This is a genomic window from Streptomyces kunmingensis (assembly GCF_039533535.1).
Taxonomy (GTDB): domain Bacteria; phylum Actinomycetota; class Actinomycetes; order Streptomycetales; family Streptomycetaceae; genus Streptomyces; species Streptomyces kunmingensis.
The window spans coordinates 61,983-119,653 of the sequence record NZ_BAAATS010000030.1 but is presented as its reverse complement, the minus strand read 5'-3'; the positions used below and the strand labels follow the sequence as shown (position 1 = coordinate 119,653).

Sequence of the window (57,671 nt, the reverse complement as noted above, 5' to 3'; positions counted from 1 at the left end):
CCCGCCACGACGGAACTGGAGAAGAGCCTCCCGGGCCCGCCCTCCGCCTCCGCCGACTACTCCCAGCCTGCGGTTTCGGCGGTCCCGCGGTCCCCCTGAGCGGCCGGGCGCCGGACCCGCGGAAGTTGTCGTGCACCAGGGCGTTTACTGGCGGGCCCGAAGACCTAACCTGAAGGTATGGACGGGCCAGGAGACCCACCGGAGGGCACGCCGGAAGGTGGTCCCGTCGGTGGCGGCAGCGAGGACGAATACCGATCCGTCGTGTTCGACGAGTCGTTCGTCCGGGCTGCCCGGCTCCAGGAGTTCTCCGCCCAGGAGCGGATCACCGACCACGCCCCCGCCGTGCGCCGCACGCCCGCGCTGCGCCGCGGTCTGACCAGGCAGGCCGTCATACTCGTCGCCCTGATCGTCATCGCCTTCGGCACCGCGATCTACATGGGCGTCCGCAGCCCGTACCGCACGGCCCCCGCGGCCCGGCACACCGAACCGCTGCGGATGACCGTGATCCCGCTCGCCCCGGGCGCGGCGGTCCCCGGCTCCGTCTCCGCCGACGACCTGTACGAGCACAGCCCGGCCGCGCAGTTTGGGACCGCCGCCGACGGCATCGCGCTGCCGTCCGACATCCGGCGCACCGCGCACTTCTCCGACAGTCAGGTCGTCACCGCCCTGACCACCGCCAAGGACTATCTCGTCGACTCCTCGCTCGATCCGGACGTGCTCACCGGGGGAGCGGTGCGGCCCGTACGCATGCTCGTCGACCCGCGCCAGCTCGACCAGTTCGACCAGAGCTTCGAGAGGCCGGTCGCGGACGGGCGGCACGCGGCGACCGGCTGGCTCGTCCGCTTCGACCCGGCGCAGGCCGAGCTCGCCGACCCGCACATCCGCGTCCGGGGGACGCTGCACGCGGCCGAGACCGACACGGACACCCTCGAGGTGACCTCCGACCACACCTTCGTGTACGCGCTGCGGCCCGCGGGTGCCATCGACACCGCGCGGGCCTCCCTGTTCACGGTCCGCCGCGAGCTGCACTTCCGCTTCGACCGCGAGGACCTGCGCAACCACCAGGCCGAGGTGCTCGTGTCCTACGTCCAGGCGGGCCCGCTCTCCTGCTCCGCGGACCTGGCCGAGCATCTGCACCCGCTGCTGGCGGGCCAGACGGCGAAGAAGGACGGACCGGCGGGCACCGACCCGTACGCGACGGGCAGTGCGACCGCGCTGTGCGGCGCGCTCGCACCGAGCGCCCAGCCGGCCGTCTGACTCCGCGCCCGGCCCGTCCGACCCTTCGTCCGATGCGGGTACGGGGACCGGTCAGCTCCCGGTGTCGTCCTGGGTGCCGTGGTTGCCGGTGTTGCCCCCGCCGCCTCCGGTCCCGTTCCCGTTCCCGAAGTTGCCGAAGCCGCGGCGGACCCGGCCGCCGAGGTCACCCGCGCCGCCCGCGATGTCGCTGACCAGCTTCATCAGCGGGTCCTTCGAGTTCTTCACGTGGTCCGAGTAGTGCGCGGCCGACTCCCGGAACGAGTCGGTCACCTTGGTCTCCTTGTCCTCGGTGCGGCGCGGGTAGTGCCCGTCCATCAGCCGCTGGAAGTCCCGGGACTCGGCCCACTTCTTCAGCTCCGCGGCACGCACCGTCGTGAACGGGTGGGAGCGCGGCATCACGTTCAGGATCTTCAGGACCGAGTCGCGCAGATCGCCCCCGGCCTCGTACTCCTCGGCCTGCTTGAGGAACGCGTCCACGTTCATCTCGTGCAGGTGGTTGCCGCCCGCGATCTTCATCAGGCCGCGCATGGAGGACTGAAGGTCCTGGCCGACCAGCAACCCGGCGCGGTCCGCGGAGAGTTCGGACTTGCGGAACCACTCGCGCAGCGCCGTCACGATCGCCATGATCGCGAGGTTGCCGAGCGGGATCCACGCCACGCGCAGCGCGAGGCTGGTCAGGAAGAGCAGTATCGTCCGGTAGACGGAGTGCCCGGACAGCGCGTGGCCCACCTCGTGGCCGACGACCGCCCGCATCTCCTCCTCGTCGAGCAGCTCCACCAGACCGGTGGTGACGACGATGATCGGCTCGTCGAGGCCGATGCACATCGCGTTCGGCTGCGGGTCCTGATTGACGTACATCGGCGGGACCTTCTCCAGGTCCAGGATCTGACAGGCGTCCCGCAGCATCGCGTTCAGGTGCGCGAACTGCTCGTCCGACACGCGCACGGAGTCCGACAGGAAGAGCAGGCGCAGGCTGCGCTCAGGAAGCAAACCGCTCAGTGCCTTGAAGACGGTGTCGAACCCGGTGAGCTTGCGCAGCGCCACCAGGGCCGAGCGGTCCGCGGGGTGTTCGTACGCCCGTGAGGAGATCCCCGGAAAGCTCCGGCGCTGCCTGCTGGGTACGTTCTCGTGCTGCTCGTTCGGTACGTCGGGCATGCGGCCCCCCATGTCGATGGCATGTCGATGTAGCTCGGTTGTCGCTCGGTTGTGCCCCCAAGGCTGGATCCACAGTAGGCGGAGATACCGTGACGGGGCAGCACACAGAAGGAGCGAACCGTCATGGATCACCACACCGACGCCGCCGGACTCGGGCACATCGTCTCTGCCGCCGCGTCCGACCAGGGCCCCGGCGCACTCCTGCGCATCGTGCTGGTCGTCGCCATCCTGGGCGCCGTCTTCATGGCCTGGTTCCTGCTGCGCGGCTACAAGCGCGACGACTGACACCGGTTTCCGCGACTCGTCCCTGCGACCGTACGAGGGTGTCCGTGGCCCGTACGGCAGAGTCGCCGTGAGCGCCGTGAGGGCTCCCGCTTACGATGGGTCAGAAGTCTTTATCCCGATCCCACACCGGATAGGTCCTGCTGAAGATGAGCCTCCACAGCCCCGTTGCCCAGCTGGCCACTCTCGCTGCCGAGGGCGGCGAGCACGGCGGCAACCACGAGAGCATCAGCCCCCTCATGACGGGCGGTGCCGCCTTCGTCATCCTGATTCTCATGCTGTGGATCGTGACCCGCTTCAACCGCGACCGCTGAGCCGGGGCACCGAGCACTCGGATCGGGCCAGTAGGCTCTGCACGCATGGGAGCGCAGGACATGCCTACCGGCCCGGTCAACAGCCCGGCCGGCGGCCCGGATCGCGAGTGGGACTCGCCCGCCAAGCGGCGCCTCGGCGTCATGGGCGGAACGTTCGACCCGATCCACCACGGACATCTGGTGGCGGCCAGTGAGGTCGCCGCGCAGTTCCACCTCGACGAGGTGGTCTTCGTGCCGACCGGGGAGCCGTGGCAGAAGAGCGACAAGCAGGTCTCGCCGGCCGAGGACCGCTATCTCATGACGGTCATCGCGACCGCCGAGAACCCGCAGTTCTCCGTGAGCCGGATCGACCTCGACCGCGGCGGTCCGACGTACACCACGGACACGCTGCGCGATCTGCGCGCGCTCAACCCGGAGACGGACCTCTTCTTCATCACGGGCGCCGACGCCCTGGGTCAGATCCTGACCTGGCGATACACCGAAGAGCTCTTCTCCCTGGCACACTTCATCGGCGTCACCCGGCCCGGTCATCCGCTCACCGACCCGGGCCTCCCCGAGGGCGGTGTCTCGCTCGTCGAGGTGCCGGCACTCGCGATCTCGTCCACGGACTGCCGGGACAGGGTGGCCAAGGGGGACCCCATCTGGTACATGGTGCCGGACGGTGTGGTGCGCTACATCGACAAACGCCGGCTGTACCGAGGCGAATGACCCTGCACCGCCGAGAGGGGCATCGGTGAACGACCGCTACGACGGTTACGACCAGCGCAACGACGCGTACGAGCTGGTCGGCTACGACGAGTACGGCCAACCGGTGTACCGGCAGGTCCAGCAGGCGCCGTCGTACGAGAACAACGCGTCCGGTTCGGCGTACGGGTACGGCTACGACCCGTACGCGACCGGGCAGCAGCAGCCGGTACCGCCGGCTCCGCCGCAGCAGCAGCCCGCTCAGCCCTACGATCCGTACGGCGCCGGCGGCTACGACCCGTACGGGCAGGCCGCGGGGACGGGGCAGCAGGCACGGGTCCCGCAGCAGCAGTACCAGGACCAGCAGGCTCAGCAGTCCCACCAGGCACAGCAGTCCCACCAGGCACAGCAGGCGCACCAGGGCCAGCAGGCTCAGCATGCGTCGCGGCAGACCGAGCAGGCCACCGCCTACATCCCGCAGCAGGCGCCGCCGCAGGAGCCCGACGGGCAGGGGCGGCAGGACCGGCGTGCGCCGCAGGAACCGGACGACCGGGAGTACCACACCGAGCAGTTCTCCTTCGTGGAGGAGCCGGACGAGAACTCCGAAGACGTCATCGACTGGCTGGCGTTCACCGAGTCCCGCAGTGAGCGGCGCGAGGAAGCCAGACGGCGCGGCCGCAACCGGGTCGTCGCCCTCGTCGTCGTCCTCGCCCTGTGCCTGGTCGGCGGCGTCGGCTACCTCTGGTACGCGAACAAGCTGCCGTTCCTCTCCAAGGGCGACGCGAAGACCGGCGGCGCGGCGGCGACCGGCCCGCAGAACCGCGACGTCATCGTCGTCCACCTGCACAACACCAAGGGCGGCGGCACCTCCTCGGCGCTGCTCGTCAACAACGCCACGACGAAGCAGGGCACCACCGTCCTGCTGCCCAACTCCCTTGCCCTGAGCGGCGACGACGGCTCCGCCACCACGCTCGGCAAGTCCGTCGACGACGACGGCTCCTCCGGCACCAGCGGCGCCATCGACACCCTCCTCGGCACGGACGTCGAGGGCACCTGGCGCCTCGACACCCCCTACCTCAACAACCTCGTCGAACTCGTCGGCAACATCGAGCTGTCCACGAACACCGACGTGCCCGACCCGGCCAAGAAGGGCACCACCCTCGTCCACAAGGGCGAGGCCCAGACCCTCTCCGGCCCGATGGCCGTCGCCTACGCCACCTACCAGGGCAAGGGCGAGGCCGAGACGGCGCAGCTCATGCGGTTCGGGCAGGTCATGCAGGGCGTACTGCGCAAGCTGTCGTCCGACCCGCAGGCCGCGACGACCACCGTGCAGACGCTCGCCCAGATCCTCGACCCGTCGCTGACCGAGAAGGACCTCGGCGCCTTCCTCGCCAAGCTCGCCGACCACGCCAAGGAGGGCGACTACAAGACCGCCGTGCTGCCGGTCCAGCAGAACGGCGCCCTCTCCGAGTCGGCCGCGAACTCCGTCGTGAAGGACGTCCTCGGCGGCACCGTGAAGGCTCCCGCCAAGGGTGACTCGCTGCGCATCGCCGTCAAGAACGCCACCGGGGACAAGGCCCGCACCGAGAAGGCCCGCGTCGCCCTGGTCAACGGCGGCTACACCTTCGTCGAGGGCGGCACCGGCACCTCCGTGGCCGCCTCCCAGGTCACCTACGGCGACGACGCCCGCAAGGACGACGCCGTCGAGGTCGCCAAGACGCTCGGCCTGCCGACCTCGGCCGTGAAGAAGACCGAGGCCGCCGCGAACGCGGACGTGTCCGTCGTCCTCGGCCAGGACTACACCGGCAAGTGACCCTCCCGGCGGCCCCGCAACCCCTGCGGGCCGGGGCCGTCGGGAATGCCGTAAGGCCGGCCGGTGGACCGTGAGACCCTTGAGGTACCCCCGTCAGCCATATCCCGGGGGATCTGACCGCCGACGGAAAGCCTTGTAGTGACCGCCACTGACCGTTCCCTCGAGCTCATCACTGTCGCCGCACAGGCGGCCGCGGACAAGCTCGCGCACGACATCATCGCCTACGACGTCAGCGACGTGCTGTCCATCACGGACGCCTTCCTGCTGGCCTCCGCGCCCAACGACCGCCAGGTCAAGTCGATCGTCGACGAGATCGAGGAGCAGCTGAACAAGCAGCTCGGCACCAAGCCGGTCCGCCGCGAGGGCGACCGCGACGCCCGCTGGATCCTGCTCGACTACGTCGACATCGTCGTCCACGTCCAGCACAGCGAGGAGCGTGTCTTCTACGCCCTGGAGCGCCTGTGGAAGGACTGCCCCGAGCTGGAGCTGCCCGCCGACGCCAAGGCCACCCGTGGCAAGGGCGCGGAGCACTCCCAGCGCGAGCAGGCCGCGGCCGAAGCGGAGGAGATGCGCGAACTCGGCGGTGAGGTGCTTTGACCAGCGGCTCCCCCCGGGGCCGCCGCGTCGTCCTGTGGCGGCACGGCCAGACGTCCTGGAACCTGGAGCGCCGCTTCCAGGGCACCACGGACATCGAGCTGACCGAGGCCGGCGGCGCCCAGGCCCGCCGCGCCGCCCGGCTGCTCGCCTCGCTGAAGCCGGACGCCATCGTCGCCTCCGACCTCAGGCGGGCCGCCGCCACCGCCGCTGAGCTGGCCGCTCTCACCGGCCTCGACGTCACGTACGACGAGGGTCTGCGCGAGACGTACGCCGGCGAGTGGCAGGGCCTCACGCACGACGAGATCATCGCGCGGTACGGCGAGCAGTACGCCGCGTGGAAGCGCGGCGAGCCGGTGCGCCGCGGCGGCGGTGAACTGGAGACCGAGGTCGCCGACCGGGCGGCGCCCGTCGTGCTGCGGCACGCGGACAAGCTGCCGGAGAGCGGCCTGCTCGTCGTGGTCAGCCACGGCGGCACCATCCGCACCACCATCGGTCGCCTCCTGGGTCTGGAGTCCCAGCACTGGGAGGGACTCGGCGGGCTGTCGAACTGCTGCTGGTCCGTCCTCGGCGAGGGCGCGCGCGGCTGGCGGCTGCTCGAGCACAACGCGGGCACGCTGCCCGAGCCGGTCCTCGGCGACGACGACTGAACCGGTCCCCGTGGGCCGCGGGGACCGGATTTCACTTTCGGGCAGGTCGCAAGCTAAAGTTCTTCTTGTTCGGGCCGCCGGGAAAACAACCGGGGAGAAGAACACAGCACGGGGCTATAGCTCAGTTGGTAGAGCGCCTGCATGGCATGCAGGAGGTCAGGAGTTCAATTCTCCTTAGCTCCACAGGAATCGAAGATCCCGTCCCGTCAGGGGCGGGATTTTTCGTTGCCCGATCCGTCTGCTTCTCCGTTGCGTACGCCACGCCCACCCGTGGATGGGGCGGCCCTGCTCCTGCCGGGTACTGCGCGTCCCCGGCGTCGGCCGGACCGTCCTGCGGATCCTCTCCGCGATACCTCTCCTTCGCGGCGCGTTTTTCCTCGACCGCCTTGAGTCGTCCGGGGCCTCGGGGGCGTATACCTCTGCGAATGCGCTCTTGATATGCGCGTATGCGCTGGCCGGGGCGGCTGTCTTGGGTGCCGTGTCCGGACTGGTACGCCGGCGTCGCTGACCGTATTGCTCCGGCCGTGGCAGAATCGGACGGCCGGAAGGGGGCTGCGTCCGACCGACGAAGACGGCCCGACGGGAGGGAGTGCACGATGCCCTTGAGCATCATCGAGGAGGCCGACCGCCTCCTCGGCGTAACCGTGTCACCTGCCGAGTTCCCGTCTCCGTCCCCTTCCTCCGGTGCTGTCCCCCTTGTCATGGATGTTCCCCTCACCTGTCCGTCCTGCGGCTCCTTCCACGTCGCCCAGATGCTGGGTGACAACGGCGGGATCTCGTACGTGTGCACGGCCTGCGGCCACAGCTGGAGCTGAGCTGATCAACATGGGGTCACACAGGCGGAAGTGCGACTGGTGCGGCGGTGGTACGCCCATCGTGCGCGACATGGAGCCGGTCAACCCGGACTACCAGTACTGGTGCGAGGAGTGCGCGCGGGCGCTGATCATAAAGGGCGACCCGATCGAGACGTATCGGGAACTGGAGGGCGAGCCGATCTACGGCCGACTCCTCGACGAGCACTGCACCCTCAAGCGGTTCTACTCGTTCGCCACAGCCTGACCCCGCAGTACGCCAAGAAGGCGCATGCCACTCCTACGTAGAGGGCTGTCAGCAGCAACTGCTCGCCGCTCTGCTGGAGTTCGGGCCTGCTGCGGCCGTGCGGGACCCACCACAGTGTGTACGAGCAGAACGGCACTGCCATGAGCGCGGCGGTGCGGCGGCGGCCCGACTCCCACACCAGGAGGACCAGCGGCACGCACCACACCCAGTGATGCGACCAGGAGACCGGGCTCACCAGCAGCGCCGTCGTCGCGCACGCCACCACGGCCTCGGCCCGCCGGCCCCGCACCGCCGCCACGACGGCGACCGTGAGGCCCACCGCGCCCGTCACGGCGGCGGCCGGCACCCACCACGGGCTCGGGTCGCCGGTGTGCAGGAGCCGGGCGAGGACGCCGCGCAGCGACTGGTTCGCGGTGTCCTCGGCGTGACCCACCCGGCTCGCCTCGAAGACCATCCGGGTCCAGAAACGGCGTGAGTCATGGGGCAGGACCACGGCGGCCAGGGCCGTGGCGGCGGTGAACGCGCACCCCGCCACGCACGCGTGCCGCACCCACGGCCGCCAGCTGCCCCTCCCGGTCGCCGCCAGCGTGATCCCGGTGCACAGCAGGAAGACGACGAACAGCGCCGGCGTCAGCTTGATCGCCGCCGCCGCTCCGATGCCGACGCCCGCCCAGCGGTGCCCCGGCCGCCGCGTCAGATCCCACAGGACCAGCACGGCCAGCAACAGATTGACCTGCCCGTAGCGCAGCGTCGTCCACACCGGCTCGCACCACACGGCGCCCGCCGCCACCCACAGAGCGTGCTCCACGCGCGCGTGGCGCCCGACGAGCCGCAGGGAGAGATATACGAAGGCGACCAGCAGAGCGAGGTTCGTGACGGTCGCCGCGGCCTGCATGGTGGCGACGTCCAGGAGCGTCAGCGGCGTGAACAGCAGCGCAGCGAACGGCGGATACGTGGTCGGCAGCCGGGCGTGCGTCGTGCGCAGCGCGTACAGGTCGCTCCCGGCTCTGACGGTCGCGCCCTCCGCTCTGTAGACCATCAGGTCGATCATCGAGACGTGGGCGGCGCGCTGGGCGATCCAGAAGCTCACGAAGGAGAGCAGGCAGACGCCCAGGGCTGCGGGCACACGGCGGCGGGTGCGGGGCAGGACGAGCACGGTCACGTCAGGGGACCCTAGTGGCCACAACCGTCCTCTTTCCGCACAGAGCGGGTCAGATGGGAAACGATTTGGTGGAGCACCTGGGTGACCGTGTAATGTTGGCGTCGCCGCCGGGGAAACCGACAGGAAGACCGGGCGGAACACAGCACGGGGCTATAGCTCAGTTGGTAGAGCGCCTGCATGGCATGCAGGAGGTCAGGAGTTCAATTCTCCTTAGCTCCACAGAAATCGAAGGCGGGTCATCCGATCGGATGACCCGCCTTCGTCTGTTCCCCGGGGCTATCGTCCGCCCGGCCCGCGGCTACCTGCGGGCGCGGCTGCGGCCCGGCGGAAGTGCGGGCGGGAGCGCCGGCCCGGCAGGCAGCGCCGCCGCGTCCTCCTCGAGACGCAGGGCCAGCGCGGGACAGCGCCGGACGGCCCGTACGGCGTTCGCCTCCGAGTAGCGCGGCACCGCCGCGTCCGCGACCGCGGGGAAGCCGTCCGGACCCAGCTGGATCAGCGCCGGCACGATGTCCGCGCACAGCCCGTGGCCCTGGCACAGCGTCCAGTCGACGGCGAGCCGCTTCCCGCTGGGCGCCGCGTTCGCCGGCGCCTCCGTGTGCAGCGGCAGCACCCCGCGCACCGGCCTGCCGCAGCCGGAACCCAGGACATGCGCCGCGAGATCGTCCGTGAACGCGGAGATCGTCGACTCGATGAACGCCGCCGAACCGTCGGGGTGCTTGCACGCCCCGCGCCGCTTCACCGCACGGGTCACCTCGCGCAGCGCCTCCAGAGCGGTGGGCCCGCCGCCGTTCAGGACGTCCTCCAGGCCGCGCGCCGCCGCGGGGAGACCCAGATAGCACGGTCCGCACTGGCCCGCGCTCTCCGAGGCCAGCCACTGCGCCACCTTCAGGGATTCGCCGAGCGGGCAGGTGTCCGGGCCGATCGGCAGGATCGCGCCCGCGCCCAGAGCGCCGCCGCTCGCCTCCAGGGAGGCGCGGGAGACGATGGCGTCCTGCGCGCCGACGCCGTCCAGCCACTTGCCGTGATAGCCGCCCGTGAGGACGCCCTGGGGGAGCGGGGGAGCGCCCGCCAGCTGGAGGACGTAGCGCAGCGGGACGCCGGAGGGGACCTCCAGGACCATGGGGCGGGCGACGGCGCCGGAGAGCGTCAGCAGGACGGTGCCGGGCTCGTCGTGCAGGCCGGTGCGGCAGTAGCGCTCCGGGCCCGTGCGCGCGGCGACGGCGAGCTGGGCGAACGTCTCCGCGTTCGACAGGAGCGTGGGGGCGCCGCCCACCCCCGTGTCGGAGGCGCGCACCTTGCGGCCCGGCGGCATCGGCGGGCCGCCGTCCGCGGAGCGGATCAGTGCGGAGGACTCGCCGGTGACCATGCGCACGGGGTTGCGCTGCACGCGCGCGCGTAGCGGTGCGTTACGCCGGTTCGTCAGGCCGCGCTCGGCGAGGGCCGCCTGCATCGAGGCCTCCGTGGAGTCGCGGGTCACACCCACGACGAGGGTGCGCGCGCCGAGCGCCTCGGCGACCAGGAGGGCGCCGTCCAGGATCAGGTGCGGTGCCCGGTTGATCAGCACGGTGTCCTTGCGGCAGGCGGGCTCGTCCTCGCTTCCGTTGATGACGACCACGGGGCGTACGCCGCGCCGGATCGCCGACTCCGCGACCGCGCGCAGCTTCTTGGCGAAGGGGAAGCCCGCGCCGCCCCGGCCGCGCAGCGACACGGCCTGGGCCAGTTGTGCGAGCGCTTCGCCCGGCATGGGTTCCAGCGGGCCGTGGACCTTGAGGTGCATGTCGAGGTCGAGCCGGTCCACGAGGTCGAACCCCGACGTGAGCTGGGGAAGTCCGACGACGCGGACTTCGGGGACGTCGGGCAGCGCCGTGTTCACTGCGTGCCTCCGTAAGGCGTGGTCCAGGGCTCACCCGACGAAGGGGCCTGAAAGGGGCCGGGGAGCGGTTCGGTGGGTGACTCGTTCGCTTCGTACTGGCCGCCGTACCTCTCCTCGTACGGGCCGCCGCTCCCGTATGCGGTGTCGTAGGAGGGAACGCCTCCGTAGGGCGTGTCGTACCTGGGGTCGTACGCGGACTGCGGGGCTTCGGCCGGGGGCGGGGGAGACGGGGCGGGCCAGCGGTGGGTGGGCGCGGGCTCGCTCGGATCCCCGTAGGAGTGCTCTGCATAGGTCGGCTCTACAGGGGCGGGCTGTACGTATGTGGGCTCTACGTATGTGGTCTGCCGCGGCTCTGTGTAGAGGGGTGCCTCGCCGCGCGGGGTCGCGGAGACTGCGCGGTAGGCGGCCGCGAATCCGACCCCGGCCGGGGCGGGCGAGGGACGGGCCGGGGCCTCAGTGGCGGGAAGCGGCTGCTCGGCCACGTCCCGGGGCGCCCCGGCGGCGACGTCTCGGGGTGTGCCGCGGTCGATGTCGCGGGCCCTGCGCGGGCCGGGGTCCAGGAAGGCGAAGATCCGTGCGGCGACCTTGACCTTGACGGGCCGCGGCGCCGCCCGCAGACCCACCGCTCCGGCGACCGCGATCAGGCACAGGCAGTACAGGACCACCACGTACGTCTTGGGCGCCCGCCCCGCATACAGGCCGTGCATCAGGGCCAGGCACCAGGCCGGGTAGGCGAGCATGTGGGTCGCTCGCCAGCGCGCGGCGAGTCCGGCAGGGGAGGCCATGGAACTGCGCAGCGCGCCGGTGATGCCCGTGGTCACCATCAGGAGACCGGCGAGCACGCCGATGCCGATCAGTCCGCTGCTGCCCGTGACGCCCATCCCGAAGGGGATCAGCGCCCCGATGAGCGTGACGTGGGCGAGAGCCACCTTCACGCTGCCGTGCAGCAGCAGGAAACCCAGCGAGGCGACCGCGGTGGCCCGGTGGACGCCCTGGGAGAGCAGCCGCTGCCGGGAGGTCAGGAACAGGCGGTCCGACGCGACCAGGCCCCACACGACGGACGCCGTGAGGGAGACCAGGGACAGCACACCCGTGGTGAAGTCGAGCGCGGCCCGGAAGGCGTCGCTCCCTGTGACCACGACCACGGGTATGAGCAGCAGGACCGCCGCGCTCAGCACCCCCGTTCTCGCGCGGCGGCTGCTGCCTGTGGTGAGTGAACTCCTAAGTGAACGAGGGGAGTTCGGTTTGTGAGGGGTTCGAGGGTTCATGGGGGCGACTCCGAAAGGTTCGGCACAGTGGACCCACAGCCCGCACTCTAGGTCGACGCATACCAGCCAGTACGAGGTTTGAGTTATCTCGCCGTTATCTAGAGGTCGTCCGGCATTTGTGTTGCCCCGATAGCTGGCGGTACGCGGAGTAACCGTTGGCCATGACTGAGGTCGCAGAGAAGCCCGTCGCGGCTCGCGCAGGTGCTGCGGTACCCTGACGCCATGCGTGCCGTACGCCTTCTGCTTAGTGAGCCGCGCTGATCAGTCCCGACCCGCCCACGGGCGTGTGGTCGGAATCGGCGCGGCGTCCCCTCCTGTGCGAGGGGCTTTTTCATTTCCGGGCACGGGCCGCCGGCAGAGACGATCGATGGAGCTTTGAGGATCATGAGCGAGACGAATACCGCCGCCGCTACCGAGGCGGCGGTCGCACCGCACCGCTACACGGCGGTCATGGCCGCCGACATCGAGGCACGCTGGCAGGACTTCTGGGACGCGCACGGCACGTACGAGGCGCCCAACCCGAGCGGTGACCTGGCGGGCGACCCGGAGGTCGCCGCCCGGCCCAAGAAGTTCGTCATGGACATGTTCCCGTACCCCTCGGGTGCGGGACTGCACGTCGGTCACCCGCTGGGCTACATCGCCACGGACGTCTACGCGCGCTTCCAGCGCATGACCGGGCACAACGTGCTGCACACCCTGGGCTTCGACGCGTTCGGCCTGCCGGCCGAGCAGTACGCCGTGCAGACGGGCACCCACCCGCGCGCGTCGACCGAGGCCAACATGGAGAACATGAAGGTCCAGCTGCGCCGCCTGGGCCTGGGTCACGACAAGCGCCGGTCGTTCGCCACGATCGACCCGGAGTACTACAAGTGGACGCAGTGGATCTTCCTGCAGATCTTCAACTCCTGGTACGACGACGAGCTGAAGAAGGCCCGTCCGATCGCCGAGCTGGTCGAGCAGTTCGAGAGCGGTGAGCGTGCCGTCGACGGCGGCCGCTCCTGGGAGAGCCTGAGCGCGGCCGAGCGGGCCGAGGTCCTGAGCGGCTACCGCCTGGCGTACGCCTCCGACGCGCCCGTCAACTGGGCGCCGGGCCTGGGCACCGTCCTGGCCAACGAGGAGGTCACCGCCGACGGCCGCTCCGAGCGCGGCAACTTCCCCGTCTTCAAGGCGAAGCTGCGCCAGTGGAACATGCGCATCACCGCCTACGCCGACCGCCTGATCGACGACCTGGACGGCCTGGACTGGCCCGAGGCGATCAAGCTGCAGCAGCGCAACTGGATCGGCCGGTCCGAGGGCGCGCGTGTCGACTTCCCCATCAGTGACGCTGCCATCACCGTCTTCACCACGCGCCCGGACACCCTGTTCGGCGCCACCTACATGGTGCTGGCTCCCGAGCACGACCTGGTCGAGAAGATCGTCCCGGCGGCGTGGCCCGAAGGCACCCACGAGGTGTGGACCGGCGGGCAGGCCACCCCGGCCGAGGCCGTCGCCGCGTACCGCAAGCAGGCCGCCTCGAAGTCCGACGTGGAGCGGCAGGCCGAGGCCAAGGACAAGACCGGCGTCTTCACCGGCGCGTACGCGATCAACCCGGTCAACGGTGAGCAGGTTCCGGTCTTCATCGCCGACTACGTACTGATGGGCTACGGCACCGGCGCGATCATGGCCGTCCCCGCGGGCGACCAGCGCGACTTCGAGTTCGCGCGCGCCTTCGAGCTGCCGATCCGCTGCATCGTCGAGCCGACGGACGGGCGCGGCACCGACACGGACACGTGGGAGAACGCGTTCGGCTCCCACGACGCGAAGATCATCAACTCGTCGAACGAGCAGATCAGCCTGGACGGCCTGGGCGTCGCCGACGCCAAGGCGCGCATCACCGAGTGGCTGGAGCGCACCGGCAAGGGCGCGGGCACCGTCAACTTCCGGCTGCGCGACTGGCTGTTCAGCCGGCAGCGCTACTGGGGCGAGCCCTTCCCGATCGTCTACGACGAGGACGGCGTCGCCCACGCGCTGCCCGAGTCGATGCTGCCGCTGGAGCTGCCCGAGGTCGAGGACTACAGCCCGCGCACGTTCGACCCGGACGACGCCGACACGCAGCCCGAGACGCCGCTGTCGCGCAACGAGGACTGGGTCCACGTCACCCTGGACCTGGGCGACGGCGCGGGGCCGAAGAAGTACCGCCGCGAGACCAACACCATGCCCAACTGGGCGGGTTCGTGCTGGTACGAGCTGCGCTACCTGGACCCGCACAACAGCGAGAAGCTGGTCGACCCGGACGTCGAGCAGTACTGGATGGGTCCCCGTGAGGGGATGCCCACCGGCGGCGTCGACCTGTATGTGGGCGGTGCCGAGCACGCCGTGCTGCACCTGCTGTACGCCCGCTTCTGGTCGAAGGTGCTGTTCGACCTGGGTCACATCTCCTCGGCCGAGCCGTTCCACAAGCTGTACAACCAGGGCATGATCCAGGCCTACGTCTACCGGGACGCGCGCGGGATCGCCGTACCGGCGGCCGAGGTGGAGGAGCGCGACGGCGCGTACTACTTCGAGGGCGAGAAGGTCACGCGCCTGCTGGGCAAGATGGGCAAGTCCCTGAAGAACGCGGTCACGCCCGACGAGATCTGCACCGAGTACGGCGCGGACACGCTGCGCCTGTACGAGATGGCGATGGGCCCCCTGGACGTGTCGCGGCCGTGGGACACGCGCGCGGTGGTCGGCCAGTTCCGGCTGCTGCAGCGCCTGTGGCGCAACATCGTCGACGAGGCGACCGGCGAGGTCACCGTCGTGGACGTGCCCGAGACCGACATCGACGTGGCCACGCTGCGCGCCCTGCACAAGGCGATCGACGGCGTGCGCGGCGACCTGGAGGGCATGCGCTTCAACACCGCCATCGCCAAGGTCACCGAGCTGAACAACCACCTGGTCAAGACGTACGCGGGCAGCGCGCTGCCGCGCTCCGTCGCCGAGCGCCTGGTGCTGCTGGTCGCGCCGCTGGCCCCGCACGTCGCCGAGGAACTGTGGCGCAAGCTGGGCCGCACCGACTCGGTCGTCCACCAGGACTTCCCGGTCGCCGACCCGAGTTACGTCGTCGACGAGTCCGTCACCTGCGTCGTGCAGATCAAGGGCAAGGTCAAGGCGCGTCTGGAGGTCTCCCCGTCGATCTCGGACGAGGAGCTGGAGAAGGTCGCCCTGGCCGACGAGAAGGTCGTCGCGGCCCTGGACGGCGCCGGTATCCGCAAGGTCATCGTGCGGGCACCGAAGCTGGTGAACATCGTGCCCGCGTAGAGCCTGTCCCGGCACTCAGGGTTGTTCCCTACGGGCAGGTTGGGGGTTCTGATGGAACCCTCGGCCTGCCCGCTCCGTTTACCGTGGAGAGGCGGGACTACGGGGCAGACGGACGAATCGGAGGAGCGCCGTGGAAGCTGTGCTGGTGATCGTGGCGCTGATCTTCATCTTGTTCCTGGCGCTCGGCGCGTACGCGACGGTGAAGGTGGTCGGCGCGGCCAAGCGCGGCGTGGACCGCAAGGTCGAGCAGGCCCGGCGGGCGGTGGAGGACACCGGCCTGCGGGCCAGGACCTTCGCGCAGCCCGGCGCGGCGAGCGAGCTGGCCCAGCTGCGGCTGAAGCTGCGCACCTCCATGCGGGCCACGCAGGACTCGCTGCACGCGCGCGTGGCCGAGGACGCCACGCTCAAGGAGTCCCTCGGCCTCTTCCAGCGCCTGAGTGCGCACGGGCACGAGCTGGACAGTGAGCTCAAGCGCCTGGAGAGCGAGCCCGACAAGGCGCACGTGCGCAGCCTGCTGCCGGAGATGAAGGCGCGCACCGAGCAGATCACGGCGTCCGCCGACGCGCTGCGGCACGCGGCCCGGGACCGGGCCGGGCGCTTCGCGGGCGACGATCTCGACTCGCTGAGTGCACAGATCGACCTGGAGGCCGGGGCGCTGCGGCACTGGACGACGGAGGACGTCACACCGGCCGCTCCGCAGGACACCCAGGGTGCGGCCGGTCCGGTTCAGGAGCCGGCGCGGCCCGCGATCACTCCGCCGGGTGTGCGGCCGGTGTATCCGTGGCAGAAGAAACCCCGTCCCGAGAGCACGACTTGATCCTCCGGCCCCGGGTCGGCGCTTCTGGCCGGGCGACGGGGGCCGGGCTGCCGCCGACGGGCCCCGGCGGGTAACCTCCGGTGCATGTCCCGCCATGTCGCGATCGTCACCGATTCAACGGCCTACCTGCCGCAGCGGACGATGGAGGACCACGGCATCACGGCGGTCCCGCTGACCGTGGTCCTGGGCGATCGGGCGCTGGAGGAGGGTACGGAGATCTCCGCCCGCTCGGTTGCCGAGGCGTTGCAGAAGCGTCGCTCGGTGACGACGTCGAGGCCCAGCCCCGAGCTGTTCGCCGAGACCTACCGCAAGGTCGCCGAGTCCGGTGTGACCGGCATCGTCTCGCTGCATCTGTCGTCCGAGTTCTCCGGGACGTACGACGCCGCGGTCATGGCCGCGCGGCAGGCGCCGGTCCCGGTGCGCGTCGTGGACACCGGGATGGTGGCCATGGCCCTCGGCTTCTGCGCGCTCGCAGCGGCAGAGGTGGCCGACAGCGGCGGCACCGTCGACGAGGCGGTGACGGCGGCGGAGAAGCGGGCCGCGGGCACCTCCGCCTACTTCTACGTCGACACCCTGGACTATCTGCGTCGCGGCGGGCGGATCGGCGCCGCGCAGGCGCTTCTCGGCTCAGCGCTCGCCGTCAAACCGCTGCTGCAACTGGACGGCGGCCGCATCGAGCTGATGGAGAAGGTCCGCACGGCGTCGAAGGCGATCGCGCGGCTGCGGGAGATCGTCGCCGAGCACGCGGGCGGCAGGCAGGTCGACATCGCCGTGCATCATCTGGCGGCACCGGAGCGGGCGGAGGCGCTGTCCGGCTGGCTGCGGGAGCACGTGCCGGGCCTGGGGGAGCTGCATGTCAGTGAGGTCGGGGCGGTGATCGGGGCGCATACCGGGCCCGGGTTGGTGGGGGCTGTGGTGTCGCCCCGGGTCTAGGGGGCGATCTCTGGCGTGCGGCGGCGCGAGGGCGTGGTCTTTGGCGTGCGGCGGCGCGAGGGTGCGGTCTTTGGCGTGCGGCGGCGCGAAGGTGCTGGGGCGTGTGTGGGTGAGGGAGTTTTCCACAACTGGTGGGTTCTCCCCGGGAATTGAGCAAGATCCACAGCGTTGTCGGGGACTGCCTACCGTCTCGTGACATGGCACTTCGATCACAGCTGCGAACAGCACAGGCATCCAGCGGGCCGGGGCGCGGCCCCGCATCCGACAGCCGCGCACGGCGCCGGCACGTCGTACGACGGCGTACGCGGCGCCGGCGCCTCGCGGCGGAGCGGACGCGGGTGCGGGCGGAGGCGTTGTTCGCGCCGCCGCCGCCGCGGCAGTCACCGCTGTTGCCGCCGTTGCCGTTGCCGTTGCCGTTGCCCGGGCCGCTGCCGCTGTCGCGGGAGAACGGGGTCTCGGGGGCCTCGGAGGTGCTGAGTGGCCCTGCTGCGTCGCCCGCGCGGGAGGCCGGGTCCGGGTCCGAGGCCGGGTCCGGGTCCGGGTCCGGTGCCGGGCCCGAGGTCGAGAAGGGGCCGGGGCAATCCTGGCGGGGGCGGCTCACGCTCGCCGTGCGGGATCGTCTGCCGCTGTGGGTGCAGACCCGGTGCGGGATCGAGCGGCGCGGTGCTCTGGCCCTGGTCGTCGTTCTCGGCGTGGCGGCGCTCTTCGCGGCGCAGCATTTCTGGTCGGGGCGTACGCAGCCTGTGCGGGCGCCGGAGGCGGTTCGTGCCGCCGCGCCGGAGGTGGTGGAGTCGCCGGGTGCGACTGTCTCCTCGGCCGTGCCTGGATCCGTGGCGTCGGGCGGTGCGGGGATCGTTGTGGACGTCGGCGGCAAGGTGCGCAGGCCCGGAGTGCAGAGGCTGCCCGCCGGGGCCCGGGTCGCGGACGCGTTGCGGGCGGCCGGAGGGGTCCGCCCCGGCACGGACACCGCCGGGCTCAACCGGGCGCGGCTCCTGACGGACGGCGAGCAGGTCCTGGTGGGCGCCCCGGCGGTCCCCGTGGCCGTGGCGCCCGGCGGGCCCGCGGGGGCGGCGTCCACAGCGCCGATCGGCCTCAGTACGGCGACGCTGGAACAGCTCGACACGCTGCCCGGGGTCGGCCCCGTGCTGGCCCAGCACATCATCGACTACCGCACGGAGCACGGGGGTTTCCGCTCGGTCGACGAACTGCGCGAGGTCAACGGCATCGGGGACCGCCGCTTCGAGGACCTCCAGAACCTGGTGCGGCCGTGAGCGGCACGAGGGTTGCCCCTCGGGGTTCCGATCCACCGCCCCTGCCCCCTCCACCGGCTCCCAGCGGTCGGCTCGGTGATGCGAATCCGCGGCAAGAGGAGCCGCTGGACTTGCGGTTGGTGGGGCCCGCGCTCGCGGCGTGGCTGACCGCGGCGGTGACCGTGACGGCCACACCGAGCTGGGCGGCGACCGTGGCGGCGGTGTGTGCGCTTGCCGGAGCGGCGCTGCTGGCGATGGGGCGCGCGGGCCGGCGGCCGGGAGGAGGGCGACACGGGCCGCCCCGCCCTCCTCCCTCCTGGCGGGGCCCGTCCGGCGCCGTGCTGCTGCTCTGTGTCGCCGCGGCCGCGGCCTCCGCGGGGTTGCATGGGGCCGATCTGCGCAGAGGGCCGGTTCCGGAGCTCGCCGCTCAACATGCGCGGGCGGACGTCGAGTTGGAGGTCACCTCTGATCCGCGGGTCACCCGGCCCCGGGTCACCGGGGATCACGCGGCTCCGCGTGTCGTGCTCATCGAGGCGGACGTCGTGCGGGTGACGGCGCCAAACGGGACGATGTCGCGGACCCGTGCGCCGGTCCTGATCGTCGTCGAGGCCCGGGGCGGCTCCTGGCTCTCCCTGCTGCCGTCCACCCGGCTCAGTGTCGAGGGCGGGCTCGCGCCGCCGCTGAGGGACGGCGACCGGATCGCCGCAGTGCTGCATGCGGGGCGGGGCGAGCGGCCACGCGTGGTGGCCGGGCCGAGCGGGCCGCAGCGCCTGGCCGGAGCGCTGCGTGCCGGGCTGCGCGAGGCGACGGCGGGTCTGCCCAGGGACGCGCGGGCGCTGCTGCCGGGCCTCGTGGTCGGCGACACGGCGCGCGTCACGCCGGAGCTGTACGCGGCGTTCCGCGCGACGGACCTGCTGCATCTGATGGCTGTCAGCGGGGCGAACTTCACGATTCTGCTCGCCCTGTTGATCGGCCCGCCCGGCACGGCGCACCGTGTCGAGCGGCGGGGCCTTGCACCGCGGATCGGGTTGTCGCTGCGGGCGACGGCGTTGTCGGGCGGGGCGCTCACGCTCGGGTTCGTCGTGGTGTGCCGGCCCGAGCCGAGCGTGCTGCGGGCGGCGTCGTGCGGGGCGATCGCCCTGCTCGCCATCGCCACAGGGCGCCGTAGGTCCCTGCTCCCGGCGCTGGCCACGGCGGTGTTGCTGCTCGTCCTGTACGACCCGTGGCTGGCACGGAGTTACGGGTTCCTGTTGTCGGTGCTCGCCACCGGGGCGCTGTTGACGCTGGCTCCGCGGTGGAGCGCGGGACTGCGGCGGCGCGGCGTTCCGGCGCGGGCGGCCGAGGCGTTGGGCGCTGCCGCGGCGGCACAGGCGGTGTGTGCGCCCGTCGTTGCTGTCCTGGCGGCGCGGGTGAGTCTGGTGGCGGTGCCGTGCAATCTGCTCGCGGAGTTCGCCGTGGCGCCCGCGACGGTGCTCGGGTTCGCCGCGCTGGCGACGGCGCCCGTGGCGATGCCGGTGGCCGAGTTCCTGGCCTGGTGTGCCGGGTGGCCCGCGGGATGGATCGCGGACATCGCACGGGCCGGGGCCGCGTTGCCGGGCAGCGGGGTGGACTGGCCGGGAGGCTGGCGTGGCGGGGTGCTGCTGGCGGCCGGCACGGTGGTGGCCGTGCTGGTGGGGCGCAGAGTGCTGAGGTCGCCCTGGACAGTGGCGGCCTGTCTGCTGGCGCTGCTTCTCGTGGTGGTGCAGCCGCCGCCGCTCACCCGGGTCGTCACGGGCTGGCCGCCGCCGGGATGGCGCATGGTCATGTGTGATGTGGGGCAGGGCGACGCGCTGGTGCTCGCGGCGGGGGCCGGGACGGGCGTGGTGGTGGACGCGGGGCCCGATCCGCTGCTCGTGGACCGGTGCCTGCGTTCGCTCGGCATCACGAAGGTGCCGTTGCTGCTGCTCACGCACTTCCACGCGGACCATGTGGCGGGCCTCGCGGGGGTGTTGCGGGGGCGCTCCGTCGGGGTGATCGAGACGACCGGGTTCCGGGAGCCGGCGGATCAGGCGGAGTTCGTCGGGCGGCTCGCGGCGGGGCGCGGAGTCCCGGTGGTTCCGGCGGTGGCGGGGGAGCGGCGTCGCAGCGGGCCGCTCGACTGGGAGGTGCTGTGGCCACCGCGCCCGCTGTCGGCTCCGGACAGCCCGAACGACGCCAGTGTCACCCTGCTCGTGCGCACCGCGGGGCTGACCATGCTGCTGCTCGGCGACCTCGAACCGGCCTCGCAGCGTGCCCTGTTGAGAACCGGGGACGGGGCCCGGTTGCCCCCGGTCGACGTGCTCAAGGTCGCTCATCACGGGTCGGCGTACCAGGACCCGGAGCTGCTGCGCCGGGTCGCGCCCCGGCTCGCGCTCATCTCGTGCGGGGTCGACAACCCGTATGGGCACCCGGCTCCGCGCACGGTGGGGGCGTTGCGGGAACGGGGTGCGGCGGTGCTGCGGACGGACCAGGACGGGGCGATCGCCGTCGTGGGCCAGGGGCGGAGCGGAAGCAGAAGCGGAAGCGGAAGCGGAAACGGGGGCGGCGGCGGAGATGGGCTGGGGGTGGTGCATACCGAGCGCTGATGTGCTCCGGCCTGCGGGGGCGCCACCGATCTGACCGCCCACCGATCTGACCGCCCACCGATCCGATCGCCCACCGATCCGATCGCCCACCGATCCGATCGCCCACTGATCCGGAGGCCCCGGCCGCCCCACGGTTACCCGTAAGTAGAAATGCCTCTGAGCTGGGCAAATGGTTACCGGGAGGAGCAATATGGCGCACTCGGGGGCAGCTGCGCACCTTCGCGCTGAATTCCGTGATGAGGGCCTGTGTTGCCTCGAAAGCCGCAACGGTGATCGAATGCCCTTTCGTTCAACTCGCAACGATCGACGTGCGTATCGATCTGCCGATCGACGTCGACGTCAAGGCGCACTGGGGTGGGTAGGTCATGTTCGGCCGCTGGCTGGGAAACCGTACGAACCGGGCTCAACGGACAAGCCCTCTGGCGGCGGTGACGGTGCCGCCCAGCGCGGGGGTGCTCAGTTGCCGCGTGCTCGATCCGGTCAACGAGCCGGTGCGGGAGGCCGAGTTCGCGCTGAGCGATGCCATGGGGCGCAAGGTGGTCAGTGGGGGCACCGACCCGTTCGGTTCGTTCATGACGACCGTGCCCGCCGGTGACTACCGGCTGGCCGTCTCGGCGGAGGGGTACGCCCCGTTCCACGGGAGCGCCACGGTCGCCGAGAGCGGTCACGCCTCGCTGGGCGACGTCACGCTCCAGGTCTCGCCGCCGCCGCAGCTGCCCGCGCCGGGTGACTGGGAGATCGAGCCGACGCATTCCTCGATCGCGTTCACTGCGCGGCACATCGGGCTGGCCCGGATCCATGGCCGGTTCAACACCTTCGCGGGCGCGCTGCGGGTGGCCGACCGGATCGAGGAGTCCGCGATCCATGTCGTCATCGACGCCTCGTCCATCGACACGAATGTGAAGATGCGCGACGACCATCTCAGGTCGGGCGACTTCCTCGACGTGGACCGGTTCCCGACGCTGGAGTTCTACGGCGACCGCTTCTCGCACCGGGGCGGCAGCCGCTGGGCGATCACCGGGGCGCTCTCCCTGCACGGGGTGACGCGCACGGTCACCCTGGACGCGGAGTACCTGGGGCTGGGCAACGGTATGGAGGGCGAGGCCCGGGCCGCCTGCCGCGCCACGGTCGAGCTGCACCGCGACGACTTCACCGTCAGCTGGCAGACCATGCTGGCGCGGGGTATCGCCGTCGTCGGCTCCAGCGTCCGGATCGAGCTCGACGTACAGATCGTGCCCAAGGGCTGAGGCTGATCGCGCCCAAGGGGTGAGGCGGATCGTGCCCAAGGGGTGAGGCGGATCGTGCCCAAGGGCTGAGGCTGATCGTGCCCAGGGGCTGAGGTACGTACGGCGACCCCGTTCGGCAGCCGTCGGCGCGTGCCGGAAAATGGTGGCGTGAGCGATGTGAGACACGTACTGGTGCTGCCCGACCGGGACGCCGCGGAGGAGGCCGCCGAGGCGCTGGGGGAGCGTTTCGGCGTGACCGAGGAGCCCCAGCTCGTCCGGGACGCGCTGGCCGGCGAGGACGATGCCGAGGACGCGCAGTGGCTGGTGGTCGTCGAGGATCCGCGGGGGCGGCTCGACCCCGGTGAGCTGGACGAGTTCGCGGCCGGCTGGGACGGCTGGCGCGAGGAGCCATAAGCACGGAGCCGTGAGTACCGGGCGGTGAGTACCGGGCCGTGAATACCGCGTCGTGAATACCGCGTCGTGAGTACCGGCGCCGTGCGAGTACCGGCGCCGGCGCCGTATGTGCCGCGCCGCGAGTACGGCTCTTGGCCGGTCGGGTTGTCAGTGGGCCGTGGGATGCTTGACCGCGATGGCCAGGAAGACTGCAAACGACGATCCTCTCGCCCCCCTCACCCTCGCGGTGGGCCAGGAGGACCTGCTGCTCGACCGCGCGGTGCGGGAGGTGGTGGCGGCCGCCCGGGCCGCCGACGCCGACACCGACGTGCGCGACCTCAGCTCCGACCAGCTCCAGCCCGGCACGCTCGCCGAGCTGACGAGCCCGTCGCTGTTCGCCGAGCGCAAGGTCGTCGTCGTCCGCAATGCCCAGGACCTGTCGGCGGACACGGTCAAGGACGTGAAGGCGTACCTCGGCTCGCCCGTCGAGGAGATCACCCTGGTGCTGCTGCACGCCGGGGGCGCCAAGGGCAAGGGGCTCCTCGACGCCGCGCGCAAGGCCGGCGCCCGGGAGGTCGCCTGCCCGAAGATGACCAAGCCGGCGGACCGGCTGGCCTTCGTGCGCGGGGAGTTCCGCACGCTCGGGCGGTCCGCGACGCCCGAGGCCTGCCAGGCGCTCGTCGACGCCATCGGCAGTGATCTGCGGGAGCTGGCCTCGGCCGTGACCCAGCTCGCCTCCGACATCGAGGGCACGATCGACGAGGCCGTCGTCGGGCGGTACTACACGGGGCGGGCCGAGGCGTCCAGCTTCACCGTGGCCGACCGGGCCGTCGAGGGGCGGGCCGCGGAGGCGCTGGAGGCGCTGCGATGGTCGCTCTCGACCGGGGTCGCGCCGGTGCTCATCACCAGCGCGCTCGCGCAGGGGGTGCGGGCCATCGGGAAGCTGTCGTCCGCGCGTGGGGGGCGGCCGGCCGATCTGGCGCGGGAGCTCGGGATGCCGCCGTGGAAGATCGATCGGGTGCGACAGCAGATGCGGGGGTGGACCCCGGACGGGGTTTCCGTGGCGCTGCGGGCTGTGGCTGAGGCCGATGCGGGGGTCAAGGGTGGGGGGGACGACCCCGAGTACGCGTTGGAGAAGGCTGTGGTCACCATTGCGCGGGCTGCGCGTTCTCGGGGGCGGGTGTAGGGGGTACCCGGGCTGGAAAGTGCGGGTAGGTCGGTGGAGCGGGCGGGATATCGCCCCCGCCGCCCCTTCCCGTCCCGTTCCCCGGGGCTGCGCCCCGACCCCGCTGTCGGCCTTCGGCCTCGTCCTCAAACGCCGGACGGGCTGAGGTGACCAAACACCGGACGACCCTGCCATACGAACGCCGAAAGCCCCGCCCTGAAGAATCAGAGCGGGGCCTCGGTTCAAGCTGGTGGTGAGCCCACACCCGCGTGGCGAACGCAGTCGCGTGCGGGCTCGGGGTGCCGGTCGGGGGCGGATGAGAGAGGGCCCGCCCGGGTCCTTCCGGCGTCAGATCAGTACCCGGACTCACATCCGGGAGTTTTCAGTACCCGGACTCGCGTCCGGGAGAAAAGGTTCAGCCCTTGAGCGCGGCGACCTTGGAAGCAAGCGCCGACTTCTTGTTGGCGGCCTGGTTCTTGTGGATGACACCCTTCGAGACGGCCTTGTCGAGCTCACGCGCGGCAGCGCGCTGGTACTCGGTGGCCTTCTCGACGTCACCCGCGGCAGCGGCCTCACGGGCCTTGCGGACCGCGGTCTTCAGGGAGGACTTGACCGACTTGTTGCGCAGCCGAGCCTTCTCGTTGGTCTTGATCCGCTTGATCTGGGACTTGATGTTCGCCACGAAATGAGCCTTTGCAGGTTCAGGCACGGACCCGGTGAAGGACCCGTACCGATGATTTTCACTGAGTGTGTGCCTCCTGCTGAGAGGGCATGAGACACAGCTGCCCACGGTACCAGCCGTACTCCCACCGGCCCAAACCGGTAGCGGTGCCCCGGCCGTGGGACCATGGAAGCTACGTATCGATCCGACCCGAGGCATAAGGCGCCTCAAGAGACAGGACCCTGCGTGCCCGCGATCCCTAACAATGTGCCCGAGCCGAGCCGTACCGACCCGGCGCTGCTCCGCAATTTCTGCATCATCGCGCACATCGACCACGGCAAGTCCACCCTCGCCGACCGGATGCTCCAGCTGACCGGAGTGGTCGATCAGCGGCAGATGCGTGCTCAGTACCTCGACCGGATGGACATCGAGCGCGAGCGCGGCATCACGATCAAGTCCCAGGCGGTGCGACTGCCCTGGGCCCCCACCGAGGGCCCGGACCAGGGCAGTACCCACATCCTCAACATGATCGACACCCCGGGCCACGTGGACTTCACGTACGAGGTCTCGCGCTCGCTCGCCGCGTGCGAGGGCACTGTCCTGCTCGTCGACGCCGCCCAGGGCATCGAGGCCCAGACCCTCGCCAACCTGTACCTGGCGATGGAGAACGACCTCAAGATCGTCCCGGTGCTCAACAAGATCGACCTGCCGGCCGCCCAGCCCGAGAAGTTCTCCGAGGAGCTGGCGAACCTCATCGGCTGCGATCCGGAGGACGTCCTCAAGGTCTCCGCCAAGACCGGCATGGGCGTCGAGGCGCTCCTCGACAAGGTCGTCGCCGAGATCCCCGCGCCGGTCGGCGTCGCCGACGCCCCGGCCCGCGCGATGATCTTCGACTCGGTCTATGACTCGTACCGCGGCGTCGTGACGTACGTACGAGTCGTCGACGGTCAGCTGAACAAGCGTGAGCGGATCCGGATGATGTCCACCGGTGCCACCCACGAGCTGCTCGAGATCGGTGTCTCCTCGCCCGAGATGACCCCGGCCGACGGCATCGGCGTCGGTGAGGTGGGTTACATCATCACCGGCGTGAAGGACGTCCGTCAGTCCAAGGTCGGTGACACGATCACCTCCCTGCACAACGGCGCGACCGAGGCCCTCGGTGGTTACAAGGACCCCAAGCCGATGGTGTTCTCGGGGCTCTATCCGCTGGACGGCTCGGAGTACCCGGACCTGCGCGAGGCCCTCGACAAGCTGCAGCTCAACGACGCGGCGCTGGTCTACGAGCCGGAGACCTCGGCCGCGCTCGGCTTCGGCTTCCGCGTGGGCTTCCTCGGCCTGCTGCACCTCGACGTGATCCGTGAGCGGCTCGAGCGCGAGTTCGGCCTCGACCTCATCGCCACCGCTCCGAACGTGGTCTACCGCGTGATCATGGAGGACGGCACCGAGCACACGGTCACCAACCCGAGCGAGTTCCCCGAGGGCAAGATCGACGAGGTGTTCGAGCCCGTCGTACGCGCCACGGTGCTCGCCCCGAGCGAGTTCATCGGCTCGATCATGGAGCTGTGCCAGAACCGGCGCGGTGTGCTGCTCGGCATGGACTACCTCTCCGAGGACCGCGTCGAGATCCGCTACACGCTGCCGCTCGCCGAGATCGTCTTCGACTTCTTCGACCACCTGAAGTCCAAGACGCGCGGCTACGCCTCGCTCGACTACGAGCCCACCGGCGAGCAGTCCGCCCAGCTCGTCAAGGTCGACATCCTGCTGCACGGCGACAAGGTCGACGCCTTCTCCGCCGTCACCCACAAGGATGCCGCGTACGCGTACGGTGTGCGGCTCGTCGCCAAGCTGCGCGAGCTCATCCCGCGGCAGGCCTTCGAGGTGCCGATCCAGGCCGCGATCGGATCCCGGGTCATCGCCCGCGAGACGATCCGCGCCATCCGCAAGGACGTCCTCGCCAAGTGTTACGGCGGTGACATCTCCCGTAAGCGGAAGCTGCTCGAGAAGCAGAAGGAGGGCAAGAAGCGGATGAAGATGGTCGGCTCCGTCGAGGTGCCGCAGGAAGCCTTCATCGCGGTGCTCTCCAGCGACGACAGCGGTGGCGGCAAGGCCAAGAAGTGACGTTGGGCACCCGCCCGGCAAGCAGTGAGCAGTCCCCGTAGCACCATGAAAGCGGTGGGTCCGGCGCGCACACGCGTGACGGGCCCACCGCTTTTGTGTGGGCCCTGTGTGGGGCGGGGCCGGTGGGGCAGGCGTGTGGAAGTTGAAGGCCGGAGCCTCTTACGCACCGGGCGAGCGCCCTTTACCCTGATCACTGCTCAATGGTTACTCGCCAGTTAAACAAGCCGCGTTTCAACAGTCGCGGGCCCCGGAGGACGTCGTGAGCGACACACAGACCCTGATCGAGAACCGGCCGCCCTCCGTGGCGTCTCTCTTCCTGGAGCGCGTGGCGGCTACACCGGATGCCGAGGCCTACCGCTACCCGGTACCGGCGCCCTCCGGTACGGGCCCCGACGACTGGAAGTCGCTGAGCTGGGCGGGGGCCGCGCAGCGGGTCTACGCCATCGCCGCCGGCCTCTCGGAGCTGGGGATAAAGGCCGAGGAGAGGGTGGCGCTCGCCTCGTCGACGCGGGTCGAGTGGATCCTCGCCGACCTCGGCATCATGTGCGCGGGCGCGGCGACCACGACCGTCTACCCGCAGACCAACGCGGACGAGTCGGCGTTCATCCTGGCCGACTCCGAGTCGAAGGTGCTCATCGCCGAGGACGCCGCGCAGCTCGCCAAGGCGCGCGAGCGGCGGGCCGAGCTGACCGAGCTGCGGCATGTCGTGGTGATCGACGCGACCGGAGTCGAGCCCGACGCCGCCGACCCCGACGGCTGGCTGGTCACCCTGGAAGACCTGGAGGCGCGCGGCGCCGCGTACCTGGAGAAGAACCCGGACGTCGTCAAGGACCGCGTCGCGGCGATCGGCAAGGATCAGCTCGCCACCCTCATCTACACCTCCGGAACGACCGGCCGGCCCAAGGGCGTGCGCCTCCCGCACGACAACTGGTCGTACCTGGCGAAGGCCATGGCCGCGACCGGACTCCTCGGCCCGGACGACGTCCAGTACCTGTGGCTGCCGCTCGCGCACGTCTTCGGCAAGGTGCTGATCAGCGGCCAGATCGAGGTCGGGCACGTGACGGCGGTCGACGGACGCGTCGACAAGATCATCGAGAATCTGCCGATCGTGCAGCCGACGTACATGGCGGCCGTGCCGCGCATCTTCGAGAAGGTCTACAACGGGGTCGCGGCCAAGGCCCGGGCCGGTGGCAGCGCCAAGTTCAAGATCTTCCAGTGGGCTGCCGGGGTCGCCCGCGAGTACGCGAAGGTCAGCCAGGACAACTTCCGGCGTACGGGCGTCGCCTCGGTGCCGTTCGCGCTCGCCTCCAAGCACAAGGCCGCCGACCGGCTCGTCTACGGCAAGCTGCGCGAGGCGTTCGGCGGGCGGCTGCGGGCCTGCATCTCCGGCTCCGCCGCGCTCGCCCCCGACATCGGCTACTTCTTCGCCGGCGCGGGCGTCCACATCCTGGAGGGGTACGGCCTCACCGAGTCGTCGGCCGCGTCCTTCGTCAACCCGGGAGAGGCGTACCGCACCGGCACGGTCGGCAAGCCGCTGCCCGGCACCGAGGTGCGCATCGCGGACGACGGGGAGATCCTGCTGCGCGGCCCCGGCATCATGGAGGGCTACCACAAGCTGCCCGAGAAGACCGCCGAGGTGCTGGAGAGCGACGGCTGGTTCCACACCGGCGACATCGGTGAGCTCTCCGTCGACGGCTATCTGCGGATCACCGACCGCAAGAAGGACCTGATCAAGACGTCGGGCGGCAAGTACATCGCGCCGGCCGAGGTCGAGGGCCAGTTCAAGGCCGTCTGCCCGTACCTCTCCAACATCCTGGTGCACGGCGCGAACCGGAACTTCTGCACCGCGCTCATCGCACTCGACGAGCCGGCCATCCTGGAGTGGGCCAAGGAGAACGGCCTCGGAGGCAAGTCCTACGCGGAGGTCGTCGCCGCCCCCGCGACGGTGCAGCTCATCGACGGCTACGTACGCGAGCTGAACGAGGGCCTGCAGCGCTGGCAGACCATCAAGAAGTTCAAGCTGCTGCCGCGGGATCTCGACGTGGAGCACGGCGAGCTGACGCCCAGCCTGAAGCTGAAGCGGCCCGTCGTCGAGCGGGAGTACAAGGAACTGCTCGAAGAGATGTACGCCGGATCCCGCGAAGGTTAGCCAGACTTTGGGGCGCCCCGCTCAGGGGCGCCTCATCGTGCGCAGGGTCGCCTCCATCCGCGTGAGGTGATGACGCAGTTCCCGTACGTCGGGGTCGGCCGCCTCCGACAGTTGGTGCTCTATCGAGGTCATCCGGGACGTCAGCGCGTCGAACTGCTGCTGCTCGCGGGCCAGCAGCCGCTCCAGCTGCTGGGTCTTGCGGTGCAGATCGAGGAAGACCGTCACCTTCGCGCGCAGCACCCAGGGGTCGAAGGGCTTGGTCAGGTAGTCGGCCGCGCCCGTCGCGTAGCCGCGGAAGGCGAATCCGGCGTCGTCGGAGTCCGTGCCCGTCAGGAAGATGATCGGGACGTCCTTCGTCTGGTCCAGGCGCTTGATGTTCGTGGCCGTCTCGAAGCCGTCCATGCCCGGCATCCGGATGTCGAGCAGGACGACGGCGAAGCGCCTGCGGAGCAGTGCCTTCATCGCCTCCTCTCCCGAACGGGCCCTGACCAGCGGCTCGTTGAGCGATCCGAGGACGGCTTCCAGCGCGACGAGGTTGTCCTCCATGTCATCGACCAGGAGGATGCTCGCCTGCTGATCCGAAGTGAGCTCTGCAGTGGTCATGATCATGATGCCGGTCCCTCATTCGATGGTCGGCGGGGCGACGGGCCCATTCTCGTCCTCCCGCCCGTCCGATGCGGTGGGTTCGTCCGTGTCGACGGCCTCAGGGGCCAAGAGGTCGCACACGACAGTCAGCAACTGATCGACGTCCACCGGTTTGGGTACGTAGTCGTTCGCACCCTTGGCGATCGATTTCTCGCGGTCGCCGGGCATGGCCTTGGCGGTGAGGGCCACGATCGGCAGCCCTGCCCACCGAGTGGTCCCGCGGATGACGGAGATCGTCTCGTAACCGTCCATCTCCGGCATCATGATGTCCATCAGGACGAGTTCGATGTCGGGGTTGCGCTCGAGGGTCTCGATGCCCTCCCGCCCGTTCTCCGCGTACAGCACGGGCATGCCGACGCGGCCGAGTACATGGGTGAGCGCGAACACGTTACGGATGTCGTCGTCGACGATGAGGACGCGGCGGCCGGGCAGCACCTGGCCCGCGAGTCCGGTCTTCCACTGCTCCAGCTTGGTCGGCGTGGGCCAGTTGTCCTCCTGGTCGTGGATCGTGTACGCGTCCGCGGAGTCGTCGTGCTGCACGGGGATGAGCGGTGGCGGGCTGGTCTCGAGCTGGTCGGCCGCCGGCTCGTGACCGGGATAGACCACGGGCACGTACAGCGTGAACGTGGAGCCCTCGCCCGGCTCGCTCTCGGCGATGATGCGGCCGCCGAGCAGCCCGGCGATCTCCCGGCTGATGGACAGGCCCAGACCCGTGCCGCCGTACTTGCGGTTGGTGGTGCCGTCGGCCTGCTGGAACGCCTCGAAGATGACGGGGAGTTTGTCGCGGGCGATGCCGATGCCGGTGTCGGAGACGGCGAAGGCGATCAGGTCCTCGCTCTCGCGCACGAACTGGTGCTCCGGGTCCTTGACCCGCTTGACCCGCAGCTCGACCTTGCCGTTCGCGGTGAACTTGATCGCGTTCGACAGCAGGTTGCGCAGGATCTGCTGGAGGCGCTGTTCGTCGGAGAAGACCTCGCGCGGCACGTCCTCGCCGACCGCCACCTCGAAGGCGAGGCCCCGGTCGAGGGTGATGGGCCGGAACGTGGCGTGGACGTAGTCGAGCAGCTTGATGAGGGGGAGCTTCTTGGGGCGTACGTCCATGCGGCCGGCCTCGATCTTCGACAGGTCGAGGATGTCGTTGATGAGCTGGAGCAGGTCGGAGCCGGAGCGGTGGATCGTCGTCGCGAACTGCACCTCCTGGTCGTTGAGGTGGCCGTCCGGGTTGTCGGAGAGCAGCCGGGCCAGGATGAGCAGCGAGTTGAGCGGGGTGCGCAGCTCGTGCGACATGTTCGCCAGGAACTCCGACTTGTACTGGGAGCTGGTCGCAAGGAGGGCGGCCTTCTCCTCCAGCTCGGCGTTCGAGCGCTGCAACTCGCCCTGCTGACGCTGGAGTTCGTCCGAGCGCTCCTGGAGCTGGGTCGCCAGGCGCTGGGACTCGCCGAGCAGGGACTCGGTGCGGGAGTTGGCGATGATGGTGTTGATCGCGACGCCGATCGTGTTCACGAACTGGTCGAAGAAGGCCAGGTGGACGTCGGAGAAGCGGGAGAAGGACGCCAGCTCGATGACGCCGAGGAGCTTGTCCTCGAAGAGGATCGGGATGATGACGACGGAGGCCGGAGCGGCTTCCCCCAGACCGCTGTTGATCTTGATGTAGTCCGGTGGCGCCTCCTCCACCAGGATGCGCTTCTTCTCCAGGGCGGCCTGCCGTACGAGGCCGTGGACCGGCATGCCCCCCGTGTCGACGACCGAGGCGGCCGCCGAGGCGTACGCCGCGATGTAGGCAAGCCCCTTGGTGGGCAGCGCCGTGCGGATCGGGGTGTCGCCCTCGTCCGGCTCGGCCAGGAAGAAGGCGCCGTACTGCGCGTTCACCAGCGGCGTCAGCTCGCGCAGGATCAGGTCCGCGACCTCCATCAGGTCCCGGTGACCCTGCATCAGGGCCGCGAGCCGCGCCAGGTTCGACTCCAGCCAGTCCTTCGCGCGGGTCGTCTCGCGGAGGTTGGCCACCATCAGGTTGATGTTGTCCTTCAGCTCCGCGACCTCGCCCTGCGTCTCCACCGTGATGGAGCGGGACATGTCGCCCGAGGTCACCGCGGACGCCACCTCGGCGATGGCGCGGACCTGCGTGGTCAGGTTCGAGGCCAGCTCGTTCACGTTCGTCGTCAGACGCTTCCAGGTGCCGTAGACACCCTCCACCCGCGCCTGGCCGCCGAGCTGCCCCTCCGAGCCGACCTCGCGGGCCACGCGCGTGACCTCGGAGGAGAAGGACGACAGGGTGTCCACCATCGTGTTGATGGTCGTCTTCAGTTCCAGGATCTCGCCGCGCGCGTCGACGTCGATCTTCTTGGAGAGGTCGCCCTGCGCGACCGCCGTGGCGACCTGCGCGATGTTGCGGACCTGCGAGGTCAGGTTGTCCGCCATGTAGTTGACGTTGTCGGTGAGGTCCTTCCAGACGCCCGAGACGCCGTGCACGGTCGCGCGCCCGCCGAGACGGCCGTCCGTGCCGACCTCACGGGCCACCCGCGTGACCTCGTCGGCGAAGCCGCGGAGCTGCTCCACCATCGTGTTGACGGTGTCCTTCAGCTCCAGGATCTCGCCGCGCGCGTCGACCGAGATCTTCTTGGAGAGGTCGCCCTGCGCCACCGCGGTCGTGACCTGCGCGATGTTGCGTACCTGGGAGGTGAGGTTCGACGCCATGAAGTTGACGTTGTCGGTGAGGTCCTTCCAGACACCGGACACGCCGCGCACCTGCGCCTGCCCGCCCAGGTTCCCCTCGGTGCCCACCTCACGGGCCACACGCGTGACCTCGTCGGCGAAGGCCGAGAGCTGGTCCACCATCGTGTTGATCGTCGACTTGAGTTCGAGGATCTCGCCCTTGGCCTCGACCGTGATCTTCTTGCCGAGGTCGCCCTGCGCCACCGCCGTGGACACGAGGGCGATGTTGCGCACCTGCGACGTCAGGTTGTCCGCCATGAAGTTGACGTTGTCGGTGAGGTCCTTCCAGACGCCCGAGACGCCGCGGACCTGGGCGCGACCGCCGAGCTGGCCCTCGGTGCCGACCTCGCGGGCCACGCGTGTGACCTCGTCGGCGAAGGCGGAGAGCTGGTCGACCATCGTGTTGATCGTCGACTTGAGTTCGAGGATCTCGCCCTGCGCGTCGACCATGATCTTCTGGCTCAGGTCGCCGTTGGCCACCGCCGTCGTGACCTGCGCGATGTTGCGTACCTGGGAGGTGAGGTTCGACGCCATGAAGTTGACGTTGTCGGTGAGGTCCTTCCAGACGCCCGAGACGCCGCGGACCTGGGCGCGACCGCCGAGCTGGCCCTCGGTGCCGACCTCGCGGGCCACACGTGTGACCTCGTCGGCGAACGCGGAGAGCTGGTCGACCATCGTGTTCACGGTCAGCTTCAGCTCGAGCAGCTCACCCGTCGCCTCGATCGTGACGGTACGGGTCAGGTCGCCCCGGGCCACCGCGGTCGTCACGAGGGCGATGTCCCGCACCTGAGCGGTCAGCCGCGACGCCATGGTGTTGACCGCCTCGGTCACGTCCCGCCAACTGCCCGAGAGCCCCTGCGCCTTGGCGCGACCGCCGAGCCGGCCCTCGGTGCCGACCTCGCGGGCCACCCGCGTCACCTCGCCCGTGAAGAGGGACAGCTGGTCCACCATCTTGTTGACGGCGCGGCCCAACCGGCGCAGATCTCCCCGGAGTTGACGGTTCCCGTCGTGCAGATCGACCCGCTGCGTCAAGTCACCGCCCGCTACCGCGTCGAGCACCCGCGTGGCGTTGGCCGCCGGGGCGACGAGGGCGCCGATGATGGTGTTGACGTCATGAATGCGGGTCGCCCACGCGCCCTGCCCCGGGCTCGCCTCGAGCCGCTCGTCGAGCCGGCCGTGCCGCACGATCTCCCGGCGGACCCGGGTGAGTTCGCAGTTGTAATGCACACTGCGGTCTATGAGCTGGTTGAAGACCGCCGCCAGCTCACCCACCATCCCTTCCCCGCCGTCGGGCAGGCGGGTGAAGTTCCCGTCGCGGGCGGCCGAGAGCGCGGCCAGCAGAGGACGGAGATCGGGGGGACGGATCGCATCGTCCGCGAGTCCGTTCGGATGCACACGCATAGCACTGTTCTCACTCATGGCGGCCCACTTCGGTAACTCGGTGCTTATGGGCGTGGTCAGTCTGTCACTCTGTTCGTGTCGCCTGAGGCGTCTTTGCCCGAACTGCTCAGGAGCCGAACGTGGGGCCCATTCCGATCCAGCGGGAAACCACCTTCAGCGACGGGGACGTGACGGACCATCCGCAAGCCGGACCGGTCCTGGTCCGAACCTCGCTGCCGGGGAACCCTCTCGCGCCCGCGGCCGCCCGCCGCTTCGCACGGGCCGCGTTCACCGACTGGACCGCGAAGGCCGTGCCCGGCTCCGCCGGCCTCAGCGACCGGCTGACCGACGACACGGTCGTCGCCCTGAGTGAGCTCGTCACCAACGCGGTGGTGCACGCCGGCACCAGCGTCGACCTGCTCTGCCGCCTCGAAGAGGCCGCCGTCGACGGCACGCCCGGCGGAGTCGTCATCGAGGTCACCGACCACCACCCTGCCCGCGCCGTGCGCAGCCGGCAGAACTCCCGCCCGTCCGAGCTCCCCGAGTTCGGCCGCGGTCTCCACCTCGTCGCGTCCCTCGCCGAGGCCTGGGGGATCACCTACCGCCCCGGCACCAAGACGGTGTGGGCCCGGTTGCCCGCCGAGGCCGCAGAGGTCGCGAGCGACACCTCCGTACAGTCCGCCGTACGCGCCCTGGAGCGCGGCCTGCGCACCGGAGACCTCCTCGCCCCGATGCCCAAACGCGTGCCCCAGGACCGCGACTGGGTCAACCGCGGCGCGCTCTCCTTCCTCGCCGAGGCCTCCGACCTGCTCGCGGGCCAGCTCGACGAGGACATGGTCGCCGCGCTCGTCGGCCAGCTCCTCGTGCCCCGCCTCGCCGACTGGTGCGCGATCTGGCTCTACGACGAAGAGGGCCGCGGCCTGCCCGGCACCGCGGACCACGATCTGCGCGGCGGCACCGACCCCATGCCCGCGCCCCGCCTCGCCCGCGTCTGGCACAGCCACGAGAACCGCACCGAGGAGCTACGCCGGATCCTGGAGAAGGAACCGCCACGTCTGCCCGATGCCGTACGGACGGCGGCCGTCCCCGTGCCCTGGCCGTTCGAGACCCAGGGCGGCACCGGCGCGGACGACGCCGGCTCCGCACTCGCCTACCGGCTCATGGTCGGCGGCCGCAGCCTCGGCATCCTCCTCATCGGGCGGGCGAACCTGCTCCGCTTCCCCGACGAGGTGACCGGACTCGTCGAGGACTTCAGCCGCCGGGTCGCCCTCGCCGTCAGCGCGGCCCGCCGCTTCACCCGGCAGGCCACCATCAGCCGCATCCTCCAGCGCGGCCTGCTGCCGACCGCCATCGCCGAGATCCCCGGCGTGCAGAGCGCCCTCGTGTACGAGCCGAAGGAGGCGGGCGGCCCCGGCGGCGACTTCTACGACGTCTTCCCCGCCGGTGACGACCGCTGGTGCTTCGCACTCGGCGACATCCAGGGCAAGGGCCCCGAGGCCGCCGTCGTGATCGGCCTAGTCAGGCCCTGGCTGCGCCTCCTCGCCCGGGAGGGATACCCGGTCGCCCAGGTCCTGGACCGGCTCAACCGGCTGCTCCTCGACGACGCCACCGAGGCCGCCGACGCCGCCGCCCGCGCCCTCGCCGCCGCCGGCGGCCAGGGCATCCCGCCCGAGGGCTCCAGCTCCCGCTTCCTCTCCCTCCTCTACGGCGAGCTGACCCCGTCCGGCGACGGGAGCGGAGTCATGTGCACCCTCGCCTCCGCCGGACATCCGCTGCCTCTGCTGATGCGGCCCGGCGGCGAGGTCGTCTCGGCGGCCGTCCCGCAGGTCCTGCTCGGCGTCGTCGAGGACCCGGACTACACGAGCGAGACGTTCGAGCTGCTCAGGGGAGACACCCTGCTGTGCGTCACGGACGGGGTGACCGAGCGCCGCTCCGGGCGCCGCCAGTTCGACGACGAGGACGGGCTCGCGCACGCCCTGACCGGATGCGCGGGCCTGACGGCGCAGCTCCTCGCCGAGCGCATCCGGCGCCTCGTGCACGCCTTCGCGGACGGCCCGCCGGACGACGATCTGGCGCTGCTCGTCCTCCAGGCGCTGTGACCGTGCGGGTGATCGCGCCGGACGCGGGACAATGGGGGCATGCCTTCCGCACTCCCCGATGGTGAGCCCGTGCCCGACGACGGGTCACTGCCCGCCTCCGCGCTCGCCGGCGCCGCCGCCCGGCCCCTCGGCTTCTACCTGCACGTCCCGTACTGCGCCACACGCTGCGGCTACTGCGACTTCAACACGTACACGGCGACCGAGCTGCGCGGCACCGGCGGCGTGCTCGCCTCGCGGGACAACTACGCCGAGACCCTGATCGAGGAGGTCCGGCTCGCCCGCAAGGTGCTCGGCGACGACCCCCGGCCGGTGCGGACCGTGTTCGTCGGCGGCGGTACGCCGACGCTGCTGCCCGCCGCAGACCTCGTGACGATGCTGGGGGCGATCCGGGACGAGTTCGGGCTCGCGGACGACGCGGAGGTGACGACCGAGGCGAACCCCGAGTCCGTGGACCCGGCCTATCTGGCGGAGCTGCGGGCCGGGGGCTTCAACCGGGTGTCGTTCGGGATGCAGAGCGCGAAGCAGCACGTGCTGAAGGTCCTTGACCGTACGCACACCCCCGGGCGGCCCGAGGCGTGCGTCGCCGAGGCGCGGGCGGCCGGGTTCGAGCACGTGAACCTGGACCTGATCTACGGCACGCCCGGTGAGAGCGACGACGACTGGCGGGCCTCGCTCGACGCCGCGCTGGCCGCCGGCCCCGACCACGTATCCGCGTACGCGCTGATCGTCGAGGAGGGCACGCAGCTCGCCCGGCGGATCCGGCGGGGCGAGGTGCCGATGACCGACGACGACGTGCACGCGGACCGGTATCTGATCGCCGAGGAAGCGTTCGCCGCCGCCGGGTTCGAGTGGTACGAGGTGTCCAACTGGGCGACCTCCGAAGCGGCCCGCTGCCTGCACAACGAGCTGTACTGGCGCGGGGCCGACTGGTGGGGCGCCGGGCCCGGGGCGCACTCGCACGTGGGCGGGGTGCGGTGGTGGAACGTGAAGCACCCCGGGGCGTATGCCGCTGCGCTGGCCGGGGGGAGGTCGCCGGGGGCGGGGCGGGAAGTCCTGGCGGACGAGGACCGGCGGGTCGAGCGGATCCTGCTGGAGCTCAGGCTCCGCGACGGGTGCCCGCTGTCGTTGCTGAAGCCCGATGGTGCGGTTGCTGCGCGGAAGGCGCTGGACGCCGGGCTGCTGGAGGCGGGGCCCTTCGGGGAGGGGCGGGCCGTTCTGACGCTGCGGGGTCGGTTGCTGGCCGATGGGGTTGTGCGGGACCTGGTCGACTGAGGGTCACCTCGAAGCCCGCTTCGGCCACCTCAAGCCCCTCCGGCGATTGAGGAGCGGGGGCTGGGGCGGAGCCCCGGGGCTGGGGATCGTCGCCGGGTGCGGGCTCGTCGTGGCTGGTCGCGCAGTTCCCCGCGCCCCTGGCCGGGTTATGCCTCCGGGGTCGTCACGAAGTCGATGAGTTCTTCTACTCGGCCCAGGAGCTCGGGTTCCAGGTCCTTGTAGGAGTGGACCCGGGACAGGATGTGCTGCCAGGCCTCACCCGTGTTGGCGACGCGCCAGCCGAGGGCCCGGCACACGCCCGTCTTCCAGTCCTGCCCGTGCGGGATCCGCGGCCACGCCTCGATGCCGAGGGAGGACGGCTTCACCGCCTCCCAGATGTCGATGTACGGGTGGCCGACGACCAGCGCGTGCTCGCTCGTGACCGACCGGGCGATGCGGTACTCCTTCGTACCGGGGACCAAGTGGTCGACCAGGACGCCGAGGCGCGCGTCGGGGCCCGGGTCGAATTCCGCCACGATCGCCGGGAGGTCGTCGACGCCCTCCAGGAACTCCACCGCCACGCCCTCGATGCGCAGGTCGTCGCCCCAGACCCGCTCGATGAGCTGGGCGTCGTGCTTGCCCTCCACGTAGATGCGGCCCGCACGCGCGACCCGGGCGCGGGCACCCGGGACCGCGACCGAGCCGGACGCCGTACGGGTGGGGCGCGCGGGGCCGCCGGCCGAGGGACGGACCAGCGTGACGACCTTGCCCTCGAGGAGGAAACCGCGGGGTTCCATCGGGAACGCACGGTGCTTGCCGAAGCGGTCCTCCAGGGTCACCGTCGGACCCTGCGCCGTCTTCTCGACGCGCACGACCGCTCCGCAGAAGCCCGTCGCGACCTCCTCGACGACGAGGTCGAACTCGGCCGGGATCTCGGGAACGGTCTTGTTCCGCTTCCACGGGGGCGTGAGGTCCGGGGTGTACTGGCGCATTCGGCCGACGATAAGAGAAGCGCCCTCGTACGGACTACGACACGCCGAATCTCGCCGCCAGTGTGGCGCGCTGCTCACGGACAAACGCCGCATTCACCGTCGATCCGTGCCCGGGAACGTAGCGTGCGTCCTCGCCGCCGAGGGACAGCAGCCGGTCGAGGGCGGCGGGCCACTGGTGCGGGGCCGCGTCCGTTCCCGCCTGGGGTTCGCCCGACTCCTCGACCAGATCGCCGCAGAAGACGATCTCCGGGCCCGAGGACGGCCCGGACACCAGGACGGCGAGATCGTGGCCGCTGTGCCCCGGCCCGACGTTCGCGAGCAGCACCTGCACGCCTCCGCCCAGGTCGAGGGTGCGCTCGCCGCAGACCCGGTGGCGCGGGGTGACGAGGAGTTCGGCCGCCTCGGACGCCGCCTCGGGGCCGAGCCCGTGACGTACGGCATCGGCGCGCAGCGCGTCGGCGCCGTCCGCGAACACGGTGTCGATGCCCGCCGCCCCGAACACCTCGACGCCCGCGAACGCGGCCGTGCCGAGCACATGGTCGAAGTGCGGATGGGTCAGCGCGATGTGCGTCACCCTCCCCGGCGTCCCCGGCGTCCCCGGCGTCCCCGGCGTCCCCGGCGTCCCCGGCGTCCCCGGTGTACCCAGCAGGCGGCGGGTCTCGGTGCGCAGCCGGACGCCTTCACGCAGTGAGGATCCCGTGTCGATCAGGAGGGCCGCTTCGTCGCCCACGACGAGCCCGGTCGTACAGTCCCAGCCGGGCAGCCGGACGCGGCCCACCCGCGGTGCCAGTTCTTCCCAGCCGGCCGATCCCCAGTCGATCCCCGCCGGGTTCGCCGCGCTCGCGGTGCTTTTCATGAGGTCGACGCTAGCGGCCTTGCCTGGCCCGTACCCACCGGCCGTACACTGAGCCGGGGACGATTGGCACTCGCGCCCAGTGAGTGCCAAAACGGAAAGATCGCGACGATCTCAGAGACAGTTGCTGGAGGTGTGCGCCCGATGCTCAGTGAACGCAGGCTCGAAGTGCTGCGCGCCATCGTCCAGGACTACGTCGGCACCGAGGAGCCCGTCGGCTCCAAGGCGCTGACCGAGCGGCACAGCCTGGGCGTCTCACCGGCGACCGTGCGCAACGACATGGCCGCCCTGGAGGACGAGGGGTTCATCGCCCAGCCGCACACCAGCGCCGGGCGCATCCCCACGGACAAGGGGTACCGCCTCTTCGTCGACAAGCTCACCGCGGTGAAGCCGATGACGGCGCCGGAGCGGCGCGCCATCCAGAACTTCCTGGAGGGCGCCGTCGACCTCGACGACGTCGTCGGACGGACCGTGCGGCTGCTCGCGCAGCTCACACGGCAGGTCGCGGTCGTCCAGTACCCGTCCCTGACCCGGTCCACCGTGCGCCATGTCGAGCTGCTCGCGCTCGCGCCCGCCCGTCTGATGCTCGTACTGATCACGGACACCGGGCGCGTGGAGCAGCGGATGATCGACTGCCCGGCGCCGTTCGGCGAATCGTCTCTGGCGGATCTGCGGGCCCGGCTCAACAGCCGCGTCGCGGGCCGTCGGTTCGCCGACGTGCCGCAGCTGGTGCAGGACCTCCCCGAGGCCTTCGAGGCGGAGGACCGGGGCACGGTCACGACGGTGCTCTCCACGCTTCTGGAGACGCTCGTCGAGGAGACCGAGGAGCGGCTGATGATCGGCGGCACCGCCAATCTCACCCGCTTCGGACATGACTTTCCCCTCACCATCCGGCCCGTCCTCGAGGCGCTCGAGGAGCAGGTCGTTCTCCTCAAGTTGCTTGGTGAGGTGGGGGATTCGGGCATGGCCGTACGGATCGGTCACGAGAACGCCCATGAGGGACTCAACTCCACGTCCGTCGTGTCGGTCGGCTACGGTTCGGGCGGCGAGGCAGTTGCCAAGCTCGGCGTGGTCGGCCCGACCCGCATGGATTACCCGGGAACGATGGGAGCAGTACGCGCAGTGGCACGTTACGTCGGACAGATCCTGGCGGAGTCGTAAGTGGCCACGGACTACTACGCCGTACTCGGCGTGCGCCGCGACGCTTCCCAGGACGAAATCAAGAAGGCCTTCCGAAGGCTCGCTCGTGAGCTTCACCCGGACGTGAATCCGGATCCGAAGACGCAGGAGCGGTTCAAGGAGATCAACGCCGCCTACGAGGTGCTCTCCGACCCGCAGAAGAAGCAGGTCTACGACCTCGGGGGCGACCCCCTGTCGCAGGCGGGCGGAGGCGGCGCGGGCGGCTTCGGAGCCGGTGGCTTCGGCAACTTCTCGGACATCATGGACGCGTTCTTCGGAACCGCGTCGCAGCGTGGCCCCCGGTCGCGCACGCGCCGCGGCCAGGACGCCATGATCCGGCTCGAGATCGAGCTGGACGAGGCCGCCTTCGGCACCACCAAGGACATACAGGTCGACACGGCTGTCGTCTGTACGACGTGCAGCGGTGAGGGCGCGGCGCCCGGGACCTCCGCCCAGACCTGCGACATGTGTCGCGGGCGCGGCGAGGTCTCGCAGGTCACGCGGTCCTTCCTCGGCCAGGTCATGACCTCGCGGCCGTGCCCGCAGTGCCAGGGCTTCGGCACCGTCGTGCCGACGCCGTGCCCCGAGTGCGCCGGTGACGGCCGCATCCGGTCGCGGCGCACGCTGACGGTGAAGATCCCGGCCGGTGTGGACAACGGGACGCGGATCCAGCTCGCGGGCGAGGGCGAGGTCGGCCCCGGCGGCGGCCCCGCCGGTGACCTCTACGTCGAGATCCACGAGCTGCCGCACCCCGTCTTCCAGCGGCGCGGCGACGATCTGCACTGCACGGTGACCATCCCGATGACGGCGGCGGCCCTCGGCACGAAGGTGCCGCTGGAGACGCTCGACGGCATGGAGGAGGTCGACATCCGGCCCGGCACCCAGTCCGGCCAGTCGGTCCCGCTGCACGGGCGCGGCATCACGCACCTGCGGGGCGGCGGCCGCGGCGACCTCATCGTGCACGTCGAGGTCATGACGCCGCAGAAGCTCGAACCCGAGCAGGAGCGCCTGCTCCGCGAACTCGCCAAACTGCGCGGCGAGGAACGCCCCACGGGCCAGTTCCAGCCGGGGCAGCAGGGGCTGTTCTCGCGGTTGAAGGATGCGTTCAACGGGCGGTGACGTTTGAGGGTGTGCCACCCCGGTCGGGGTGGCACATGCCAGGCCGAGCCGCCGATTCGGCCGTCTGACGCGTACGTGGCACGATGCGCTCATGCCCCTCGCGCTGACAGATATCTGCCCCTGTTTGATCGTGCAGGCCCCCATGGCGGGGGGCGCGTCCTGTCCCGCGCTCGTCGCCGCCGTGTCCGACGCGGGCGGGCTCGGTTTCCTCGCCGCCGGGTACAAGACGGCCGACGGGATGTACCAGGAGATCAAGCAGGTGCGCGGGCTGACGGGACGGCCCTTCGGCGTCAATCTGTTCATGCCGCAGCACGAGCACGCGGATCCCGCCGCGGTCGATGTCTACCGCCACCAGCTCGCCGGTGAGGCCGGCTGGTACCAGACGCCGCTCGGCGACCCCGACAGCGGGAGCGACGACGGCTACGACGCCAAGCTCGCCATCCTCCTCGACGACCCGGTGCCGCTGGTCACCTTCACGTTCGGCTGCCCCACGCCCGAGGTGACCGACGCGCTGCGCAAGGCGGGCACCCTCACCGCCGTCACCGTGACGACCGTGGAGGAGGCGCTCGCCGCGCAGCGGTCCGGCGCCGACGCCGTGTGCGTCCAGGGCATCGAGGCCGGCGGCCACCAGGGAACGCACCGGGACAACCCCGAGGCCGACGGCAGCGGCGTAGGACTGCTCGCGCTGATCGCACAGGTACGGGAAGCGGTCCAGCTGCCCATCATCGCGGCCGGCGGGATCATGCGGGGCGCGCAGATAGCCGCCGTACTCGCGGCCGGGGCCGATCTCGCCCAGCTGGGCACGGCGTTCCTCGTGACGCCGGAGTCGGGTGCGCCCGCGCTGCACAAGCAGGCCATGACCGATCCGCTGTTCACCCGGACCGAGCTGACCCGGGCGTTCTCGGGGCGGCCCGCGCGCGGGCTCGTCAACCGCTTCATGCGCGAGCACGGCCCGTACGCGCCCGCCGCCTACCCGGAGGTCCACCACATGACGTCGCCGGTCCGCAAGGCCGCCGCCAAGGCCGGTGACCCGCAGGCCATGGCGCTGTGGGCGGGGCAGGGGCACCGCCTCGCCCGGGAGCTGCCCGCCGGGCAGCTCGTCGAGGTCCTCGCCGCCGAACTCGTCGCCGCCAAGGCCACGCTCGGGCAGCGGGGTGCCGCGTGACCGCGCCGGTGTTCGTGGTCGAGGGCCCCGTGCCGGGCGACCGCACCTACGTACTGGACGGCGCCGAGGGCAGGCACGCCGTCTCGGTGAAGCGGCTGCGGGCCGGGGAGCCCCTCGTACTGACGGACGGGCTCGGCGCGTGGAGCGAGGCCGTCGTCGCCGCGGCCGAGGGCAAGGACCGCCTCGTCGTCGAGGCCGGGCCGGTGCGCACCGAGCCCGAGGAAGGGCCCCGGATCACCGTGGTGCAGGCGCTGCCCAAGGGGGACCGCGGGGAGCTGGCCGTGGAGACCATGACCGAGACGGGCGTCGACGCGATCGTGCCGTGGGCCGCGTCGCGGTGCATCACGCAGTGGCGCGGCGAGCGCGGCGCCAAGGCGCTCGGCAAATGGCGGGCCACCGCGCGCGAGGCGGGGAAGCAGTCGCGCCGGGTCCGCTTCCCCGATGTCGCGGACGCGGCGTCCACCAAGGAGGTCGCGGCGCTGCTCGCCGCGGCGGACCTGGCTGTCGTCCTGCACGAGGACCGGGACGCGGCGAGTGCCGCGCTGGCCTCCGCGCCGCTCCCGGCGGCCGGGGAGATCGTGCTCGTCGTCGGACCCGAGGGCGGGGTGTCACCGGAGGAACTCGCGGTGTTCGAGGCCGCCGGGGCAAAGGCGTTCCGGCTCGGACGCAGCGTCTTGCGGACATCGACGGCAGGAACGGCGGCGGTGGCCCTGCTCCTCGGCCGCTCCGGCCGCTGGGGCTAGGACGGGCCCTGGGCAGGCTCTGTCACGGCGTCGAAAAGTGGCCAGGCATCCACCTCCGTGGTGCCCGGCCCAGCGGGGAACAGGCCGCGCGCGAGCGCCTCGTCGAGCAATGCCCGTACGGTGCCCGGCTCGTGGAGGTTCAGATACACCTGGTCCGGCATCCGCAGGGCCGCGCCCGAGTCGAAGAAGCAGTCGGAGATGACCCGGTCGTCGGCCGGACGGAACACCAGGCACAAGCGGGCACGCGAACCGTGGCGCCAGAGCGTGAGCGTGCTGCGGCAGCCCGGGTGACCCCGCGTCCGGTCGTGGCGGTGCGCGAAGCACCAGCCGTACACCCTGTCGTGCACGACCAGCCGGCGGATCCTGCGTCTGCTCCCCATCACGGCAGCGTAGAAGGCGCCCACGACGGCAGCTCGAACAGGCCCTCGCACAGTGGCTGCAACGGCTCTACCGATGGGGTGGCGAGGGTGGGATCCTGCCGACCATGGGGGATATGAGGCGGATCAGGAATGGTTTGCGAAGGTCGCGGACTTCGCGCGTACTGGCCGCGGGCGGCGTCGTCGCCGTAGTGGTCGCCACGGCCGTGGCGTGTCAGCCGACCGACGGTGAACTCAACACGGTCACCGTCGCCACCACCACCGACCAACTGGTCACCGAGGAACTGAACCGGACACACGCCGACGTCGCCTGGCTCGACTGCACCGCCACCTATAGCGGCACCTCCACGTCCGCGGGCGGCACGTCGCCGAGCGAGGTGAAGGTGGACTGCCACGGAGAGACCAGGGACGGCAAGGAGATCACGGTCCAGGGGTGGGTGTACGGGGTCGTCCCCGACAGGTGCGTGCGCGGTACGACGATCGCGCGCGTCGACAACAAGGTGTGGTTCAAATACCAGGTCCTCGGCAACTGTGCCGCGACGACCACCCCGGAGCCCACCTACGACGAGCCCCAAAACCCCGCGTCGCCGGAGCCACCGCAAGAGTCCTGGCACGAGCCCACCTATGAGCCTTCCGACGAGCCGTCGCACGAGCCGACCTACGAGCCTTCCGACGAGCCCACGTACGACGAGCCGCAGCCCGGCACCACGGAGACCGTGACGGAGACCGTGACCGTCCCCGAACCGGAGCCCACGTGCTCCTGCTCCGAGGGAAATGAGGGAGGCACGAAGTGATCGAAGGGCTGACGCGCGGCCTGCCGCAAATTTAATGTGGGCGGGGTGACGAATCCTGCCTACCTACGGTTCCCGCACCTGCACGGCGAGTTGGCGGTCTTCACCGCCGAGGACGACGTGTGGGCAGCGCCCCTCGACGGCGGCCGCGCCTGGCGCGTCAGCGCCGACGACGTACCGGTCAGCCACCCCCGGCTCTCCCCGGACGGCACGACCGTCGCCTGGACGTCGCGGCGCGACGGCGCCCCCGAGGTGCACGTCGCCCCGGTCGACGGAGGCTCCGCCGAGCGCCTGACGTACTGGGGGAGCTGGACCACCACCGTGCGCGGCTGGACCCCCGACGGGCGGGTCCTCGTCACCAGTACGCACGGTGAGGCCACGTCACGCCGCAGCTGGGCCCGGGCCCTCCCGCTGGACGGCGGACCCGCCGAACGCCTGCCGTACGGACCCGTCGGCGGCGTCGCGTACGGGCCGGACTCCGAAGTGGTCCTGCTCTCCGCGCCCATGGGCCGGGAGGCCGCCTGGTGGAAGCGGTACCGGGGCGGCACTGCGGGAAAGCTGTGGATCGACCGCGACGGCGGCGGCGACTTCGTACGGCTGCACGACGGTCTCGACGGGAACATCGAGTACCCGCTGTGGGTGGGCGCGGAGGCCCCCGCCGCCCGGACGGAGCCGAGAACCCGGGGGAGGGTCGCGTTCCTCTCCGACCACGAGGACGTCGGGGCGCTGTACTCCTCCCTGGCCGACGGCTCCGATCTGCGCCGGCACACACCCCTCGACGGCTTCTACGCCCGCCATGCCGCGACCGACGGCACCCGGGTCGTGTACGCGAGCGCCGGTGAACTGTGGATCGTCGACGACCTGGACACGGCCGAGCCGCGGCGGCTCGACGTGCGGCTCGGCGGACAGCGCGTCCATCTTCGGCCGCGTCCCGTCGACGCCGCCCGCTGGTTCGGGGCCGCCTCGCCCGACCACACCGGGCGCGGCAGCGCGGTCGCCGTGCGCGGCGCCGTGCACTGGGTGACCCACCGCTCCGGGCCCGCCCGCGCGCTCGCCGCCGAGCAGGGCGTACGGGCCCGCCTCCCGCACACGTTCCGCGTCGACGGCGAGGAACACGTGGTGTGGGCGACCGACGCCGAGGGCGACGACGCGCTGGAGTTCGCGCCCGCCACCGGGGCCGCGCCGGGCGGCACCCCGCGCCGGCTCGGGGCCGGGCGGCTCGGCCGGGTCCTCGGCCTGACCGTCGCCCCGGACGGCGGCCGGGTCGCCGTCGCCGCGCACGACGGGCGGATCCTCCTCGTCGAGCGGGACAGCGGCGACGTACGGGAAGTGGACCGCAGCGAGGACGGGCACGCGTCCGGGCTCGCCTTCTCGCCCGACTCGGCCTGGCTCGCCTGGTCGCACCCCGGGCCGCACGGCCTGCGTCAGCTCAAGCTCGCCAACACCGCCGACCTCACCGTCACCGAGGCGACCCCGCTGCGCTTTCGCGACTACGCGCCCGCGTTCACCCTCGACGGCAAGCATCTGGCGTTCCTGTCGGCCCGCTCCTTCGACCCCGTCTACGACGAGCACGCCTTCGACCTGGCGTTCGTGAGCGGCTCGCGGCCGCATCTGCTCGCGCTGGCCGCGACGACCCCGTCCCCGTTCGGACCGCAGCGGCACGGGCGGCCGTTCGAACCGGCCGACACCCCCGGAGCCGAGACCCCCGACAGCGAGGGCACCCCCGCCACCCGCGTCGACCTGGAGGGCCTCGCCGACCGCATCGTGCCGTTCCCCGTCGAGGCCGCCCGCTACTCGACGCTGCGGACCGCCAAGGACGGCGTCCTGTGGCTGCGGCACCCGGTGCGCGGCGTACTCGGCGACTCGCGGGCCGACCGGAGCGACCCCGACCCGAAGACCCGCCTCGAACGCTACGACCTCGCCCAGCAGCGCATCGAGGAACTCGGCGCCGACGCCGACCACTTCGAGGTCACCGGCGACGGCAAGCGCGTGCTGCTGTGGACCGGAGAGGCGCTGAAGGTCGTCCCCAGCGACCGGCGCCCCTCGCACGACGACGACAGCGACACCAACATCACCGTCGACCTGGCCCGGATCAGCCAGAGCGTCGACCCGGCCGCCGAATGGCGCCAGATGTACGACGAGACCGGCCGCCTGATGCGCGACAACTTCTGGCGCCCCGACATGAACGGGGTCGACTGGGCGGGAGTCCTCGAGCGCTACCGGCCCGTCCTCGACCGCGTCGCCACCCATGACGACCTCGTCGACCTGCTCTGGGAGGTACAGGGCGAGCTCGGTACCTCCCACGCCTACGTCGTCCCCGGCGGTCGGGGCGGCTCCGCCGCGCGCCGCCAGGGCCTGCTCGGCGCCGACCTCTCCCGCCACGAGGACGGCCCGCAGGGCACACCGCAGTGGCGCGTCGACCGCGTGCTGCCCTCCGAGACGTCCGACCCGCGCGCCCGCTCCCCGCTCGCCGCGCCGGGCGTCGCGATGCGCGCCGGGGACGCAATCGTGGCGGTCGGCGGACGGCCCGTCGACCCGGTGACAGGACCCGGCCCGCTGCTCGTCGGTACCGCCGGCAAACCGGTCGAGCTGACCGTCTCGCCCGCCGGGGGCGGCGACCCCCGGCACGTCGTCGTGGTGCCGGTCTCCGACGAGGAACCGCTGCGCTACCACGCGTGGGTCGCCGACCGGCGCGCCTACGTCCACGAGCAGTCGGGCGGGCGGCTCGGCTATCTGCACGTCCCCGACATGCAGGCGCCCGGCTGGGCGCAGATCCACCGCGACCTCAGCGTGGAGGTCGCCCGCGAGGGCCTCGTCGTCGACGTCCGCGAGAACCGGGGCGGGCACACCTCGCAGCTCGTCGTGGAGAAGCTGGCGCGCCGGGTCGTCGGCTGGGACGTGCCCCGCGGCAGCCGCCCCTTCAGCTACCCGATGGACGCGCCGCGGGGCCCCGTCGTCGCCGTCGCCAACGAGTTCTCCGGCTCCGACGGCGACATCGTCAACGCGGCCATCAAGGCGCTCGGCATCGGGCCCGTGGTCGGCGTCCGCACGTGGGGTGGCGTCATCGGCATCGACAGCCGGTACCGCCTGGTGGACGGCACGCTGGTGACGCAGCCGAAGTACGCCACGTGGATGGAGGGACACGGGTGGGGCCTCGAGAACTACGGGGTCGACCCGGACGTGGAGGTCGTGGCCACGCCCCAGGACGTCGTCGCCGGGCGTGACGCGCAGCTGGACGAGGCGGTCCGTCTTGCGCTGGCGGCTCTCGCCGAGAATCCGGCCAAGGTGGCACCCGGGTTGCCGTAGCCCTTCCCGTCTGCCGGGTGCGGGTCGTTTTGCGGGTGCGGGCCCGGTGGGGGCTGGTCGCGCAGTTCCCCGCGCCCCTGAGATGCGCACTGCGTGCGCCATCTCAGGGGCGCGTGAAACGCGCCCATGGGGCTGCGGCGGAGCCGCATGCTCCAGGGGCGCGGGGAACTGCGCGACCAGCCACGACGCACCCGCGCTCGCCGACGATGGATCAAGATGGCAGACGGATGTGCCCGCCGACGGGGCTGATCGATACCATGCCGCCGTACGGAAACGCCCCCGCAAAGGAGACCCGACGTGACCGGCGAACCCCAGGCGGACTGCCTGTTCTGCAAGATCGTCGCGGGGGACGTACCCGCCACCCTCGTCCGCGAGACCCCCACCACCGTAGCGTTCCGGGACATCAACCCCCAGGCGCCGACCCACATCCTGGTCATCCCGCGCGTCCACCACCCGGACGCCGCCTCCCTCGCCGCCGCGGAGCCGGAGATCGCCGCCGACGTGCTGCGCGAGGCCGGCGAGGTCGCCAAGGAGGAGAAGCTGGAGAGCTACCGCCTCGTGTTCAACACGGGCGGCGGCGCGGGCCAGACCGTCTTCCACGCGCACGCCCACGTCCTGGGCGGCCGCGACCTCCAGTGGCCCCCCGGATAACGGGCGGCAGGACAACTCTCCGTGTCCGTACGTGAATTCGTCGTCCTCGGCACCGCCAGCCAGGTCCCGACGCGCCACCGCAACCACAACGGCTATCTGCTGCGCTGGGACGCCGAGGGCATCCTCTTCGACCCCGGCGAGGGCACACAGCGGCAGATGCTGCGCGCCGGGGTCGCCGCGCACGACCTGAACCGGATCTGCGTCACCCACTTCCACGGCGACCACTCGCTGGGGCTCGCAGGGGTGATCCAGCGCATCAACCTGGACCGCGTACCGCACCCCGTGACCGCTCACTACCCGGCGTCCGGGCAGCGCTTCTTCGACCGGCTGCGGTACTCCACCGCGTACCGGGAGACCGTCGGCATCACCGAGGAGCCGGTCGGCGGGGAGGGCGCGGTGCTCGCGGACACGCCCGCGTACCGGCTCGAGGCGCGCAGGCTGTCGCACCCCGTCGAGTCGTACGGATACCGCCTCGTCGAGCCGGACGGGCGCCGCATACTGCCCGAGCGGCTCGCCGCGCACGGGATCGCGGGTCCCGACGTGGGCCGGCTGCAGCGCGAGGGGAGGACCGGCGACGTCACGCTCGAAGACGTCAGCGAGGTGCGGCGCGGGCAGCGCGTCGCGTTCGTCATGGACACCCGGCTGTGCGACGGGGTGACCGAGCTCGCCGAGGGCTGCGATCTGCTCGTCATCGAGTCGACGTTCCTCGACGAGGACCGTCGACTCGCCTCCGACCACGGGCATCTGACGGCCGGGCAAGCGGCCCGCGTCGCCCGTGACGGCGGCGTGCGCCACCTCGTACTGACGCACTTCAGCCAGCGCTACGGCGACCCGGAGGAGTTCGCACGACAGGCGCGGGCCGCCGGGTTCGAGGGGGAGCTGACGGTCGCCCGCGACCTGGACCGCGTACCGGTGCCCAAACGCCTCTGACGTCCCCCTTTGCGTACGATGCTCGGATGTCCCTCGCACCACTCGCTCGCATCCCCAAGGCCGAGCTGCACCTGCACATCGAAGGCACCCTCGAACCCGAGCTGGCCTTCGCCCTCGCCGACCGCAACGGCATCACGCTGCCCTACGCCGACACCGAGGCGCTGCGCAAGGCCTACCTCTTCGACGACCTCCAGTCCTTCCTGAACCTGTACTACGAGCTCATGGCCGTCCTGATCACCGAGGACGACTTCGAGGCGCTCGCCGACGCCTATCTGGCGCGCGCCGCCGGGCAGGGTGTGCGGCACGCCGAGATCTTCTTCGACCCGCAGGCCCACACGGCGCGCGGCGTCGACATCGGCACGGTCGTCGAGGGGCTCGGCCGGGCGCTCGCGCACAGCGAGGAGCGGCACGGCGTCTCCACCAAGCTCATCATGTGCTTCCTGCGCGACCAGTCCGCGGAGTCGGCGATGGAGACGCTGGAGGCCGCGAAGCCGTACCTGGACCGCATCGTGGGCGTCGGCCTCGACTCGGCCGAGGTCGGCAACCCCGCCTCGAAGTTCCGCGAGGTCTACGAGGCCGCCGGCGCGCTCGGCCTGCGCAAGGTCGCGCACGCGGGCGAGGAGGGCGACCCCTCGTACATCTGGGAGGCCCTCGACGTGCTCGGCGTCGAGCGCGTCGACCACGGCCTGCGGTCCCTGGAGGACCCTGAGCTTGTCGCGCGGCTCGTCCGGGACCGGATCCCGCTGACGCTCTGCCCGCTGTCGAACGTGCGGCTGCGCGCCATCGACGTACTGGAGGAGCACCCGCTCGTCGCCATGATGGACGCCGGGCTGCTGTGCACCGTCAACTCCGACGACCCGGCCTACTTCGGCGGCTACGCGGGCGACACCTTCCACGCCGTCCACGAGGCCCTCGCCCTGGACCACGAACGGCTGCGGGAGCTCGCCCGCAACTCGTTCGTGGCGTCCTTCCTCGACGGCAGCGCGGAGGACGAGGCGCGGCGCGCCCGCTATCTCGCCGAGGTCGAGGCGTACCCGCTGGACGACATCTCGGGCTGAACCCCGTCGGGGCCCGCCGTCGTGAAAGCGGCCTGGACCGGTTCGTGCCGGTCCACCGAGGCGGCGGGCACCTCCAGGGGGTAGATCTCGACGACCGGCTGCTCCAGCAGGCCGGACGGCGGGACGATCGCGCCGACCGGGGCGCCGCTGCGGCGCCGGGCCGCACCCGCGAACAGCGGGCGGCCGCCGGTGTGCAGGGCCACCGCGGTCAGCGGCAGTGCCAGCAGGAGCAGCGCGACGGCGAGCGCCGTGCCCATCGCGGGGAAACCGACGGCCTGCGACAGGGAGCTGCCCACCAGCGGGCCGCACGCCGTGCCGAGCGAGGACGCCGAGCCGACCAGGACCGCCCAGCGGCCGCGCGGGTCGAGCGAGGCGGCGAGGCCCAGCAGGTACGAGAGCACCACCGGGTAGAGCGTGTTCCAGGCGATCTCGCCCGTCGCGAAGGAGCCGAGGCCGTCGGCGCGGGCGCTGAGCGCGATGCAGCAGGCGATGGCCGCCGTACCGGCACCGATCGGCAGCGCGCGGCCGAGCCGGGTGCCGAGCGCGCCCGCGCCGATCACACCGAGCAGGCCCGCGCCGAGCGCCACCGCGAACACGCTGCCCACGGTGACCTCGCTGAGGCCCGCCTGGACGGTGCCGATGCGGCTGCTGACGCCCCACAGGGAGTTCTGCGCCATCGACCAGCAGACGATGACCACGGCCAGGGCTGAGCCTGAACGTGCGTACGGCAGCGGGCTTTTGAAGGTGGGTGTGGCCTGCGCCGGGCTGTTGTCCGGCCCTGCCGGGTCGGCGAGCCAGCGCGTCGCAGGCCATACGGCGAGCGCGGTCACGGCGAGCGCGGCGAACGGCAGGGCGTGGCCCGTCGGGCTGATCCGCGGGATCGACAGGTAGAGGGCGCCGGCCAGCGCCGAGACGGTCAGCAGGCCGAGCGTGGACGCGCGGTGCGGATCTTTCTGGGCGGCGATCCCGGTGGCGGCGACGGCCGTTGCCGTGCCCGAGCCGAAGCCGCCGATCATCGCACCCGCGACGACCAGGGGGACGGAGGTGGACAGCGCCGCGGTGCCGTAGCCGACGGCGGCGAGGAGGAGTCCGGCGCGGGCGGCGCGGCGGGCGCCGATCCGCTCGACGCGGGCCGCGAGCGTGAAGCCCGCGGTGGCCGAGCTCAGCAGCAGCGCGCTGCCGGCCAGACCAGCCTGCGTGGGCGAAAGCCGCAGGCTGTCGGCGAGTCTGCCGACGACGGTGGGGAGCAGGTAGGCAGCGAGATAGCCGGCCGTGAAGAGGGCTATGAGTGCGGGCCGGGGAGCGCGCGAAGACACGGGCAGTCCTGTAGACGGACCCCCTTGCCTTGGACGCTGTTTTGGGCAAGGGGGTGGTAAGGAAAGGGAGTTGGGAGCGCGACGTCTTTGCGAACGGGACCGAACCGGGGACGTTGGGGCGCGGGCCAATTTGTATCAAGCCATAGGGGTCCCACAGAAGCCGGGGCTGTGTGACCTATGGCACATCTGGTTTGGGGGTGAACGGGCCGGGTAGCTGAGGTGTTTTTCCGGCGGCCGGCGGCGGGCCCGACGGGTGGCGCCGAGGCGTCTTTCCGGCGGCTGTCGACGGGGTCCGGCGGGTGGCGCTCAGGTGTTTTTCCGGTGGCTGCCGTCGGGGTCCGGCGGGTGGCTCAGCGCCAGTCGGGGGTGCCCGCGGGGCCTCGGTGGGCGGCCGTCTCGATCCGCGCGCGGGTCTCGCGCATGACCGCCACGATCCGCTGCTCGTGCTCCGCGGTCAGCCGCGCCACCGGCACCGAGCAGCTGATCGCGTCGTGCGCCGGAGCCGCGTAGCGCAGGGCGAAGCCGAAACCGACGATGCCCTCCACACCCTCCTCGCGGTCGACCGAGTAGCCGCGGGTGCGGGTCGCCGCGAGGTCGGCGGTGAGCGCCTCGCGGGTGGTGTGCGTGTTGCCGGTGGCCCGGTCGTAGGGGCCCGGCGGCAGCTCGGTGTCGGAGCGTTCGGCCAGGAGCGCCTTGCCGAGGGCGCCGACGTGCGCGGGCAGCCGGCGGCCGACCCGGCTGATCGTGCGCAGGTACTCGTGCGATTCGCGGGTCGCCAGATACGCCACGGCGAACCCGTCGAGCCGGCCCAGGTGGATCGTCTCGCCGAGCGCCTCGGACGCCTCGTCCAGGTGCGGGCGCGCGGTACGGACGTACGGGTCGGTGTCGAGGTAGCTGGTGCCGGTCAGCAGGGCGTGGATGCCGATGCCGTAGAGGGAGCCGGTGACGTCGGTACGGACCCAGCCGCGCGCGATGAGCGTCTGCAGGAGCGCGTACATGGAGCTGCGCGGCACGGCCAGCTCGTCGGCGAGCTCCTGGAGACGGGCCGGGCGGTCGCCGCGGGCGGCCAGCACCTCGAGCAGGTCGACGGTGCGGGCTGCCGACTTCACCTCGCGTACGCCGCGACCTTGCTGTTCCTGCTCTGGCATGCGCCGATCGTAAGCGGGGCCGCCACAACCATTGACGGTGCCCATTCGCCTATCTAATCTCCATCTACATGTGTGGATGGCATCTACGTACGGAGACAGAAGAGAGTCGCGGCGACGTCGTGACCCGGCTGCGGGAGGGCATGAAGCGCGGCGTCCTCTCCTTCCCGCTGACGAGCTTCACCGACGACGGGGCACTCGACCTCGACGGCTTCCGCGGATACGTCGCCGCCCAGGTGGCGACCGGACCCGGCGCCGTCTTCCCGGCCTGCGGCACCGGCGAGTTCTTCTCCCTCGACGAGGACGAGTACCGGCAGATCGTCACCGCCACCGTCGAGGAGACCGCCGGACGCGTCCCCGTCGTCGCCGGCATCGGCTACGGCTGGGCGCAGGCCGCGCGGTTCGCGCGCATCGCCGAGGAGGCCGGCGCGGACGCCCTGCTCGTCCTGCCGCACTACCTCGTGCGGGGCCCGCAGAGCGGGCTCGTCGCCCAGGTCGAGCGGATCGCCGCCCGGACCCGGCTGCCCCTCATCGTCTACCAGCGCGACCAGGTCGCCTTCACCGCCGACTCGTTGCAGCGGATCGCCGCCCTGCCGGGCGTCATCGGCCTCAAGGACGGCCACAGCGACCTCGACCGGCTGCAACGCCTCACCCTCGCCGCGCCGGACGATTTCCTCTTCTTCAACGGGGCCGCCACCGCCGAGGTTCAGGCCCGCGCCTACGCGGCCGTCGGCGTCCCCGCGTACTCCTCGGCCGTGCACGCCTTCGCACCCGAGATCGCCGCCGCGTTCTTCGGCGCGCTGCGGGACGGGGACGACGCCCGGGTGGATCAGTTGCTGCGCGCCTTCTACATCCCCTTCGTCGAACTGCGGGACCGCGTCCCCGGATACGGCGTCGCGCTCGTCAAAGCCGCCGCCCGGCTGCGCGGGCGCCCCGTCGGGCCGGTGCGCGCGCCGCTCGCCGACCCGGGGCCGGCGGACCTCGCCGAACTGGAGCGGCTGCTCGGCGTCGGCCTCGACCTCGTCTCCGCACCCGCCGCCGCGGGGGCCCCGAGAAATACAGAAGCCTCAGACAACCCGAACGCCCACGACACCCCGGGAGCCGCCCGATGACCGACCTGACCATCACCGATGTCCGCCTCACCCCGATCCTCGTCGCCGACCCGCCGCTGCTCAACACGCAGGGCCTGCACCAGCCGTACACGCCCCGGCTCATCGTCGAGGTCGTCACCGCCGACGGCGTCGCCGGTGTGGGGGAGACCTACGGCGACGCCAAGTATCTGGAGCTCGCCCGGCCCTTCGCCGAACGGCTGATAGGGCGTCAAGTCGCCGACCTGAACGGTCTGTTCACCCTCGCCGACGAAGTCGCCGTCGACGACTCCCGCGTCCAGAACCAGGTCGACGTCGGTGGCCTGCGCGGCGTCCAGACCGCCGACAAACTGCGCCTGTCCGTCGTCTCCGGCTTCGAGGTCGCCTGCCTCGACGCCCTCGGCAAAGCGCTCGGCCAGCCCGTCCACGCCCTGCTCGGCGGCAAGCTCCGCGACTCCGTCGAGTACAGCGCCTACCTCTTCTACAAGTACGCCGATCACCCCGCCGGGATCGCGAGCGAGAAGGACGACTGGGGCGCCGCCCTCGACCCGGCCGGCGTCGTCGAGCAGGCCCGCCTCTTCAACGAGCGGTACGGCTTCGAGTCCTTCAAGCTCAAGGGCGGCTGCTTCGCGCCCGACGAGGAGATAGCCGCCGTCCGCGCCCTCGCCGAGGCCTTCCCCGGAAGACCGCTACGGCTCGACCCCAACGGGGCCTGGTCCGTGGAGACTTCGCTGAAAGTCGCCGACGAGCTGAGGGACGTACTGGAATACCTGGAGGACCCCGCGCTCGGCACGCCCGCCATGGCCGAGGTCGCCGCCAGGGCCGGTGTGCCGCTCGCCACCAACATGTGCGTGACCACCTTCGCGGAGATCAAGGAGGCGTTCACGACCGGCGCCGTCCAGGTCGTCCTCTCCGACCACCACTACTGGGGCGGCCTGCGCAACACGCAGCAACTCGCCGCCATCTGCCGCACGTTCGGCGTCGGCATCTCCATGCACTCCAACACCCACCTCGGCATCAGCCTCGCCGCCATGACGCACGTCGCGTCGACCGTGCCCAATCTGCACCACGCCTGCGACTCCCACTATCCGTGGCAGTCCGAGGACGTCCTGACCGAGCGTCTTACGTTCGAGGGCGGGCGGGTCGCCGTCTCCGACGCGCCTGGGCTTGGCGTCGAACTCGACCGGGACAAGGTCGAGTTGCTGCATCAGCGGTGGCTCGACGACGCCTTCGCCGGGCTTCGTGATCGTGATGACGCTGCCGCCATGCGGGTTCTCGATCCCGAGTGGGTCACGCCTGCCGTGCCGCGCTGGTAATCGCTTCGACTTCGGCTTCGGCTTCGGCTTCGGGGTCGGTGGTCCTGCCGGCCCCGCTTTTCCCCCTCACCCCGCTATTCCCGCTTCCCCTCTGACCCCGCTGTTCCCGCTTTCCCCCCACCCCCTCTGCCCACGACCGGAGCCGCTCGTGTCCGCAGCAGTCCCCAGCCCCGCCCCCGCCCCGGCCCCCACGGAGCACCCGCCCGCCGTCCAGTCGGCCATCCGCAAGATCTTCCGGCGCGTCGTCCCGCTCTTCTTCGTCATGTTCGTCGCCAACTACATGGACCGGGTCAACCTCGGCTTCGCCCAGGACCAGCTCCGCGCCGACGTCGGGCTCTCCGCCGCCGCCTTCGGCCTCGGCGCCGGCATCTTCTTCATCGCCTACGCGATCTTCGAAGTGCCCAGCAACATACTCATGGAGCGGTTCGGCGCGAAGGTCTGGCTGACCCGCATCATGATCAGCTGGGGCATCGTCGCCACCGCCATGGCCTTCGTCAACAGCGTCGAGATGTTCTACGCGCTGCGCTTCCTGCTCGGCGTCGCGGAAGCCGGGTTCTTCCCCGCCGTCATCTACTACTTCTCCCGCTGGCTGCCCGACTCGCACCGCGGGCGTGCCACATCGGTGTTCCTGATGGGGTCCGGCACCGCGACCGTCATCGTGGGCCCGATCTCCGGCGCCCTGCTGGAGATGCACGGGATCTGGGGGCACTCCGGCTGGCAGTGGATGTTCTTCATCGAAGGCGTCGTGTCGGTGGTGCTCGGGTTCGTCGTCTACCGGTTCCTCGATTCGAGCGTCGAGAGCGCCACCTGGCTCAGCCGCGAAGAGAAGGACGGCCTCGTCGACGTCATCGACGCCGAGCAGCACCGGCGGGAGGAAGGGCGGGCCACCGCACGCGTCTCCCGCTGGAAGATGCTCGCCGATCCACAGATGCTGCTCTTCCTGTGGATCTACTTCGCCATCAACGTCGCCCTGTACGCCGTCACGTTCTGGCTGCCCTCCATCGTCGACGACATCGGAGGACTCGGGGAGTTCCAGGTCGGGCTCCTGACCGCCGTGCCGTGGCTCTTCGCCATCGCCGCCGTGTACGTCTCCGGGCGGCTCTCCGACCGGATCGGCAAACGGCGGCCCATCCTCGTCGCCCTGCTGCTCATCGGCGGCGCCGGGACCCTGCTCGCCGTGTTCGTCTCACCCTGGGTGGGGCTCGGCGCCCTCTGCCTGGCCGCCGTCGGGTTCAAGCCCGCCTCCCCGATCTTCTGGACCATTCCCCAGAGCTACCTCGACGCGCGGGCCGCCGCGCCCGGCATCGCCCTCATCAACTCCATCGGCAACCTCGGCGGGTTCGTCGCCCCCACCGCCTTCGGGCTCATCGAGGACGCCACCGGCTCCACCAAGGGCGGGCTCGTCGGGCTCACCGTGGTCGGGTTCCTCGCCGCGCTGAGTGTGCTGCTCGTGCGGGGTGGTGGGCGTAACGACGCCGTACGCGGGGCGCGGCGTGTACGGGGTGGCGCGGCCCCGAGGGTGCGGGGTGGTGTGGCCCGGCGCGTGCGGGGTGGTGCGGCGCGTGTGACGGGGTGATGTCAACTGCCGTGGTACGAGACCGCTTCATGCACACTGTCCGGACCCGTACCACTACAGGGAGAAGGACGTGACCCACCCCGAACCGGCCCGCCCCGACACCGCCCACACGGACCCTCTCGCGGCCCTTCGCGCACCCGGTGACCCCGCCTGCGACGTGTACCTCACCGGCACCGTCTTCCTCGACATCGTCTTCACCGGACTGGACAGCGCGCCCGTACGGGGCACCGAGTCGTGGGCCCGCGGCATGGGGTCCAGCCCCGGCGGCGTCGCGAACATGGCGGCGGCGCTCGCCCGGCTCGGGCTGCGTACGTCGCTCGCCGCGGCCTTCGGTGACGATCACTACGGCGAGTACTGCTGGGACACCCTGGAGCAGGGCGAGGGCATCGACCTGAGCTACTCGCGGACCGTCGCCGGCTGGCACTCGCCCGTCACCGTCTCCATGGCCTACGAAGGCGAACGCACCATGGTGAGCCACGGGCACGAGCCGCCGCCCGAGGAGCCCGCGCCCCGGTGTCCGCCGCCTGCGCGGGCCGCCGTGGCGTCCCTCGTGCCGGGGGTGGGGGCGCCCTGGGTCGGTGAGGCTGCGCGCAGCGGGACCCGGATCTTCGCCGACGTGGGGTGGGACGAGACCGGGCGGTGGGATCTCGCGGCGCTCGGGGACCTGCGGCAGTGCGAGGCTTTCCTGCCCAACGCGGAGGAGGCCATGCGGTACACCCGTACGTCGTGTCCGCGGGCCGCGGCGCACGCGCTGACGGAGTATGTGCCGCTGGCCGTCGTGACGCTGGGGGCGGAGGGGGCGTACGCGGTGGACGGGCGGACCGGGGAGACGGCGTCCGTGCCGGCGATCGAGGTGGCGGCGCTCGATCCGACCGGGGCGGGGGATGTGTTCGTGGCGGGGTTCGTGACGGGGACGCTGGCGGGGTGGCCGCTGGCGGATCGGCTGGCGTTCGCGGGGCTCACCGCGGCGTTGTCCGTGCAGGAGTTCGGGGGGTCGTTGTCTGCGCCGGGGTGGTCGGAGGTGGCCGCTTGGTGGCGGCAGATCCAGGCGTACGAGGAGCGCGGGGAGCAGGATTCTGCGGCGCTCGGGAGGTATGCGTTTCTGGAGCCGCTGTTGCCGGAGGCGGGGCGGCCTTGGCCGCTGCGTCGGGCCGTGCCGACGATCGGGTTCGGGCGTATCGCGTGAATGGAGGGTGGCTGGTTGCGGTTTCGTCGGCGGCTGGCGGGTTCGTTGTGGCCGGTGTGTGGGTGGGGGCGGGGGGGGGCGGGGGATG

The 57,671-nt window shown here is 71.3% G+C and carries 47 protein-coding genes and 2 tRNA genes (1 of these 49 only partly in view); 37 read left to right on the top strand and 12 right to left on the bottom strand.

Annotated elements, in window-relative coordinates; genetic code table 11:
• Both ABD366_RS33940 and ABD366_RS33935 read left to right on the top strand, forming a co-directional pair.
• A protein-coding gene (locus ABD366_RS33940; protein WP_458860724.1) for an SCO2584 family spore wall biosynthesis protein crosses the window boundary here: on the top strand, positions 1–99 show its 3' portion. 492 nt of this gene lie to the left of the window's left edge; 99 of the gene's 591 nt are visible here — the last part of the coding sequence; the start codon falls outside the window, past its left edge; the stop codon is at positions 97–99.
• Positions 100–177: 78 nt separating this feature from the next.
• A complete protein-coding gene (locus ABD366_RS33935) occupies positions 178–1,257 on the top strand; it encodes an SCO2583 family membrane protein (RefSeq protein ID WP_324772187.1) in 1,080 nt (359 codons plus the stop codon).
• Between the two features lie 51 nt (positions 1,258–1,308).
• On the opposite strand, the gene ABD366_RS33930 is transcribed toward ABD366_RS33935, so the two are convergent.
• A complete protein-coding gene (locus tag ABD366_RS33930; RefSeq protein ID WP_324772188.1) occupies positions 1,309–2,412 on the bottom strand; it encodes a M48 family metallopeptidase in 1,104 nt (367 codons plus the stop codon).
• 123 nt (positions 2,413–2,535) lie between these two features.
• Between ABD366_RS33930 and ABD366_RS33925 the strand changes: the two genes are divergently transcribed.
• From ABD366_RS33925 to ABD366_RS33885, 9 genes are all read left to right on the top strand, one after another.
• A complete protein-coding gene (locus ABD366_RS33925; protein ID WP_324772190.1) occupies positions 2,536–2,697 on the top strand; it encodes a hypothetical protein in 162 nt (53 codons plus the stop codon).
• 146 nt (positions 2,698–2,843) lie between these two features.
• On the top strand, positions 2,844–3,008 hold the full coding sequence (locus tag ABD366_RS33920) for a hypothetical protein (protein ID WP_324772191.1): 165 nt from the start codon (positions 2,844–2,846) through the stop codon (positions 3,006–3,008).
• Positions 3,009–3,053: 45 nt separating this feature from the next.
• Positions 3,054–3,716: a nicotinate-nucleotide adenylyltransferase gene (gene nadD, locus ABD366_RS33915; RefSeq protein WP_324772192.1), complete on the top strand. Its 663-nt coding sequence runs from the start codon at positions 3,054–3,056 to the stop codon at positions 3,714–3,716.
• A 25-nt stretch (positions 3,717–3,741) separates the two neighbouring features.
• On the top strand, positions 3,742–5,505 hold the full coding sequence (locus tag ABD366_RS33910) for an LCP family protein (protein ID WP_324772193.1): 1,764 nt from the start codon (positions 3,742–3,744) through the stop codon (positions 5,503–5,505).
• Positions 5,506–5,643: 138 nt separating this feature from the next.
• The gene (gene rsfS, locus ABD366_RS33905; protein WP_324772194.1) at positions 5,644–6,102 is read left to right on the top strand and encodes a ribosome silencing factor; all 459 of its coding nucleotides are present in this window, start codon (positions 5,644–5,646) and stop codon (positions 6,100–6,102) included.
• Positions 6,099–6,749: a histidine phosphatase family protein gene (locus tag ABD366_RS33900; protein WP_324772195.1), complete on the top strand. Its 651-nt coding sequence runs from the start codon at positions 6,099–6,101 to the stop codon at positions 6,747–6,749. Before rsfS ends, ABD366_RS33900 begins: the two co-directional genes overlap by 4 nt.
• A 110-nt stretch (positions 6,750–6,859) precedes the next feature.
• Positions 6,860–6,932 (top strand) — tRNA-Ala (locus ABD366_RS33895).
• Between the two features lie 413 nt (positions 6,933–7,345).
• The gene (locus ABD366_RS33890) at positions 7,346–7,564 is read left to right on the top strand and encodes a hypothetical protein (protein ID WP_324772196.1); all 219 of its coding nucleotides are present in this window, start codon (positions 7,346–7,348) and stop codon (positions 7,562–7,564) included.
• 10 nt (positions 7,565–7,574) lie between these two features.
• Positions 7,575–7,808, top strand: a complete 234-nt coding sequence (locus ABD366_RS33885; protein ID WP_324772197.1) for a hypothetical protein — start codon at positions 7,575–7,577, stop codon at positions 7,806–7,808.
• Here ABD366_RS33885 and ABD366_RS33880 read toward each other — a convergent pair.
• Positions 7,777–8,970, bottom strand: coding sequence for a glycosyltransferase 87 family protein (locus ABD366_RS33880; protein WP_324772198.1), 1,194 nt, complete (start codon positions 8,968–8,970; stop codon positions 7,777–7,779). The genes ABD366_RS33885 and ABD366_RS33880 overlap by 32 nt on opposite strands.
• Before the next feature lie 146 nt (positions 8,971–9,116).
• Between ABD366_RS33880 and ABD366_RS33875 the strand changes: the two genes are divergently transcribed.
• Positions 9,117–9,189 (top strand) — tRNA-Ala (locus ABD366_RS33875).
• Between the two features lie 79 nt (positions 9,190–9,268).
• Here the strand turns inward: ABD366_RS33875 and ABD366_RS33870 are convergent.
• Positions 9,269–10,843 (bottom strand): NADH-ubiquinone oxidoreductase-F iron-sulfur binding region domain-containing protein, encoded by a 1,575-nt coding sequence (locus ABD366_RS33870; RefSeq protein ID WP_324772199.1) that lies wholly within the window; start codon positions 10,841–10,843, stop codon positions 9,269–9,271.
• Complete coding sequence (locus tag ABD366_RS33865) at positions 10,840–12,021, bottom strand: ferric reductase-like transmembrane domain-containing protein (RefSeq protein ID WP_324772200.1); 1,182 nt, start codon at positions 12,019–12,021, stop codon at positions 10,840–10,842. The genes ABD366_RS33870 and ABD366_RS33865 overlap by 4 nt, the downstream gene beginning before the upstream one ends.
• Positions 12,022–12,495: 474 nt before the next feature.
• On the opposite strand from ABD366_RS33865, the gene leuS reads away from it, so the two are divergent.
• The 8 genes from leuS (at position 12,496) to holA (ending at position 23,798) form a co-directional block, all read left to right on the top strand.
• The gene (gene leuS, locus ABD366_RS33860) at positions 12,496–15,390 is read left to right on the top strand and encodes a leucine--tRNA ligase (RefSeq protein ID WP_324772202.1); all 2,895 of its coding nucleotides are present in this window, start codon (positions 12,496–12,498) and stop codon (positions 15,388–15,390) included.
• Positions 15,391–15,520: 130 nt separating this feature from the next.
• Positions 15,521–16,207 carry a hypothetical protein gene (locus ABD366_RS33855; RefSeq protein WP_324772203.1) on the top strand — a complete coding sequence of 229 codons (687 nt, stop codon included), beginning with the start codon at positions 15,521–15,523 and terminating at the stop codon, positions 16,205–16,207.
• A gap of 84 nt (positions 16,208–16,291) precedes the next feature.
• Positions 16,292–17,140, top strand: a complete 849-nt coding sequence (locus ABD366_RS33850; protein WP_324772204.1) for a DegV family protein — start codon at positions 16,292–16,294, stop codon at positions 17,138–17,140.
• Positions 17,141–17,337: 197 nt separating this feature from the next.
• Positions 17,338–18,411 carry a ComEA family DNA-binding protein gene (locus ABD366_RS33845; RefSeq protein WP_324772205.1) on the top strand — a complete coding sequence of 358 codons (1,074 nt, stop codon included), beginning with the start codon at positions 17,338–17,340 and terminating at the stop codon, positions 18,409–18,411.
• Between the two features lie 119 nt (positions 18,412–18,530).
• The gene (locus ABD366_RS33840) at positions 18,531–20,993 is read left to right on the top strand and encodes a ComEC/Rec2 family competence protein (protein WP_411293808.1); all 2,463 of its coding nucleotides are present in this window, start codon (positions 18,531–18,533) and stop codon (positions 20,991–20,993) included.
• A 365-nt stretch (positions 20,994–21,358) separates the two neighbouring features.
• Complete coding sequence (locus ABD366_RS33835) at positions 21,359–22,240, top strand: YceI family protein (protein ID WP_324772206.1); 882 nt, start codon at positions 21,359–21,361, stop codon at positions 22,238–22,240.
• 147 nt (positions 22,241–22,387) lie between these two features.
• Positions 22,388–22,633, top strand: coding sequence for a hypothetical protein (locus tag ABD366_RS33830; protein WP_324772207.1), 246 nt, complete (start codon positions 22,388–22,390; stop codon positions 22,631–22,633).
• A gap of 175 nt (positions 22,634–22,808) precedes the next feature.
• A complete protein-coding gene (gene holA / locus ABD366_RS33825) occupies positions 22,809–23,798 on the top strand; it encodes a DNA polymerase III subunit delta (protein ID WP_324772208.1) in 990 nt (329 codons plus the stop codon).
• Positions 23,799–24,192: 394 nt separating this feature from the next.
• On the opposite strand, the gene rpsT is transcribed toward holA, so the two are convergent.
• Positions 24,193–24,459, bottom strand: a complete 267-nt coding sequence (gene rpsT / locus ABD366_RS33820) for a 30S ribosomal protein S20 (RefSeq protein ID WP_324772209.1) — start codon at positions 24,457–24,459, stop codon at positions 24,193–24,195.
• Positions 24,460–24,684: 225 nt separating this feature from the next.
• Between rpsT and lepA the strand changes: the two genes are divergently transcribed.
• Both lepA and ABD366_RS33810 read left to right on the top strand, forming a co-directional pair.
• On the top strand, positions 24,685–26,556 hold the full coding sequence (gene lepA / locus ABD366_RS33815) for a translation elongation factor 4 (RefSeq protein WP_324772210.1): 1,872 nt from the start codon (positions 24,685–24,687) through the stop codon (positions 26,554–26,556).
• Between the two features lie 259 nt (positions 26,557–26,815).
• Positions 26,816–28,705 (top strand): AMP-dependent synthetase/ligase, encoded by a 1,890-nt coding sequence (locus ABD366_RS33810; RefSeq protein WP_324772211.1) that lies wholly within the window; start codon positions 26,816–26,818, stop codon positions 28,703–28,705.
• A 21-nt stretch (positions 28,706–28,726) separates the two neighbouring features.
• On the opposite strand, the gene ABD366_RS33805 is transcribed toward ABD366_RS33810, so the two are convergent.
• Entirely contained in the window at positions 28,727–29,308 is a 582-nt protein-coding gene (locus tag ABD366_RS33805; RefSeq protein ID WP_324772212.1) for a response regulator, read from the bottom strand.
• Positions 29,309–29,326: 18 nt separating this feature from the next.
• Entirely contained in the window at positions 29,327–33,481 is a 4,155-nt protein-coding gene (locus tag ABD366_RS33800) for a HAMP domain-containing protein (protein ID WP_324772213.1), read from the bottom strand.
• A gap of 101 nt (positions 33,482–33,582) precedes the next feature.
• Here ABD366_RS33800 and ABD366_RS33795 point away from each other — a divergent pair, with 101 nt between their 5' ends.
• Both ABD366_RS33795 and hemW read left to right on the top strand, forming a co-directional pair.
• Complete coding sequence (locus ABD366_RS33795) at positions 33,583–35,541, top strand: SpoIIE family protein phosphatase (protein WP_411293807.1); 1,959 nt, start codon at positions 33,583–33,585, stop codon at positions 35,539–35,541.
• 39 nt (positions 35,542–35,580) lie between these two features.
• Positions 35,581–36,813 (top strand): radical SAM family heme chaperone HemW, encoded by a 1,233-nt coding sequence (hemW, locus tag ABD366_RS33790; protein WP_324772215.1) that lies wholly within the window; start codon positions 35,581–35,583, stop codon positions 36,811–36,813.
• Positions 36,814–36,959: 146 nt separating this feature from the next.
• On the opposite strand, the gene ABD366_RS33785 is transcribed toward hemW, so the two are convergent.
• Together ABD366_RS33785 and ABD366_RS33780 are read right to left on the bottom strand one after the other, a co-directional pair.
• Positions 36,960–37,784: a DUF3097 domain-containing protein gene (locus tag ABD366_RS33785; protein ID WP_324772216.1), complete on the bottom strand. Its 825-nt coding sequence runs from the start codon at positions 37,782–37,784 to the stop codon at positions 36,960–36,962.
• 34 nt (positions 37,785–37,818) lie between these two features.
• The gene (locus ABD366_RS33780) at positions 37,819–38,640 is read right to left on the bottom strand and encodes an MBL fold metallo-hydrolase (RefSeq protein WP_324772217.1); all 822 of its coding nucleotides are present in this window, start codon (positions 38,638–38,640) and stop codon (positions 37,819–37,821) included.
• A 141-nt stretch (positions 38,641–38,781) separates the two neighbouring features.
• Between ABD366_RS33780 and hrcA the strand changes: the two genes are divergently transcribed.
• The 4 genes from hrcA to ABD366_RS33760 all read left to right on the top strand — a co-directional run bounded on the left by hrcA (position 38,782) and on the right by ABD366_RS33760 (position 42,843).
• A complete protein-coding gene (gene hrcA, locus ABD366_RS33775) occupies positions 38,782–39,798 on the top strand; it encodes a heat-inducible transcriptional repressor HrcA (RefSeq protein WP_324772218.1) in 1,017 nt (338 codons plus the stop codon).
• Positions 39,799–40,935 carry a molecular chaperone DnaJ gene (gene dnaJ, locus ABD366_RS33770; RefSeq protein ID WP_324772219.1) on the top strand — a complete coding sequence of 379 codons (1,137 nt, stop codon included), beginning with the start codon at positions 39,799–39,801 and terminating at the stop codon, positions 40,933–40,935. It abuts the gene before it with no gap.
• 91 nt (positions 40,936–41,026) lie between these two features.
• The gene (locus ABD366_RS33765) at positions 41,027–42,100 is read left to right on the top strand and encodes a nitronate monooxygenase (RefSeq protein WP_324772220.1); all 1,074 of its coding nucleotides are present in this window, start codon (positions 41,027–41,029) and stop codon (positions 42,098–42,100) included.
• Positions 42,097–42,843 carry a 16S rRNA (uracil(1498)-N(3))-methyltransferase gene (locus tag ABD366_RS33760; protein WP_324772221.1) on the top strand — a complete coding sequence of 249 codons (747 nt, stop codon included), beginning with the start codon at positions 42,097–42,099 and terminating at the stop codon, positions 42,841–42,843. Before ABD366_RS33765 ends, ABD366_RS33760 begins: the two co-directional genes overlap by 4 nt.
• Here ABD366_RS33760 and ABD366_RS33755 read toward each other — a convergent pair.
• On the bottom strand, positions 42,840–43,223 hold the full coding sequence (locus ABD366_RS33755; RefSeq protein WP_324772222.1) for a hypothetical protein: 384 nt from the start codon (positions 43,221–43,223) through the stop codon (positions 42,840–42,842). The two genes, ABD366_RS33760 and ABD366_RS33755, sit on opposite strands and share 4 nt — an antisense overlap.
• Positions 43,224–43,357: 134 nt before the next feature.
• Here ABD366_RS33755 and ABD366_RS33750 point away from each other — a divergent pair, with 134 nt between their 5' ends.
• The 5 genes from ABD366_RS33750 to ABD366_RS33730 all read left to right on the top strand — a co-directional run bounded on the left by ABD366_RS33750 (position 43,358) and on the right by ABD366_RS33730 (position 49,956).
• The gene (locus ABD366_RS33750; RefSeq protein WP_324772223.1) at positions 43,358–44,014 is read left to right on the top strand and encodes a hypothetical protein; all 657 of its coding nucleotides are present in this window, start codon (positions 43,358–43,360) and stop codon (positions 44,012–44,014) included.
• 45 nt (positions 44,015–44,059) lie between these two features.
• The gene (locus ABD366_RS33745; protein ID WP_344443041.1) at positions 44,060–47,317 is read left to right on the top strand and encodes a S41 family peptidase; all 3,258 of its coding nucleotides are present in this window, start codon (positions 44,060–44,062) and stop codon (positions 47,315–47,317) included.
• Positions 47,318–47,614: 297 nt separating this feature from the next.
• Complete coding sequence (locus tag ABD366_RS33740) at positions 47,615–47,968, top strand: histidine triad nucleotide-binding protein (protein WP_324768947.1); 354 nt, start codon at positions 47,615–47,617, stop codon at positions 47,966–47,968.
• A 21-nt stretch (positions 47,969–47,989) separates the two neighbouring features.
• The gene (locus tag ABD366_RS33735) at positions 47,990–48,898 is read left to right on the top strand and encodes a ribonuclease Z (protein ID WP_324768948.1); all 909 of its coding nucleotides are present in this window, start codon (positions 47,990–47,992) and stop codon (positions 48,896–48,898) included.
• A gap of 26 nt (positions 48,899–48,924) precedes the next feature.
• On the top strand, positions 48,925–49,956 hold the full coding sequence (locus ABD366_RS33730) for an adenosine deaminase (RefSeq protein ID WP_324768949.1): 1,032 nt from the start codon (positions 48,925–48,927) through the stop codon (positions 49,954–49,956).
• Here the strand turns inward: ABD366_RS33730 and ABD366_RS33725 are convergent.
• Complete coding sequence (locus ABD366_RS33725) at positions 49,908–51,272, bottom strand: MFS transporter (RefSeq protein WP_324768950.1); 1,365 nt, start codon at positions 51,270–51,272, stop codon at positions 49,908–49,910. The genes ABD366_RS33730 and ABD366_RS33725 overlap by 49 nt on opposite strands.
• Before the next feature lie 350 nt (positions 51,273–51,622).
• Positions 51,623–52,420: an IclR family transcriptional regulator gene (locus ABD366_RS33720; protein ID WP_324768952.1), complete on the bottom strand. Its 798-nt coding sequence runs from the start codon at positions 52,418–52,420 to the stop codon at positions 51,623–51,625.
• Positions 52,421–52,488: 68 nt separating this feature from the next.
• On the opposite strand from ABD366_RS33720, the gene ABD366_RS33715 reads away from it, so the two are divergent.
• The 4 genes from ABD366_RS33715 (at position 52,489) to ABD366_RS33700 (ending at position 57,583) form a co-directional block, all read left to right on the top strand.
• Positions 52,489–53,529 (top strand): 5-dehydro-4-deoxyglucarate dehydratase, encoded by a 1,041-nt coding sequence (locus ABD366_RS33715; RefSeq protein WP_324768953.1) that lies wholly within the window; start codon positions 52,489–52,491, stop codon positions 53,527–53,529.
• Positions 53,526–54,821 carry a glucarate dehydratase family protein gene (locus ABD366_RS33710; RefSeq protein WP_324768955.1) on the top strand — a complete coding sequence of 432 codons (1,296 nt, stop codon included), beginning with the start codon at positions 53,526–53,528 and terminating at the stop codon, positions 54,819–54,821. The genes ABD366_RS33715 and ABD366_RS33710 overlap by 4 nt, the downstream gene beginning before the upstream one ends.
• Positions 54,822–54,969: 148 nt before the next feature.
• Positions 54,970–56,397: an MFS transporter gene (locus ABD366_RS33705; RefSeq protein WP_411293701.1), complete on the top strand. Its 1,428-nt coding sequence runs from the start codon at positions 54,970–54,972 to the stop codon at positions 56,395–56,397.
• Between the two features lie 70 nt (positions 56,398–56,467).
• Complete coding sequence (locus tag ABD366_RS33700) at positions 56,468–57,583, top strand: carbohydrate kinase family protein (RefSeq protein ID WP_324768956.1); 1,116 nt, start codon at positions 56,468–56,470, stop codon at positions 57,581–57,583.
• Positions 57,584–57,671: the final 88 nt, after the last annotated feature.

What these genes read in the sequence shown, in the direction of transcription:
- ABD366_RS33935 (WP_324772187.1), top strand. Translation starts at nt 178, where the DNA reads ATGGACGGGCCAGGAGACCCACCGGAGGGCACGCCGGAAGGTGGTCCC.
- ABD366_RS33930 (WP_324772188.1), bottom strand. Translation starts at nt 2,412, where the DNA reads ATGCCCGACGTACCGAACGAGCAGCACGAGAACGTACCCAGCAGGCAG.
- ABD366_RS33925 (WP_324772190.1), top strand. Translation starts at nt 2,536, where the DNA reads ATGGATCACCACACCGACGCCGCCGGACTCGGGCACATCGTCTCTGCC.
- ABD366_RS33920 (WP_324772191.1), top strand. Translation starts at nt 2,844, where the DNA reads ATGAGCCTCCACAGCCCCGTTGCCCAGCTGGCCACTCTCGCTGCCGAG.
- nadD (WP_324772192.1), top strand. Translation starts at nt 3,054, where the DNA reads ATGGGAGCGCAGGACATGCCTACCGGCCCGGTCAACAGCCCGGCCGGC.
- ABD366_RS33890 (WP_324772196.1), top strand. Translation starts at nt 7,346, where the DNA reads ATGCCCTTGAGCATCATCGAGGAGGCCGACCGCCTCCTCGGCGTAACC.
- ABD366_RS33885 (WP_324772197.1), top strand. Translation starts at nt 7,575, where the DNA reads ATGGGGTCACACAGGCGGAAGTGCGACTGGTGCGGCGGTGGTACGCCC.
- leuS (WP_324772202.1), top strand. Translation starts at nt 12,496, where the DNA reads ATGAGCGAGACGAATACCGCCGCCGCTACCGAGGCGGCGGTCGCACCG.
- ABD366_RS33850 (WP_324772204.1), top strand. Translation starts at nt 16,292, where the DNA reads ATGTCCCGCCATGTCGCGATCGTCACCGATTCAACGGCCTACCTGCCG.
- ABD366_RS33845 (WP_324772205.1), top strand. Translation starts at nt 17,338, where the DNA reads ATGGCACTTCGATCACAGCTGCGAACAGCACAGGCATCCAGCGGGCCG.
- ABD366_RS33835 (WP_324772206.1), top strand. Translation starts at nt 21,359, where the DNA reads ATGTTCGGCCGCTGGCTGGGAAACCGTACGAACCGGGCTCAACGGACA.
- holA (WP_324772208.1), top strand. Translation starts at nt 22,809, where the DNA reads ATGGCCAGGAAGACTGCAAACGACGATCCTCTCGCCCCCCTCACCCTC.
- ABD366_RS33805 (WP_324772212.1), bottom strand. Translation starts at nt 29,308, where the DNA reads ATGACCACTGCAGAGCTCACTTCGGATCAGCAGGCGAGCATCCTCCTG.
- ABD366_RS33800 (WP_324772213.1), bottom strand. Translation starts at nt 33,481, where the DNA reads ATGAGTGAGAACAGTGCTATGCGTGTGCATCCGAACGGACTCGCGGAC.
- hemW (WP_324772215.1), top strand. Translation starts at nt 35,581, where the DNA reads ATGCCTTCCGCACTCCCCGATGGTGAGCCCGTGCCCGACGACGGGTCA.
- ABD366_RS33785 (WP_324772216.1), bottom strand. Translation starts at nt 37,784, where the DNA reads ATGCGCCAGTACACCCCGGACCTCACGCCCCCGTGGAAGCGGAACAAG.
- ABD366_RS33780 (WP_324772217.1), bottom strand. Translation starts at nt 38,640, where the DNA reads ATGAAAAGCACCGCGAGCGCGGCGAACCCGGCGGGGATCGACTGGGGA.
- hrcA (WP_324772218.1), top strand. Translation starts at nt 38,782, where the DNA reads ATGCTCAGTGAACGCAGGCTCGAAGTGCTGCGCGCCATCGTCCAGGAC.
- ABD366_RS33765 (WP_324772220.1), top strand. Translation starts at nt 41,027, where the DNA reads ATGCCCCTCGCGCTGACAGATATCTGCCCCTGTTTGATCGTGCAGGCC.
- ABD366_RS33755 (WP_324772222.1), bottom strand. Translation starts at nt 43,223, where the DNA reads ATGGGGAGCAGACGCAGGATCCGCCGGCTGGTCGTGCACGACAGGGTG.
- ABD366_RS33730 (WP_324768949.1), top strand. Translation starts at nt 48,925, where the DNA reads ATGTCCCTCGCACCACTCGCTCGCATCCCCAAGGCCGAGCTGCACCTG.
- ABD366_RS33720 (WP_324768952.1), bottom strand. Translation starts at nt 52,420, where the DNA reads ATGCCAGAGCAGGAACAGCAAGGTCGCGGCGTACGCGAGGTGAAGTCG.
- ABD366_RS33715 (WP_324768953.1), top strand. Translation starts at nt 52,489, where the DNA reads ATGTGTGGATGGCATCTACGTACGGAGACAGAAGAGAGTCGCGGCGAC.
- ABD366_RS33710 (WP_324768955.1), top strand. Translation starts at nt 53,526, where the DNA reads ATGACCGACCTGACCATCACCGATGTCCGCCTCACCCCGATCCTCGTC.